This is a genomic window from Cellulomonas sp. KH9, assembly GCF_900114185.1.
GTDB lineage: Bacteria > Actinomycetota > Actinomycetes > Actinomycetales > Cellulomonadaceae > Cellulomonas.
Genome location: NZ_FOSE01000003.1, coordinates 630,997 through 688,667, shown reverse-complemented (window position 1 = coordinate 688,667; position 57,671 = coordinate 630,997). Strand labels below are relative to the sequence as shown.

The window sequence follows — 57,671 nt, the reverse complement described above, 5'->3', positions numbered from 1 at the left end:
CGTCGCAGCCCCCTCGGTGCCCGCACCGGTCCCACCGGTGGGCGCCGCAGGCGCGTCGGGCACGCCGCCGACAGGGCGCTCCGCGGCGTCGTCGGTCGGCGTGTCGCGGTCGGTCCCGTGCGTCATCGATCCCCCGTGCTGGTCCCACGCGCGCACGACGCGCGCGTGGCGATTCTAGGGGCGCGACCTGCACGCCACGGCGTCCCGACGCGTTCCGTGCCCGATCATCACCCGCGATCCGCAGGACCCTCCCGGGACGTGCACACCCGCGCGGTCTAGCGGAGGCCGCGCAGCCGGCCCCGCAGGTGGACCAGGCCACCGGCGTCGGGCGCGCCCTGGGCGGCGGCGAGCACGCGGCCGACGACGACGTCGTGGTCCCCGGCCCGGTGCACGGCCTCGGTGCGGCAGTCCAGCCAGGCGGCCGCACCGTCCACCCAGGCGGCACCGGACACCGGCCCGGGGCGGTGCGGGACACGCGTGAGCTGTCCGACGGCGGGCCGGCCGGGCGACGCGAGCCAGTCCGCCACCTCGCCCTGGTCGTCCGCGAGGACCGACACGGCCCAGGTGTCGACGTCGTCCAGCACGTCGCGCAACCGGGCGTCGACGTGCACGCAGAACAGCACCAGGGGCGGCTCGAGCGACACCGAGGTCAGCGAGCTCACCGTCGCCGCGTGCTCGACCCCCAGGCGACGGGCCGCCACCACGGTGACCCCCGCCGCCAGCCGGGCCGCCACGGCCCGCAGGGCGTCCGCCGTGACACCGGCGTCGGTCACGGCGCGGTCGGCCCGTCGTCCGTGACCCAGCGCCGGGGCACGAGCCCGACGACGATCACGGCCAGCACGGCGCCGCCCACCCAGCCCCAGCCCCACAGGTCGCCCGCCGGGACCAGCACGTCCCCGCCGGGTCCGCCCGTGGCCAGGACCTGGATCGCGAGGAGGGCACCACCCGCGCTCGCCCCGTAGCCGAACCACCCGCACCAGGCCCGGGCGGTCAGCACGATGACGAGGACGAGGAGCACGCACACCACCAGCCCCCAGGGGCGGACGGCACGGTGCATGACGGTGCCGATCGTCCCCGCGAGCAGCCCGAGGGCGAACGAGGCGGCGGCGCGCCAGAGGGTCGCGGCGGTGGGCAGCTGCACGGCGTCAGGCTACCGGCCGCGCACCGGCCGGCCAGGTCAGCCCGGCGTCCTCGGCGCGCAGGCTGCCGGTCGCGTAGCGGTAGGCCTCCGCGGCGGGCACGGCGGCCAGCACGGCGTTGCTCAGCGCGTAGCAGCCGACCAGCGCGTCCTCGCCGGCCACCGGGCGCACCGCCTGCACCTGCGTCGCGTGCGCGCGCAGGGCCGCGAGGACGCGGTCACGGACGGGCGCGACGTCGACCAGCAGGTCGACCTCGTCGTCCGGGACGGCCATCGAGGGCGGCTCGGCGGCCGGGTCCGGCAGCGTGAGGTGCTCGATCGTCGCACCGAGGGCCGCCAGCACGGCGTCACCGGCGAGCGCGACCTGCGCGCGGCGCAGGGCGACCCGGCCGGCCACGGACCACAGGACCACCGGGACCACGTGCGCGGGCGAGTACGTGTCGTCCTCGCGCGCGGCGAGCTGCAGCGCCAGCGCCGTGACGTCGTGCGCCCGGACGTGGTCGGGGTGCCCGTAGCCGCCGCCGGGCTCGTAGGTCACCACGACGGCCGGCCGGCGCGACCGCAGCAGGCGCGCGAGCGCGTCCGCGGCCTCCTCGAGGGGCGCGAACGCGAAGGCGTCGTCCGGGACGTCGTCCGGCGCGCCGGCACGACCGGCCCCGACCCACGCCATGCCGGAGTCCTCGTAGCGGACGTCCGCGGCGACGGCCTCGTCGAGGAACCCGTGGTCGCGCACGCCCAGGGCACGCAGCGCGGCGGCGAGCTCGTCCTCGCGGTGAGCGGCGAGCGCCGGGCCGTCACCCTCGAGGTGGGCCCAGCGCCTGCCGATGACCTCGCCACGCTCCCCGCGGGTCGCCGTCACGACGGTGACGGGACGCCCCGCAGCCGCCCACGTCGCCAGCAGCGCCCCGGTCGCGAGCGTCTCGTCGTCGGGGTGCGCGTGGACCGCCAGGAGTCCGCCGGTCATGCTCGTGCCACCGTCCGCGGGTCAGGCGCGCTTGTTGCGCGCGGTCTGGCGGGCCCGCTCGGTCTGGTCGAGCACGACCTTGCGGATGCGCACGACCTCGGGCGTCACCTCGACGCACTCGTCCTCGCGGGCGAACTCGAGCGACTCCTCGAGCGTGAGCTTGCGCGGCGGCACCAGGTTCTCGAAGGACTCCGACGTCGAGGACCTGATGTTGTTGAGCTTCTTCTCCTTGGTGATGTTGACGTCCATGTCCTCGTTGCGCGCGTTCTCGCCGACGACCATGCCCTCGTACACCTCGGACGTCGGCTCGACGAAGAACGTGCCGCGGTCCTGGAGGTTGAGCATCGCGAACGGCGTCGCGACACCCGACCGGTCCGCCACGAGCGAGCCGTTGACACGGGTCTCGATCGGGCCGGCCCACGGCTCGAAGCCCTCGGCGATGGACGACGCGATGCCGGTGCCGCGCGTGTCGGTGAGGAACCGCGTGCGGAAGCCGATGAGGCCGCGCGCCGGGACGATGAACTCCATGCGCACCCAGCCGGTGCCGTGGTTGCTCATCGTCTCCATGCGGCCCTTGCGCTGCGCGAGCAGCTGCGTGACGGCACCGAGGTACTCCTCGGGCACGTCGATGGTCATGCGCTCGATGGGCTCGTGCACCTTGCCGTCGATGATCCGCGTGACGACCTGCGGCTTGCCGACGGTGAGCTCGAAGCCCTCGCGGCGCATCTGCTCGACGAGGATGGCCAGGGCCAGCTCGCCACGGCCCTGCACCTCCCACGCGTCGGGACGCTCGGTGGGCAGGACGCGCAGCGACACGTTGCCGATGAGCTCGCGGTCCAGGCGGTCCTTGACCTGGCGGGCGGTGACCTTGTGGCCCTTGCCGCCCTTGCCGGCCAGCGGGGACGTGTTGATGCCGACGGTCATGGAGATCGCCGGGTCGTCGACCGTGATGAGCGGCAGCGGACGCGGGTCGTCGGGGTCCGTGAGGGTCTCACCGATGGTGATGTCCTCGATGCCGGCGACGGCCACGATCTCGCCCGGGCCCGCCTGGTCGGTCGGGACGCGGTCGAGCGCCTTGGTCTCCAGCAGCTCGGTGACGCGCACGTTCTGCAGCGTGCCGTCGTGGCGTGCCCACGCGACCGTCTGCCCCTTGCGCAGCGTGCCGTTGTGGATGCGCAGCAGCGCGAGGCGGCCGAGGAACGGCGAGGCGTCGAGGTTGGTGACGTGCGCCTGCAGCGGCGCCTCGGGGTCGTACGACGGCGCCGGGATCTTCTCGAGGATCGTCGCGAACAGCGGCTCGAGGTCCGGGCTGTCCGGCAGGCCACCGTCGGCGGGCTGCTCGAGCGACGCCTTGCCGACCTTCGCGGCGGCGTAGACGACCGGCACGTCGAGGATCGCGTCGAGGTCGAGGTCCGGGACCTCCTCGTGGAGGTCGGACGCCAGGCCGAGCAGCAGGTCGGTCGCCTCGTGGACGACCTCGTCGATACGCGCGTCGGGGCGGTCGACCTTGTTGACGAGCAGGATCACGGGCAGCTTGGCGGCGAGCGCCTTGCGCAGCACGAAGCGGGTCTGCGGCAGCGGGCCCTCGGACGCGTCCACGAGCAGGACGACGCCGTCGACCATCGACAGGCCGCGCTCGACCTCGCCGCCGAAGTCGGCGTGGCCGGGGGTGTCGATGACGTTGATCGTCACACCGTCGGGCTGGCCGATCTTCGCGGCAGCGGGACCCGAGTACCGGATCGCCGTGTTCTTCGCGAGGATCGTGATGCCCTTCTCGCGCTCCAGGTCACCCGAGTCCATCGCACGCTCGTCCACGTGGTCGTGCGCGCCGAACGCGCCGGACTGCCAGAGCATCGCGTCGACGAGGGTCGTCTTGCCGTGGTCGACGTGCGCGACGATGGCGACGTTGCGCAGGTCGGAGCGCACGGCGGCGCCGGTGGCCTGGTCGGTTGCGGGCATGCGGGTACTCATCTCAGGAGGCTGGGGGATACGCCGGGCGTCGGCGCAGCGTTCCACCCTACCGCCGCGTCCAGTCCCACCACCATGTGAGGTCTGCCGCAGCGGGCGTCAGCACCGGCACGTCGGCCACGACGGGCAGTCCGCCGGCGTCCGCGGGGTCCCGCGCGGCGCGGACCGTGAGGACGGGCGTCCGCGCGATCGGCAGCACCGCGCCGGAGGCCACGAGGGCGTCCGAGGCCTCTGCCACGCCGGCCGCCGCCGCGGCCGCGTCCGGCTGCGTCGCGAGCGCGTCGAGCAGGGCGTCGAGCGCGGCGTCGGTGTGCCGGGTGACGTTGGTGGCACCGCCGGTGCGCCAGCGCGTTACGAAGGACGCCACCGGAAGGTCCTCCTGGGGCACCGGGACGATCGCGACGTCCCAGTCCTCCGGCCGCGCGCGCAGCGCCGCACCGGGGTCGGTGACCTCGACCGGCTCGACGGCGAAGCCGGCCTCACGGGCACGCTCGACCACCCCGCCGAGCACCGCTGCGCGCACCGGGTCGTCGGTGTTGACGAGCGCGCGCACCGGCACCGGGTCGGCGCCCGGGTCCGGCAGCCCACCGGCCTCCACGGGGGCAGGGACCGCACCGGCCGCGGGCGCCTCGGGCCCCACCTGTGCCGCGACGACGTCGGAGACCTCCGCCCGGTCCACCAGCATCCCGAACGCGTGACGCACCGACTCGTCCCGCGCGACCGTCACGAGGAACGCCCGACGCGCCGCGGCGGCCGCCGCGGCGGGGTCGGGCGCCGCGGCGTGCGCAGCCGGGTCGAAGACGCCTCCGGCGCCCTCCTGGACGACGACCTGGAGCACCGCGTCCCCACCCGTCGTCACCACGGCGTCCTCCCCCAGCCCGACGGCCGCCTCGAGCACGTCGGGCGTGCTGATGGGGGCCGCCACGTCGACCGACCCGTCGGCGAGGGCCTCGACCTGTGCCAGCGGGTCCAGGTCGCTGCGGACGACCACGGTGTCGAAGGCGGCCGGACGCCGGCCCTCGTACACCTCGTTGCGGACCACCTCGACCCGGTCCGCACCGGCACGGGACAGCACGTACGGCCCGGTCGTCGTGGTGAGCACGGGGTCGGCGGCGACGTCACCCGCCCGCCCGGCGGCCCGCCACACCCGGGAGATCGCCGCCAGCGCCGCACGGTCCTGCTGCTGCACGGCGGTCACCACCGCCTGCGCCCAGGCCGCGGGCTCCGCGGTGGCGTCCTGGCCGGGGGCGGGCGACGCCGCGGGCGTGGCCGAGCCGGTCGGCGCGGCCGAGCCGGTCGGCGCGGCCGAGCCGGTCGGCGTGGTCGAGCCGGTCGGTGTGGTCCCGTCCGACGGCGTGGCGGTCGACGCCGGTGACGTCGTCGGGGCCGGCAGGTCGGGCGCCGACCGGTCGAGCGCGAGACGCCCGACCACGTGCGCGGGCAGGTTCACGTCGAGCGCGACCTGCCAGTCCGCGACGGGCACGTCGTAGACGACGGTGAGCGTGGCACCGTCCACCACGGGCACCGCCGACGCGCGCACCAGCGCGGCCGACGTGGCCCCGAACAGGACGACGTCGTCGGCGGGCTCGACCGGCTCGCCGTCCCCACCGAGCTCGGGCACCACCTCGTCGAGCTGCCCGCTGCGTGCGGCCCACTCCAGCAGCAGGTCGGCCGGGGTGACGGGGACGCCGTCCGACCAGGTGGCCGTGGGCGCGACCGTGTACCGCACGGTCAGCGGGGCGTCCGCGACCTTCTCCACCGTGCCGAACGTCGGGTCGGGGGTGACGGAGCCGTCCGGACCGAGGGTCGTGAAGCCGGACTGCACCAGGCCGCGCACCAGGACGCTGCCCGGGGCGCGACCCGCGGGCGTGGCCCCGTTGAGCGAGGCGAAGGGCAGGTCCGTGGTGACCACCACCGTCCCCGCACGCGCGGGGTCCACCGGGTCGGCACCGCAGCCCGCCGTCGTCCCCGCCCCGATCAGCAGCACCACGGCTGCCGCCGTCCGTCGTGATGCCGTCGGCACCCTCGTCCACCTGCTCGTCACCGTGCGCCTCCTGCACCGTCCGCGGCGCTCCCGCCGCCCGGACGGGACCCTGCCACGCACACCGGGGCATCGGCGACCGAACGCGCGGACTTGACCCCACAAGAGCCCCGAATCCGTCCGGACCGGGGGGAACGGCCGAGACCAGGAGGGACGCCGACGAGACGGACGCGGACGGTCGGCGCAGGACGGGCCGGACGGCGCCCGCGCCCGTCAGCCGTGCAGCTCGCCGTCGACGAGGTCGACGACGCGGTCCGCCCGCTCCATGAGGACCGGGTCGTGCGTCGTGATCACCGCGGCCAGGCCCCGCCGGTGCGTGAGGTCGCGGACGAGGTCGGAGACGACGGCGGCGGTCCGCGAGTCGAGCTGCCCCGTCGGCTCGTCGGCGAGCAGCACGTCGGGCTCGGCGACCAGCGCCCGCGCGATCCCCACCCGCTGCTGCTGACCGCCCGACAGCTCGGCGGGCCGCTGGTGGGCGTGCCCCGCGAGCCCGACCGTCTCCAGCGCCCGCCGGACGCGCTCGTCACGCTCGGCAACGGGCACCTCGAGCAGCCGCAGCGGCACCTCGACGTTCTCCGCCGCGGAGAGCACGGGGATGAGGCCGAAGGACTGGAAGACGTAGCCCAGGCGGGTGCGTCGCAGCGCGAGCACCTCGTCCTCCGGCAGCGCCGACAGCTCACGGTCGCCCAGCAGGACGCGCCCCGTCGTCGGCCGGTCCAGGCCGCCGAGCACGTTGAGCAGGGTCGTCTTGCCCGACCCGGACGGCCCGCGCACCACCAGCAGCTCACCGGGCGCGACCCCGAGGCTCACCCCGCGCAGCGCGTGCACCGCGGCCGACCGGCCCCGGAACACCCGGGTGACCGCGTGCGCCTGCAGCACCTGGGCCGTCGTCGTCGTCACCCGTCCTCCCGTCGCGACCCGTCGGGCCACACGCCCAGGTGGTCGGCCTCCAGCGCCAGCCGGACGCGGTCCTGCAGGCCCAGCGCGGTGACGAACTCCTCGGGGACCTGCAGCCGTCCGGCGCGGTCGAGCACGGCGAACTCCTCGGCGACGTGCTGCTCCGCGCCGTGCTCGTCCACCTCGACGCGGCGCAGCACCTCGGTCGACGTCCGGCCGTCGCGGATCTGGACCGTCCGGCGCACGTGCTCGGACACCGTCGGGTCGTGCGTGACGACCAGGACGGTCAGCCCGAGCGCCTCGGATGCGCCCCGCAGCGCATCGAGGACCTCGGCGCTCGTCGCGCGGTCGAGCTCGCCGGTCGGCTCGTCGGCGAGCAGGACGCGCGGCTGGTTCGCGAGAGCGACCGCGATGGCCACCCGCTGCTGCTCCCCGCCGCTCATCTCCGCCGGGCGGCGGTCGCGGCAGTGGCCGACGTCGAGCAGGTCCAGGAGCTCGCCGGCGCGGCGGGTCCGGTCGCGCGCGCGACTCAGCACGAGGGGGACGGCGACGTTCTCCGCGGCGGTGAGGTAGGGCAGGAGGTTGCGGGAGGTCTGCTGCCGGACGAACCCCACGGTGTGCCGCTGGTAGTGCGCCCGCTCCCGCCGGCCCAGGGACCCGAGGTCCGTGCCCGCCACGACCGCGCGGCCACCGGTCGGCCGGTCGAGACCCGAGAGGATGGTGAGCAGGGTCGACTTGCCGGACCCCGACGCGCCGACGAGGGCGACGACGTCGCCCCGGGCGACCCGCAGGTCCAGGCCCTGCAGGGCCTGCACCTCGATCCCCTCGGTCGAGTAGATCCGTACGAGCCCCTCGCAGAGGATGTCCGGCTCGGCCGCGTGCGGCCCGTCCCGCCAGGCCGCCGACGGCGGTGCGCTGGTCGTGGTCATGTCACCCATCCTCACCGAGGCGGAGCCGTGCGGCGACGTCCGCACGGCTGCTGATCGAGGTCGACGCGACGACGGCCCCGGCCGTCACGACCAGCAGCCCGGCGCCGACCGCCCCGAGCAGCAGCGGGTCCAGGACGGGACGCGACGGTGCGGCCCCGCCCGTGAGCGCGCCCACGTCGAGCGCACCGAGCACGACGGCCGGCACCGCGACGCCGAGCAGGGCGCCCGCGACGAGGGCGGCCAGCGCGAGCGGGGCGAGCTCCCAGGCCACGACGTGGCGGGACCCGCGCGGCTCCGTCCCGAGGGCGCGGAGCACGGCGAGGACGCCGGCGCGCCGGGGCGCGGCGAGCATCTGGGTCAGGACGAGGGCGACGACGACCAGCAGCGCGGACAGACCGACGGCCACGCGCAGCGCCTGGGCCGTCCCGGCGGTCGTCGGGGCGTCGAAGTACGTCGCGGTGGCGTCCGCGAGCGACTCGGTCCGCGCACCGGGCACGGCGGCCCGCACCCGCTCGCGGACGACCTCCGGGTCGACGCCGTCGGCGACGTCGACGAGCAGGACGCGGGGCCGCAGCGCCGTCCCCGTGAGCTCCTCGAGCGTCGCGGCGTCGACGACGACGGCGGCGTCGTCGACGACGCGGGCACCGCCCACGGCGTCGGCGACGGCGACGACCGCCAGGTCGACGCCGTCGCCGACCGCGACCCGCAGGCCGTCCTGCCCCGGCGCGACGCCCACCGCGGTGGCGATGAGCGCGGGCAGCCGGCCACCGTCGGCGCCGGCCAGCCCTACCGGCACCGGCGGCACACCGACAGCCCCGGCCTGCACGCCGCGCATCGCGCGCGCGTCCACCGCGACGAGCGCGACCCGTCGGGAGTCCCCGGCGCCCGTGAGGTGCACCCGGCCGGCGTCCGCGAGGCGGGCGACGTCCCCGACGCCGTCGACGGCGGCGACCCGTGCCGCGAGCTCGGGCGTGACGATGGGACCGCTGACCCGGATGTCGGCGCCCAGCGAGCGCCACGCGGTCGACTCGACGGCGTGCGCGAGCGTGCTGGTGAGCACCGTGGAGAACACCGCGACACCCACGCCCACGACGAGCGCGGCGGCCGGGACCAGACCACCCGTGGGCTCGCGGACGGCGCGGGCGGCACCGAGGAAGAGCGGGAGGTCACGGCGCCGGTGCAGCACCCGCTCGACCGCGCGCAGCGGCCACGGGTAGACGCGCAGGACCAGCACGCAGGCGGCCAGGGCGAGCAGCAGCGGGACCGCGGCCACCAGGGGGTCGACACCCGCGGACGTGCTCGCCGCGGGGTCCCGCCCGAGCACGAGCACGACCCCCACGGCCGCCAGGGCGAGGACCGCGCACTCGGTGCCGACCCGCAGGCGTGCGCGGGTGCGCCCGACGTCGGCCCGGCGCTCGGGCAGGCCGCCGGGCAGCGGGGCGGCCGCGAGCGCGACGGCCGGGACGAGCCCGACCAGGAGCGGCACGACGAGGTCGCCCGCCGTCAGGGTGCCGGGCACGAGGCGGACGGCGAGGAGCGCGCCCACGGCTGCGGCCGGCAGGCCGACGACGAGCCCCTCCAGCGCGAGCGCGGCCCGCAGCTGGGGCCCGGTCCCGCCGCGGCCGGCCACGAGGCCGAGCGCCGTGCGCCGCCGGGACGTCACGAGCCGCGCACCGAGCCAGAAGACGGCGAGCACGACGCCGACGGGACCCGCGGCGACGACGGCGAGCACGGTCGCCGTGGTGCGCTGCTGCGCACGCACCTGCTCGAGCACGTCCGGCAGGTCGGTGGACAGGGCGAGCGTCGCGCCGGTGCCGGCCCAGGGCACATCGGCCGCGACGAGGCTGCGGAGCTGGGCCGAGGTGGTGTCGACCTGGTCCGCGGCGACGGCGTCACCCGCGACCGGGAACCAGACGCGGGTGCTCACGGTGCCCACCGGGAAGCCCACCGGGAGGGCACCGTCCCACGCCGGGTCGAGGTACGCGGAGGCGACCGCGGAGGTCCCGCGGTCGAGGTCGTCGACGACGTGCGCGCTCGCGCTGTGGGGGTTGTGCGCCCAGAAGGGCGCGTCGGGGTCGACGGGCCGGAACGTCCCCGTGAGGCGTAGCGGCACACCGGTCCCCGGGACGGTCCGCTCGGACCCGACCGGCCACTCGAGGGTCTGCGCGGCGGCCTCGGCGAGGACGACCTCGAGCGCCCCCGTCGCGGCGTCGGCGCGGGCACGGCGGTCCGCGACCTCCCCGACCGTGAGGTCGCGGTACTGCTCCTGCGTGAGGTCGTCGAACGGCTGGACCACCGTGGGCGCGGCGGGCCACGCACCCGCCGTGAGCTCGACCTGCTCGCCCAGCAGCGGGTCGACCTTGAGCGTGACCTCGGGCGACCCGACGACGCCCTCGGGGGCGGCGGCGATGCGCACCCGGCCCGTCTCGACGGTGAGGTGCGGGTCGCCGAGGATCGAGCGCAGCGGCTCCGGCTGCTCGGCACGGACGCGGTCGAGGAAGGCGAGGTTGCCGGCGTGCACCGCGGCGACGTCCGCCGGGAGCCCGGCGCCGTCGGCGGGGGCGGGCGGGCGCGGCCAGGCCCCGGGCACGACGGCGACGACGTCGCGGGACAGCGGGCCGGCGCGGGCGACCTCGTGGGTGACCTGCCGGTCGCCGACGCCGGCGAGCAGCCGCGGCCACGCGGTCGCGGCGAGCGCCACCAGGACGACGAGCAGCCCGAGCGCCAGCGGGACGGACGCGTGCGCGGCGGCGGTCCGGCGCACGAGCTGCACGGCGTTCACGCGATCTCCTCCCGGTGCTCGTGGTCGAGCGCCTGACCGCGGACCCGCAGGGCGGCGCCCAGCGCGAGCGCCCCCACGCCGAGCAGGAGCACGAGCAGCGGCCCGACGGCCCCGGCCGTGTCCACGGCGAGACGCACCGGCAACGGGCCCGGGACGGGCACGGTCGACCGCACGAGCGCCGGGACCAGCGCCGCCGCCGTCACCGCGCCGCCCGCCGCCCCGAGGGCGACGGCCGCGAGCGCGACGGCCAGGTGCTCGGCCGCCCGGGCCCGCGCCTGCGTACCCGCCGGCTGGCCGACCGCGCGGAGCACCACGACCTCCCGCCGACGCCCCCGCACGAGCACCACGGCGACCGCACCGGCACCGGTCAGCGCGAGGGCGACGGCGACCGCGGCGGTCGTCCGGAACGCCGCGACGACGGGGGCCGCCGCGTCGGTGGCGGACGCGGTCGACGTCGAGACCGCGGCGCCCGGTCCGGCGAGCGCGGCCGCCGCGTCCGCCACCCCGGCGGAGCGGTCGGCGACGGCGAGCCAGATCTCGTCCGGCGGCACGGGGGTGGCGCGGCCGTGCAGCAGGCTCTGCCCGAGCAGGTCGAGGTCGACGAGCACGGCCTCGGCGTCGAGGGCACCGGGGACCGCGTCGACGACCCCGACGACCTCGAGCACCACCTCGGGGCCGGCGAGCGCCATGCGCACGCGGTCGCCCACGGCCAGGTCCGCACGGTCGACCAGGGCGGGGGTGACCACGGCCGGCACACCGGCGGCGGCGGGCGGGAGGAGGCGGACGCTCGCCGGGGCGGGGCCGCCGTCGGGCGCGCCGGTGAGGACGGCCCGCACGCCCGTCGCGCCCGTGCTCCCGGCCTCGACCACGCCCTGGCGCACCGCGACCGCCGGCTCCCACGGGGTCGTGGGCAGCGGGACGTCCACGGCACCGTCCGGCGACACGGCCGCCAGCCGCACCACCGCGACCTCGAGCGTCGCCCGCGCGGTCCGCGCACCGACGTCGAGGGCGGCGAGCCGGTAGGGGCCCGCACCGGGCAGGTCCGCCCGCAGGACGGCGACCGTCGGTCCGGGTGCGGTCGGGGTGACGGCGCCCAGGTCCAGGCGGGTGAGGCCGCCGTCGGCGTCGGCGAGCCACGCGGCGACACCGACGGGGGCGGCGGTCGGAACCTCCGCCGCGCCCGGGGCGGGCGACAGCGCGACCCGCAGCTCCAGCTCGAGCGTCCGTGCGCCGCCTCCCAGTGCGGGACGCGTCCCGGGGTCGGCGGGCCCGGTGAGCGCCGCGCGGTGCGGGCCGAGGTCGACGGGTGCACCCACGACGGCGTCCGCCTGCGCCACGGGCAGCGCCGTCAGTGCGACCTGGCCGTCCGCGATGGTCCCGTCCGACCGCAGCACGGACGCCGCGGCGGTGACGTCCGCCAGGTCGGCGTAGGGCACCGCCGACGTCGCGACGTCCCGGTCGGGGGTGTCCCCGCCCGGCACCGCCACCGTCACGTCCGCGCCGGCCCCCAGCGCGGCGAGGTCGTCCCGGTGCTGCGCGACCGACGCCGCGTACGACGCCGCGACGCCCGCCGTGCCGACCGCGAGCACGAGCAGCACGACGGCTGCCGCGTGCTGGTCGCGGCGGCGCGCGACCTGCCGCGCGACGTACGCGGGCGGGAACGGACGGCGCCGGACGGACACGAGCTCGGCCGCCCGCGCCACCGGGACGAGCACCCCGAGGCCGACGACGGCGCAGGCGAGGAGCACCGCGGCCGGTGCGGCCACGGCCAGCAGGTCCGGGCCCGTCGCGTCCCCGGGCGCGCCGTCGCTGCGCAGCAGCCGCCACGACGTCAGGACCGCGACGAGCGGTGCAGCGACGAGCGACCCGACGGCGGCCACGCCCCGCAGCCGTCCCGCACCCGCCGCAGCACCCGCGCCCGCCGACGAGCGCACCTGCCGCGCGGTCCCCACGACGGCGACCGTCACGGCGACGGTGGCGGTCAGGAGCCCGGCGACGGCCACGGCCGGCACGAGGGCGGACCCGGCCCGATCGCCGCCCGCCACGGCCAGGGCGGCCGCGGCACCGACCGCGCCGCCCGTGAGCGCGACGACCGCGACCTCGGCCGCGGCCCAGCGGACCAGGCGCGCCCCGTCGGCACCGCGCGAGACCAGCACGCCGACGTCACCGGCGCGGGCGGCCACCACGAGCCGCACCACCTGGTGCACCGCGACCGCGGCGACGAGTGCGAGCAGGACCACCGGCACGAGGCCGGCCGTCCGGACCGTCGCCGCGGCCTGGACCGCGCGTGCCGCCGTCGCCGGCAGGCCGCCGTCCACGGTGAGCCCGCGCACGGCGAGGTCGTCGACCCGTGCCAGCGCCGGCTCGAGACCACCACCGACGTCGGCCAGGCGACGCAGGTCGTCGACCTCGACGGCATCGGCGACGGGTCGCACCGTCCACTCGACGAACGGCGCGTCGACGAGCTCGAGCAGCGTCGCCTCGGCCACGGTCCCCTCGGCGTGCTCGCCGGACCGGGCGTCGGTGTCGCCCGCGGACCTCGTGCCGTCGAGCACGTCCTGCGGTGCGGTGACGACCGCGAGCTCCCCCGCCTCGAGGGCGAGGACGCCGCCCGGCTCGACGCCGAGGTCGGCGGCGACGTCGTCGGTGACGAGCACCTCGCCCGGTCCGGGTGCGGCCGAGGACGGGCCGGCGGCGTCCTGCGCCGCGGTCCGCAGCACCACCTCACCGCCCGAGGCGTCGGCGGCCCGCAACGGCGGGCTCACCAGCGAGCGGCCGACGCCGAGCGGCACGGCACCGAAGCGGTCGCCGAGCGCCCGCTCGAGCGCGGCCTGCTGCCGTCCCGCGTCCGGGCCGAGGCGCGTGCGCACCACGAGCACGGCGTCGTGGTCAGGGGCGGTCGCCAGGACGTCCCGTGCCGTCGCCACCGCCGACGCGCCCGCAGCGGCGAGGACGACGCCACCGACGCCCGTCACCGTGGCGACGAGCAGGGTGAGCACGCCGAGCACGCCCGCGCGCGAGCGTGCGCCCGCCCGGAGCAGGCCGGACGGGCGCACGCCTACCGCCGGACCCGACTACTCGCGGGTGCTGTCGTCGAGCGGGCCGTGCTCACGCTGCGGGTCGACCTGCAGCGCCGTGACCTCGTCGCCGAGGCTCTCGAGCAGGCGGTGCCGCTCCTCGCGCCGCCGGCGCTGCTCGCCCGGCTCGGGCACGGGCGCCGCGGCCAGCAGCCGCTGCGTGTACTCCTCACGCGGGTGCTGGAGCACCTGCTCGCGGTCACCGTGCTCGACGATCTTGCCGTCGCGCAGCACCACGACCCGGTGCGCCAGCAGGTCCACGACCGCGAGGTCGTGCGACACGAACAGGCACGCGAAGCGGTACCGCTCCTGCAGCTCGGTGAACATCGCGAGCACGCTGGCCTGCACGGACACGTCCAGCGCGGACGTCGGCTCGTCGGCGACGAGGAGCTCCGGCTCGAGCGTGAGCGCGCGGGCCACGGAGACCCGCTGGCGCTGACCACTGGAGAGCTCGTGCGGGTACCGGTTGAACACGCTGCGCGGCAGGTGCACGGCGTCGAGCAGCTCGTACACCGTCTTCTGCCGCGAGCGGCGGTCGCCGACACCGTGCACGATCATCGGCTCGCTGATGACGTCGCCGATCGGCAGGCGCGGGTTCAGGGACGCGGCCGGGTCCTGGAAGATGACACCGATCCGGCGGCGGAGCCGCTTCGAGGCCTTCGCGCTCATCCCCGTGAAGCGCTCGCCGAACAGCGAGATCTCCCCGGCGGCGGGCTCGATGAGACCCAGCGCCGCCCGGCCGAGGGTGGACTTGCCCGAGCCGGACTCGCCCACGAGCCCGACGACCTCGCCCTGCCGGACCTCGAACGACACGTCGTCGACGGCGCGGAACGGCGGCTTGCCGGTGCGGTGGTACTCGATGACGACGTTCTTGACCTCCAGCGCGGGCGCGCCGACCAGGTCGACCGAGTCGGCGGCGTGCCGCGACGTCCCGAACTGGCCGGGACCGCGCCCGAGGTGGGGCACGGCCTCGAGGAGCCGTCGGGTGTACGGGTGCTGCGGGCGGTTGAGCACCTCGTCGACGGTCCCCCGCTCGACGATCTCGCCCTTGAACATGACCGCCACCCGGTCGGCCATGTCCGCCACGACGCCCATGTTGTGGGTGATCAGCAGGATGCCGGTGTCGAGCTGGTCCTTGAGGGACCGCAGCAGGTCGAGGATGTCGGCCTGGACGGTGACGTCGAGGGCCGTGGTCGGCTCGTCGGCGATGATCACCCGCGGGTTGCAGCTGATCGCGAGCGCGATGACCACGCGCTGGCGCTGACCGCCGGACAGCTCGTGCGGGTACTGCTTGATCCGTCGCTCCGGCTCCGGGATGCCCACCATGCGCAGCAGCTCGACCGCGCGGTCCAGCGCAGCGCGACCGTAGGCGATCCCGTGCAGCTCGAGCGCCTCGCTCATCTGCAGGCCGATGGTCAGCACCGGGTTGAGTGCCGTCATCGGCTCCTGGAAGACCATCGCCACGTCGTTGCCGCGCAGCCGCCGCAGGCCGCGGCTGTCGAGGGAGCCGACGGACTTGCCCGCGACCTCGACGTTCCCGCCGACGCGGGCGTTCTTCGGCAGGAGGCCCAGCGCGGTCATGGACGTGACCGACTTGCCGGAGCCCGACTCGCCGACGAGCGCGACGACCTCACCCGGACGCACGTCGAGCGAGATGCCCTTGACGGCGTGGACGGAGCCGAACTCGGTGGTGAAACGGACGTCGAGCCCGTCGAAGCTCAGGACACGGTCGTCGCTCGGCGTGGTGCCGGCATCCGTGGTGACCGTCATCAGTCCTTCTTCCTGTTCTGCCGCGGGTCGAACGCGTCGCGCAGGCCGTCACCGATGAAGTTGACGGCGAGGGCGATGCCGAGGATGAAGATGCCGGGCCACCAGAACAGCCACGGACGCGACGTGAACGCGTTCTGGTAGTCGGAGATCAGGAGACCCAGCGAGGTGTCCGGCGGCTTGACGCCGAACCCGAGGTAGGACAGCGAGGTCTCCAGCAGGATCGCCGACGCGATCGACAGCGTCGCCGCCACGATGATCGTGCCCAGCGTGTTCGGCAGGATGTGCTTGACGATGATGCGCGCCGGCGACGTGCCGACCGCGCGGGCCGCCGAGACGAACTCGCGCTCGCGCAGCGACAGGATCTCGCCGCGCACGAGGCGCGCCAGACCGGTCCAGGTCACGAGCCCGAGCACCAGCGCCAGGACGAAGATGTTGCGGCCGCCCGAGATCTGGCCGAGCGCCGCGGCCAGCGCGAGCAGCGGGATGACGATGAGCAGGTCCGTCATGCGCATGAGCAGGGCCTCGACCCAGCCGCGGTAGTAGCCCGCGAGTGCGCCGACCGCCGTGCCGACGAGCGTCGAGACGATGCCGACCACGAACGCGATGATGAGCGACCGCTGCGTGCCGCGCATGACCATGGCGAACCAGTCGCGCCCGATCGTGTCCTGCCCGAAGGGGTGCTCCCCGATGCTGAAGGGCCACAGCGAGAGCGTCGGGCGGCCGCCGTTGACGACCTCGACCGGCTGCAGGTAGTTGTACGTCCACCACCCCGGGATCGGGCCCACGCCGATGGACGTGAACGCGAGCACCGTGACGAACACGAGGACCGCCAGCGAGATCATCGCCGCGCGGTGCCGCAGGAAGCGGCGCAGCACGAGCTGCCCCTGCGAGTAGGACTTGTCGGTCGTGGCGCCCTCGAGGTCGTCCTCGACACGGGTGACCGGCTGCAGGCTGCCGGGGTCGGCCCCCTGGCCGCCGGGCATGGGGACGATGGCCTCGTGGGCCTCGTGCTGGTTCGGGTCAGTCATGGTGCGCTCCGGTCGCGGTGGGGACGGGGTGGGCCGCGCTGCTCACGGGGCTCACCGCCGGATCCGCGGGTCGAGGAAGGCGTAGCTGATGTCGGCCAGCATGTTCATGACCACCGCTGCGACGCCTGTGACGAGGAAGAACGCCATCACGGGACCGGGGTCCACCTGCGTGAGGCCGGTTCGGAAGAGCTCGCCCATGCCCTTCCAGCCGAAGACGGCCTCGGTGATGACCGCACCGCCGATCAGACCGGCGAAGTCGAACGCGACGATCGTGGTCAGCGGGATCAGCGCGTTGCGGAACGCGTGACGGCTGATGACCTCGCGCTCGCTCAGGCCCTTGGCCCGCGCGGTGCGCACGTAGTCCTGCTCCAGCACCTCGAGCATCGACGCGCGGGTGTACCGCGTGTACGACGCGAGGGAGATCAGCGTGAGGACGACCGTGGGCAGGATCAGCTGCGTCCCCTTGTCGAGGAAGTCCTGCCAGAACGTGCCGTCGAAGTTCGGCGTCTGCGAGCCGATCGTGGAGATGGGCCGCGGCTGCAGCTGCAGGTACCCGGCCCAGGCGCCGAGCGCCTTGTCCATGACGACCGTGCCGGCCATGACGGTGGCGGTGACGAACGATGCCCACATCGCCGTGCGTCGCGAGAACCCGCCGAGGAACCAGCCGCACGCGAGGGCGATCACGACCGCGACCGCGTACAGGCCGAAGAGGATGGGCCACGTCGGGTCCGCGAGGACGCCGCCGAGCGCGAGGTAGGACACGAGCCCGAGCCCCACGGTCGCACCGACGGCCCGCACGACGCGGCGGTTACCGAACCCGCTCGTCAGGGCCACCATGAGCGCGCCGGCGCCGATGCTGACGAGCGCGACGACCGGCAGGCCGAGGGCGGGTCGGCGCCACCAGTCGACGGCGTCGAAGTAGGTGATGGCGACGATGACGAACAGGGCGGTCCCGCCGCCCGTCATGAGCCGCCGCCGCAGGTCCCCGCCGAGCGCGCCCTGGACGACGACGCCCAGGACCACCCCGATGAGGAGGGTGGTCAACAGGCTCACCGAGGGGTCCGCGATCCAGTCGTTGAACCGGATGGCGCCGTACTCCTTGAGCAGCACGGCGGCCCAGAACACGGGGAGCGAGAAGAAGAGGAAGGCGAAGAAGGTGACGACGTAGTCGAAGCCCGAGTACTGCCGGATCGCCGTCAGGATGCCGAAGAAGACACCGGCGACGATGGCGAGCAGCGTCGCCCCGACCACCAGGCGCAGCGTGGAGCTGGCGGCGTTCTCGAGCATGCTGCCGACGTCGACCCCGGCGCGGTTGGTGCCGAGGTCGCAGCGTCCGACGAGGCACCCTGCGGCGCCGGTCAGCCACTGCCAGTACCGCTGGTACCACGGCAGGTCGAGCCCCATGGTCGTGATCCGCTGGGCGATGAGGTTGTCGCGGTTGGGATCGTTCGACTCACGAAGGTCCTGCAGGGGGTCGCCCGAGTTGATCGTGAGGACGAACATGAGCACCGAGCCGCCGAGCAGCACCAGGGCGGAGATGCCCAGGCGGCGCAGTATGAATCTGGTCAACGCTTCGAACCCTTCATATCGCCCGGTTCGGGGGGTCGTCCGGCCGACGCCTGTCGGCGTCCGGCGGACCCGGGCCCACGGATCACGGTGCCGAATCGTACGCGCTCACGCGTGCACGGTGGGGCAGAGGGGTGACCCCTGCCCCACCGTGCGTCCTGCGTGCGCCGGCCTCGGCCGGCGGCGTCGTCAGCGGCCGTTCAGGCTCACTTGGCCCGCTGCCACTGCTCGGCGTTCCACAGAGCGCCGTTCTGGGTCGCGGTGAACCGGACGTTCTTGATGTCCGACGTGTGAGCAATCACACCCGGGTGAGCGAAGACCGGGATGCCGTAGAGCGTGTCCCACAGCTCCTTCTCGATCACCTTCGTCTGCTCGAGGTGGACCTCCGGGTCCAGCGAGGCGGCCAGCGCGGACCACGCCTCGTCGACCTTCGTGTTGGAGTAGCCGCCGTAGTTCTGCGGGTAGTCCGTCGAGTAGATGTTCTGACCCGAGGCGATCTGGCCCGACCCGGCCCACGCGAAGAGCGCGACCTCGTAGTCACCGTTCACCAGAGCGTTGGAGAAGAAGTCGGACGAGCCGACGTCCTGGACGTCGAAGCCGGCCTGGTCGCAGCTGGCCTTGATCAGGGCGACCTCCTCGGTACGACGCGGGTTGGGCGCCGAGTAACCGATGCGGACCGTGACGGGCTCCGTCACGCCGGCCTCGGCGAGCTTCTCCTTGGCGGCGTCGAGGTCGACGTCGTCGTAGCGGCCGTCGTAGGACGCCTCGAGGACCTCGTCGTAGTCGTCCTGGAACGGGAAGACCTCACGCGCGTTCATGACGACCGCGCCCTCGTCGACGGGCTTGATCAGCGTGTCGACGATCTGCTGCCGCGGGACGCAGTACGCGAACGCCTCGCGAGCGGCCAGGCCACCCTCGGCGTCGGAGAACACGCCGTTGTTGAAGTTGAAGTCGAGGTGCTCCCACGTCAGGTTCTGACCCGTCTGGATCTTCACCTGGTCGCCGAGGCCCTCGAGCTGGCTGATCGTGTCGACCGTCGCCTGCGGCTCGATGACGTTGAGGTCACCGTTGGCGAGCGCCTGCAGGTGCGCGTCGGCCGCGAGGAAGCGGATCGTGAGGCGGTCGGTCGCCGGCGGCGTGCCCCAGTAGTTCGGGTTCGCCTCGAGCGTGATCGACTGGCCGGCCGTCCAGCCACCCTCCATGAGCTGGTAGGGGCCACCCGAGGGCGCGATGGCGGGGTCGGGGAGCTGACCCGGCGTCGGCGAGAGCCAGTTGTTCCAGAACTCGGCCGCCTTGGTGATCGTCTCGACGTCCTCGTTCTTGATCGCCGCGACGAGGTCGTCCTCGGTGATGCCGATCTGCTCCGCGACGACGTGCGCGGGGAGCAGGTAGGCGCCCGTGACCAGCTTCCAGTCCGGGTACTTCTCGGCGTACTCGACCGTGAAGGACAGGTCGCCGGCCTCGCCCTGCGGGCCGGTCGGGACGTTGGTCTGCGTGTAGTCGGTGCCCGAGACGTGGTTGAAGACCGGGGCCGACGGGTCCGGGGACAGCCACGCCGGGTTCTGCGCGACCCACTCGAAGAGGAAGTCGGCGTAGTCGATCGCGTTGCCGTCCGACCACTCGACGCCGTCGTTCACCGTGTACTCGATGACGAGCGGCTCGTCGCCGTCGAGGCCGGAGACGACCTCGGCGGAGCCGAACTCCTCGTTCGGGTAGATGGTGCCGTCGGTGCCGAAGTAGAAGAAGCCACCCGGGTTCAGGCGGTCGCTCACGGCGGAGTTGTACGTGGAGTAGGTGTCCGCGGTGAACGCGTTGTACCCCGTCCACTCGTCCTGACCGACCGAGTAGAAGATCTCGCCGTCGGCGGTCTCGGTGATCCCGAGGTCCTCCTTGGCGGTCGTGCTCGCCTCGTCGGTCGCGTCCGCCGACGGGCTGGCAGCCGGCTCGCTCGCCTCGGGGCTCGTGCACGCGGCGAGCACGAGTGCCGTCGTGGCGAGCGCCACGACCGCCGTTGACCTGCGTGTCGTCCTCAATGTTCCTCCTGAAAGGCATGGCATCCGGGCGCTGCCGTCGAGGCACACCTGACCGGACATCCACGATGGATGGTGGCGAGATTACCTCCCCGAATCCCGACATCTGGGACGGAGCCCGCGGGGATGATCGATCGTTACGGATTCGATACTGGGCAGTACGTCTCAGAAATTGAGACGCAACAGGGTGGAAACGCGGGCCTCCCGTCGCGTCGTGGGACGGCTCGCCCAGCGGCAGCAGGCAGGTCCCGGACGAAGCCGCAGGTCCGTGGCACGCGGGGCGCCGAGCACGCCCGACGGGACCCCCGGCCGACGCACCGAGGTCGGATGGGCAGACTGTCGTGGGTGGACGACCTGCGCATCACCCCGGGCCCCGGCGCACCCCGGGGCCTCACCGTGCCCGCGGCGGAGCTGGTCGAGCAGTTCTCGCGCGCCTCGGGCCCCGGAGGGCAGGGCGTCAACACCACCGACTCCCGCGTGCAGCTCAGCCTCGACCTGGCCACGACGACCGCGCTCGACGACGTGCAGCGGACCCGCGCCCTCGCCCACCTGTCGAGCAGGCTCGCGGGCACCGTCCTCACGGTCGACGCGTCCGAGCAGCGGTCCCAGCGGCAGAACCGCGTCGCGGCACGGGAGCGGCTCGCGGCCCTGCTGCGCGAGGCGGTCGTCCCGCCGGTCCCCCGCCGCCCCACCCGGCGCACGCAGGGCTCGCACCGCCGACGGCTGCAGGACAAGCGGGAACGCTCGGAGCTCAAGCAGGTCCGCCGCCCGCCGCGCGCGGACTGACGGGCGGCCCGTCGCCAGGGACGGCTGGACGGCCGCTCGAGCACCCGTCGACGGTCGAGGTGAGGCCGTGGGAGGCGCCGGGTCGGGACCGCGCTAGACGTTGAAGCGGAACTCCACGACGTCGCCGTCGTGCATGACGTAGTCCTTGCCCTCGATGCGGGCCTTGCCCGCGGCGCGCGCGGCGGCGACCGAACCGGCCTCGACCAGGTCGTCGAACGAGATGACCTCGGCCTTGATGAAGCCCTTCTGGAAGTCCGTGTGGATCACGCCGGCGGCCTGCGGGGCGGTCCAGCCCTGGCGGATCGTCCAGGCGCGCGACTCCTTGGGGCCCGCCGTCAGGTACGTCTGCAGGCCCAGGGTGTGGAACCCGACGCGGGCCAGCTGGTCCAGGCCGGACTCCTCCTGGCCGTTGGCCTCCAGCATCTCGCGCGCCTCGTCCTCGTCGAGCTCGACGAGCTCGGACTCGAACTTGGCGTCGAGGAAGATCGCGTCGGCGGGTGCGACGAGCGCCCGCAGCCGCTCCTGCATCGCGGTGTCGGCCAGGCCCGCGTCGTCGGTGTTGAAGACGTAGATGAACGGCTTGGCCGTCATGAGCTGCAGCGCCCGCACGTGCTCGTCGTCCGCGAGGCCCGCAGCGAAGAGGGTCTGACCCTTCTCGAGGACCTCCTGGGCGCGCTTGGCCGCGGCGAGGACCTCGGGGTCCGTCTTCTTGCCGCGGACCTCCTTCTCCAGGCGCGGGATCGCGTTCTCGAGCGTCTGCAGGTCCGCGAGGATGAGCTCGGTCGCGATGATCTCGATGTCGCCCTCGGGGTCCACCGTGCCGCTGACGTGCACGACGTCGGGGTCGGCGAACGCGCGCGTCACCTGGCAGATCGCGTCCGCCTCGCGAATGTTCGCGAGGAACTTGTTGCCCAGGCCCTCACCCTCGCTCGCGCCCTTGACGATCCCGGCGATGTCGACGAACGACACCGTGGCGGGCAGGATCCGCTCGGAGCCGAAGATCTCCGCGAGCGTGTCCAGCCGCGGGTCCGGGAGCGGGACCACCCCCACGTTCGGCTCGATCGTCGCGAACGGGTAGTTCGCCGCGAGGACCTGCGCACGGGTGAGCGCGTTGAAGAGGGTGGACTTGCCGACGTTGGGCAGTCCGACGATGCCGATGGTGAGAGCCACGGGTGACGAGTCTACGCAGCGCGGGTGGGGGTCCTGCCGCGCCGCGACGGCCGCGCGGCGTCGGGGCGGGGACGGCGCACCGTCCCCGCCCCGACGGGTCTCACGTGAACGAGCGCATGCGCTGCAGGAGCTCCGGGCCGCGCCGGTCCAGCATCGACCCGCCCACCCGCACGCCCGCGACCAGCACCACGGTTCCCAGCACCGCGCCGACGACGAGCGCGAGCCAGCCCAGGAGGGCGTCCTCGCGCACCACCGCGAGCACGGCCAGGATCGCGGTCGGGGCGCCGAGCGCACCGGTCACCGCGAACCCGACCATCTGCGACGTGAACGCCGCGGCACTGGACCCCTGCTTGGTGCCGAAGGGGTTCTCCCCCGGCTGCTGCACGGGGTACACGACGCTCGCCGAGACGACGCTGGAGCAGCCGAGCGCGGCGAGCAGCAGACCGACGCTCGCGCCCAGCAGCGCGGGCAGCGCGTCCCACCGGTCGGCGTACCAGACGGTGCCCACCACGACCACGACGCTGCCGACCAGGCCCAGCACCCCGGCGACCACGACCCGGCCCCACCGGTCCGCGGCCCCGCGGACCGGTGCCGCGAGGTGCGTCCAGAACGCGGTGCCGTCGTAGGCGACGTCGGCCGAGATGCTCCAGCCGAGGACGAAGGCCGCGGCCGGCCCCGCGACCAGCACGCCCCCGCCGTCCGGCGACATGAACGCCAGGATCAGCGGCAGCACCGGCACGACCGCGACCGCGATCGCGTACCGCGGGTCGCGCACCCAGTACGTGGCGGCGCGCGCCGCGACCGCGCCCGTGGGGGTCGCGGGCAGCCGCCCGAACCACCCCAGGCCGCGCGCCCGCGACTCGCCGCCGGCCGTGACGGGCTCCGCCAGCGTGCGGTCGAGCGCCCACGACCACGCGCGGACGGCCAGCACGATCGTGGCCACGGCGATCAGCAGGCGCAGCCCCGCACCGGCCCAGTCACCGGCCGCGACGGCCGGCGCGAGCGCCCACGGTGCACCGACCGGCGACCACGACAGCACGCCGGCCGCCGCCCCGAGCCCGCCCACGGACCCCACGCCGTCGGCGACGAGGTCGAGGATCGGCCCCAGGAAGATGAACGGGAGGATGGCGAGCGCGGCCACGACCTCACGGACGCGCCGACGGCCGATGACGGGAGCCAGGACCGTGGTGGTCGCCCGGGCCCCGACCGTGCACGTCAGGACGCCGAGCACTCCCCCGACCAGCGCCGCCACCGCGGCGGCAGGCTCCCGCCACCAGGACAGCGGCGTGGCCAGCGCGCTCAGCGCCGTGACGAGCCCGGGGACACCGATGAGCCCGGAGACGGCGAGCCCCACGACCAGGTAGCGGCGCGGCAGGCCGAACGTCACGAACCGGCGCGGGTCGAGCGTGGCGTCGACGCCGAACGCGACCAGCGGGATCAACCACCAGCCCAGCACCACGAGCGACCCGACGAGGACGAGCAGGTCGCCCCGCAGCGGCATCTCGACGAACCCGAGCCCGACGAGCCCGGCGAGCGCGAGACCCAGCACGGACAGCCCGTACAGGGCGCCGAGCAGGACGCCGACGACCTGCCACGGGCTGCGGCGCAGGCCGTTGCGCAGCAGCGTCAGCTTCAGTCGGACGAGGTGCGCAACCACGCGAGCCCCTCCCCGGTGATCCGGCCGCCCACGAGCTCGACGAACCGCTCCTCGAGCGAGCGCCCGGCGCGCACCTCGTCGACGGTGCCGGCCGCGAGCACGTGGCCCTCGGCGATGACCGCGACGTGGTCGCACATGCGCTGCACCAGGTCCATGACGTGCGACGACACGACGACGGTGCCGCCCCCGGCCACGTACTGGTGGAGGATCTCGCGGATGTTCGCCGCGGAGACGGGGTCGACGGCCTCGAACGGCTCGTCGAGCACCAGGACACGGGGCGCGTGCACCAGCGCGCAGGCGAGCGCGACCTTCTTCGTCATGCCCGCGGAGTAGTCGACGACGAGGGTGTCGCGGTCGTCCGACAGGCCGACGGCGGCGAGCAGGTCGTCGGTGCGGGCGGCGACGGTCGCCCGGTCCAGGCCCTGCAGCAGCCCCGCGTACGTGACGAGCTGCGCACCCGTCAGGCGGTCGAAGAGGCGCACCCCGTCGGGCAGCACCCCGAGCATCCGCTTGACCTCGACCGGGTTCGCCCAGAGGTCCACGCCGTGCACCAGGACGGTGCCCGCGTCGGGCCGCAGCAGGCCGGTGGCCATGGACAGGCTGGTCGTCTTGCCCGCCCCGTTGGGGCCGACCAGGCCGTAGAACGAGCCGGACGGGATGGTCAGGTCGATGCCGGCGACGGCGACCTTGTCGCCGAAGCGCCGCCACAGGCCCTGCAGGGCGAGCGCGGGCGCGCCGGGTCGGGGGGACGGGGCACCGGGGGCGGCCGTCGACGGCGCGACCCCGGGCGCGCCGGACAGGCCCGGGACGGGGCCCGGGGCGGGTGGCGGAACGGCGTCTGGTGTGGTCACGCGGTCGACACTAGGGCGCGGGGCCGCCGTGGGGATCGGCCGCGCGACGGAACCGGGCCTCCGTCCCGGGGCTGGTGACGGCTGCGGCGCGGCAGGAGGACGGCGGGAGGACGGCGGGCCCTGTCGGTCCCCTCTGGCACGCTGCCCCCATGGATCCCGCGCTCGGAACCGCAGCCGTCCCGCTGCTCCTGTCCACCCTGCTGGTCGGCGCCGCCCTGGGCGCCGTCGTGGCGTGGGTGGTCGGCTCCTCGCGCGCGGCCCGCGCGGCCGAGGAGCGGGTGCGGTCGGCCGAGGTCGAGGCCGCCCGTGCCCTCGCACGCCTCGAGGCGGAGCGCGCCGGCGCCGGTGACCGGTTCCGTGCGCTGGCGGACGAGGCGCTGGCGGCGACCAGCGAGCAGTTCCTCGCCCTGGCCCACCAGCGGCTCGCCGCCGAGCACCAGACGCAGGTGGGCGAGCTCGCGCAGCGCGAGCAGGCGGTCCGCGCGATGGTCGAGCCCCTGGCCCGCACGCTCGACCACGTCCGCACCGAGCTGGTCGAGGCCGAGCGGGCCCGCGTCGAGGGCAACGCGGCACTCGGTGAGCAGGTCCGCGCGATGCGGGCGGCGTCCGAGCAGCTGCGGGGCGAGACGTCGCAGCTCGTCACGGCGCTGCGCTCGTCGCAGGTGCGCGGCCGGTGGGGCGAGGTGCAGCTGCGGCGCGTCGTCGAGGCCGCGGGCATGCTCGCGCACGTCGACTTCGTCGAGCAGGAGCAGGTGCGCACGGACGACGGGCTGCAGCGCCCGGACATGGTGGTGCGCCTCGCGGGCGGCAAGCAGGTCGTCGTCGACGCCAAGGTCGCGTTCCTCGGCTTCCTCGACGCCGCGCAGACGGACGACGAGACGGTCCGTGCCCAGCGGCTCGCGGCGCACGCGCGGCACGTGCGCAAGCACGTCGACGACCTCGCGTCGAAGCGCTACTGGGACCAGTTCGCCCCGGCGCCGGAGTTCGTCGTGATGTTCGTGCCTGCCGAGTCGTTCCTGCACGCGGCGGCCGACCAGGACCCGACGCTCATCGAGTACGCGTTCGAGCGCAACGTCGTCATCGCCACGCCGGTCACGCTCCTCACGCTGCTGCGGACGGTGGCGTACGCGTGGCGGCAGGACGCGCTGGCCGCGAACGCGCAGCAGGTGCTCACGCTCGGCAAGGAGCTGCACGGGCGGCTCGCGACGATGGGGAGCCACCTCGCCCGGCTGGGCCGCTCGATCGACGCGGCGGCCGGCGCGTACAACCAGGCGGTCGGGTCGCTGGAGTCCCGTGTGCTCGTCAGCGCCCGCCGGTTCGCCGACCTCCACGTCGTCGACGCCGACCTGCCGACGCCCGGCCCGGCGAACCCGCGGCTGACCGCGCTCAGCGCGCCGGAGCTGGTGGCGTCGGCGGCGGAGCAGGTCGTCGCGCTGGACGACCTCGTGCTCGGCGACCCGGCCGGGCGGCGTGACGAGAGGGCGCTGCAGGACGAGGTCGCACGGCGGCGCGCGGCCGACGGGGACGCGTCGACCGCCTGACCACCACAGCAGCCTGCCCCGGCGAGGCCGGCCGGCGCAGACGTCAGACGGGCTGGACGTCCAGGCGACGTCGTCCGTCGGGCCGCGGACGACCCGCCGGCTCACCCGCAGCCTTGAGGTCGGCGCGCAGCTCACGCGGCAGCGAGAACATGAGGTCCTCCGTCGCGGTGCGGACCTCCTCGACGTCGGCGAAGCCGTGCGCGGCGAGGAACGCCAGGACGTCCGACACGAGGATCTCGGGCACCGAGGCACCCGACGTCACGCCGACGGTCGTCGCGCCCTCGAGCCACGCGGGGTCGATCTCGGCGGCCTTGTCCACGCGGTACGACGAGCGAGCGCCCGCGTCGAGCGCGACCTCGACGAGGCGCACCGAGTTCGAGGAGTTGGCCGACCCGACCGTGATGACGACGTCGCAGGCGGGCGCGAGCTTCTTCACGGCGACCTGGCGGTTCTGCGTCGCGTAGCAGATGTCGTCGCTCGGCGGGTCCTGCAGGTGCGGGAACCGCTCGCGCAGGCGGCGGACCGTCTCCATCGTCTCGTCCACCGACAGCGTCGTCTGCGAGATCCACATGACCCGCTCCGGGTCACGGACCTCGACGTGGTCCGCGTCGGCCGGGGAGTTCACGACCTGGATGTGCTCGGGGGCGTGACCCTGCGTGCCCTCGACCTCCTCGTGACCGTCGTGGCCGATCAGCAGGATGTCGAAGTCGTCGGCGGCGAACCGCACGGCCTCCTTGTGCACCTTCGTCACCAGGGGGCACGTCGCGTCGATCGTCTGCAGGTTGCGCGCGGCGGCCGACGCCTTCACGGCCGGGGAGACGCCGTGCGCGGAGAACACGACGCGCGCTCCCTCGGGCACCTGGTCCGTCTCGTCGACGAACACGGCGCCGCGCGCGGCGAGCGTGTCGACCACGTGCCGGTTGTGCACGATCTCCTTGCGGACGTACACCGGGGCGCCGTAGTGCTCGAGCGCCTTCTCGACCGCGACGACGGCGCGGTCGACGCCGGCGCAGTACCCGCGCGGGGCGGCGAGCAGCACGCGCTTGCGCGCCGGGGGCACGTCGGCGCGGAGGTCAGGGCCGGGGGCGGTCGAGGTCACCGGTCCAGTCTAGGCCGGGCGTCCCGGACACCCCCGGTGACGGTGGCGACCGTCACCCGACCTCCACGACTCCACCCCGCGCCTCCCGCCACCCCGGAGGACACCCGGCCCGCGAGACCGGCACGCGCACCCGTGGTCGGCGGTGTCGGGGGCGTGCGGCAGGCTGGGTGTGTGCAGGACGAGACGAGCGCACCCGCCCCACCGCCCGCGGCACCCCTGCCGCTGCCCCTCAAGGCCGGCGACACCACGCCCGAGCGCCCGTGGCCGGTGCGCCACCTGGCGCCGAAGGTCGCGGACTACGTCGCCCGCATGCCGCCGGTCTGGGTCGAGGGCCAGGTGCTCAACGTCCGGCGGTGGAACTCCCTGCTCTTCCTCACGCTGCGCGACACCGACCTCGACATGTCGCTGTCCGTGACGCTGCCGGCGGTCGCCGCGATGAGCCTCGGCGAGCGGTTCACGGACGGTGCGCACGTCGTGGTGCACGCGCGCCCCCAGTACCAGGTGAAGAAGGGCTCGCTGGGCTTCGCGGCCGACCGCGTACGGCTGGTCGGCCTGGGCGAGCTGCTGGCCCGCATCGAGCACCTCAAGGGCGTGCTCGCGGCGGAGGGCCTCTTCGACGAGTCCCGCAAGCGTCCGCTGCCCTTCCTGCCCGCGGTCGTCGGGCTGGTGTGCGCGCAGCAGGGCGACGCCGAGCACGACGTCGTCTCCAACGCGCGCGCCCGCTGGCCCGCGGTGCAGTTCGAGATCCGCCGCGTCACCGTGCAGGGCCCGAGCGCGGTGCCGGAGGTGAGCGCCGCCGTCGCGGAGCTCGACGCCGACCCCCGGGTCGAGGTCATCGTCGTCGCGCGCGGCGGCGGCTCGTTCGAGGACCTCCTGCCGTTCAGCAACGAGACGCTCGTGCGTGCGGCCGCCGCGTGCCGCACGCCGCTGGTCAGCGCGATCGGGCACCACATGGACGCCCCGCTGCTGGACCTCGTCGCCGACCTGCGCGCCTCGACGCCGACCGACGCCGCCAAGCGCGTCGTGCCCGACGTGACCGAGGAGCGCGCGCTGATCGTGCAGGCCCGGTCACGGACCCGCGCGGCCGTCACCCACCGGCTGGCCCGCGAGGAGTCCGGGCTGGCGAACCTGCGCAGCCGCCCGGTGCTGGCCCGGCCCGCGACGCTGGTCGACCCGCACGAGGACACCCTGCACCGGCTCACCGGGCGCGGCCGCACGGTGCTCGACGCCGCGCTGGCACAGGCCGCCACGGCCACGGCGCGTCTCGCCGGGCAGGTGCGGGCCCTGTCCCCCGCCGCGACGCTCGAGCGTGGGTACGCGGTCGTGCAGCGCGCCGACGGCGCGGTCGTGCGCAGCCCCGACGACGTCGCGCCCGGTGACCGGCTGCGCCTGCGCGTCGCGGCGGGCGAGCTGGCGGCCGACGTCGCACCGTGACACGTCCCGGGCCGGGCGTTGCGCGGCGCACGGACGCCGACGTGGGACGGCGCGGCGGGTCCGCTGGTCGGCTGGTTGACTGTGCGCGTGGCACGATCCGAGACGACCGGCGCAGCCGGTGACGAGAACGCGACGCCCACCCTCCCGGACCCGGCGGGCCTCGGCTACGAGCAGGCGCGCGACGAGCTCGTCGCGATCGTCGCGCGGCTGGAGTCCGGCGCCGGGACGCTCGAGGAGTCGCTCGCGCTGTGGGAGCGCGGTGAGGCGCTGGCCGCCCGCTGCCAGGAGTGGCTCGACGGTGCCCGCGCACGGCTGATGGCCGCCCGCGGCGGCGACCGGACGGAGGAGGACCAGTGACCGGCGAGGCACGTGCCCTGGTGGTCGGTGAGGCCCTGGTCGACGCCGTCCGCCGCACCGACGGGACCCGCGACGAGCACCCGGGCGGCAGCCCCGCGAACGTCGCGCTCGGCCTGGCACGCCTCGGCAGGCGCGCCGACCTGCTGACGTGGCTCGGCCACGACGCGGACGGCGACCTGGTGCGCCGTCACCTGCAGCGCTCGGGCGTCCACGTGCTGCGCGGCGACCGCGCCGCGGTCCGGACCCCGGTGGCCACCGCCCACCTGGACGCCGAGGGCGTCGCGACGTACGAGTTCGACCTCGAGTGGGACCTGCCCTCGTCGTGGGACGAGGACGACGCCGCGCCCCTGGTCGTGCACACCGGGTCGATCGCGACCGTGCTGGCGCCGGGCGCCGCGAAGGTCGCCGAGCTCCTCGCGAGCCGCCGCGCCACGTCCACCCTCACGTACGACCCGAACCTGCGCCCGGCGCTCATGGGCGACCCGGCCGACGTCCGGCCGGTCGTCGAGCGCCTGGTGGCCCTCGTGGACGTCGTGAAGGTCAGCGACGAGGACCTGGCGTGGCTGCGGCCCGGCGTCGCGCCCGCCGAGATCGCCGAGGCGTGGAGCCGGTCCGGCCCCGCCCTGGTCGTGGTCACGCACGGTGGTGAGGGTGCGTTCGCGGTCACGTCGGCCGGCGCGCGCCTGTCCGTCGCGGCGCCCCGCGTGACCGTGGCCGACACGGTCGGCGCCGGCGACTCCTTCATGGGGGGCCTGGTCGACGGCCTGTGGGAGGCCGGGCTGCTGGGCGCCGACCGGCGCGCCGCGCTGCACGACGTCGACACCGCGACGGTGCGGGGGGTCCTGGAGCGCTGCGCCCGCATCGCGGCGATCACGGTGTCCCGCCCGGGTGCGAACCCGCCGCGACGCGACGAGCTCGACGAACCGACCGACACGACGGAGGGCACCCCCGCATGACGGCTGCGACCACGACACCGACGACGCCCGCCGAGGCCTGGGCGGAGCTGAACGCCGGCAACCTGCGCTTCGTCGAGGACCGGATGCTGCACCCCTCGCAGGGGATCGACCGTCGCACCGAGGTCAGCAGCGAGCAGCACCCGTTCGCCGTGGTCTTCGGCTGCTCCGACAGCCGGGTCGCGGCCGAGATCATCTTCGACCAGGGCCTGGGTGACCTGTTCGTGGTCCGCACGGCGGGGCACGTGCTCGACACGACCGTCATCGGGTCGATCGAGTACGGCGTCAACGTGCTGGGGGCACCGCTGGTGGTCGTCCTCGCGCACGACTCGTGCGGCGCGGTCGCGGCGACCGTCGAGGCGATGACCAGCGGCAACGTCCCGCCCGGCTTCGTGCAGGCCGTGGTGGACCGCGTGATCCCGTCGATCGTGGGGCTCACCGCCTCGGGGCGGCCGCTCGACTCGTTCGATGCCGCCACGCTCGGCCACGAGCACGTCCTGCACACCTCCCGCCAGCTGCACGGGTACTCCGTGTCGCTCGCGGACGAGATCGCGGCCGGGCGGTGCGCGATCGTCGCGCTGGAGTACACCCTGGCCGACGGCCGGGCGCGCGTCGCGCAGGTCATCGGCGACATCGGCGCCGGACCGGGCGTCGTCCCGCAGCACTGACGTCCCGTCGCCCCGCCCCGGTGCCTCCCGGGACGGGGCCTCCCGGGACGGCGCGACAGGACGGGCTCAGGCCGCGGGGTCGCGGGCGGCCTCGGCGCGCCGGTGCGCCCGCTCCGTGGTCCGACGGCGCTCCTCGACGCTCTCCTCGTCGGAGCGCCGCGCGGACTCGCCGTCGTACGTGAGGTTCTCGCCCGTCTCGGGATCGAAGACCAGCAGCCGTGCCGGGTCGAACCAGAGCTCGGCGGTGTCACCGTCGCGGACCCGCGCCTCGGAGCCGAGCGCCGCGACCAGCTGGGTCCGCATGCCCTCCCCGTCCAGGTCGCGGTCGAGCTCCTCGAGGGTCTTCTCCACCGAGGCGTGCGTCTCGAACGGCACGTACGCGTACAGCTCGGCCCCGAGCCACTCGATCACGTCCACGTCCGCCTCGAACGTCACGCCGGTGCCGCGGGTGTCGTCGTCGAGGGTGCTCGCGTCCTCGAGGTGCTCGGGCCGCAGCCCGACGATGACGAGGTCCCGGTCCCCGATCCGGGCCCGCAGGTCGTCCGTCAGCGGCACCTCGGTCAGCGGGAGCCGCAGCACGTCACCGTCGACCTCGCCGGGCAGGAAGTTCATGGGCGGGGAGCCGATGAAGCCGGCGACGAACAGGTTGACGGGCTGCTCGTACAGCGCCCGCGGGCTGGCGACCTGCTGCAGCACACCCTTCTTCAGCACCGCGACGCGGTCGCCGAGCGTCATCGCCTCGGTCTGGTCGTGCGTCACGTAGAGGGTGGTGGTGCCGAGCCGGCGCTGCATGCGGGAGATCTCCGTGCGCATCTGGCCGCGCAGCTTGGCGTCGAGGTTGGACAGCGGCTCGTCGAACAGGAACGCCCGTGCGTCCCGCACGATCGCCCGGCCCATCGCGACACGCTGCCGCTGACCGCCGGACAGGTTGGCGGGCTTGCGGTCGAGGTGCTCGCGCAGCTCCAGGGTGTCCGCGGCCTTCTCGACGCGGGCGCGGACCTCGTCCTCCGAGTACTTGCCCTTGTCGAGGCGCAGCGGGAACGCGATGTTCTCGAACACGCTCAGGTGCGGGTAGAGGGCGTAGTTCTGGAACACCATCGCCAGCTTGCGGTCGCGCGGCGCCTTGTCGTTGACCACGTCGCCGTCGATCGTGATCTCGCCGTCCGTGATGTCCTCGAGGCCCACGACCATGCGCAGCAGGGTCGACTTCCCGCACCCCGACGGCCCGACGAGGATGACGAACTCGCCGTCGTCGATGTCCAGGCTCACGTCGTTCACCGCCGGGTACCCGTCGCCGTACTCCTTGACGACGTGGCTCAGCGTGATCGCTGCCATGACGCTCCTCCTCCTGCGACGGCCCGTCAGCCCTTGACGGCGCCCTGGGTGAGCCCGGCGACGATCTGGCGCTGGAACAGCAGGACCAGCACGACGACGGGGACGGTGACGATGACGGCGGCGGCCGAGATGGCCCCCGTCGGCTCCTCGAACTGCGAGGCGCCGGTGAAGAACGCGAGTGCCGCCGGCACGGGCCGGGCGCGCTCGGTTGACGTCAGGGAGATGCCGTAGACGAAGTCGTTCCACGCGAGGAAGAAGGCGATGATCGCGGTGGTCGCGACGCCCGGCCCGGCGAGGGGCACGATGACCTTGCGGAACGCCTGCGCGGTGGTGGCGCCGTCGACCTGTGCGGCCTGCTCCATCTCCCAGGGGATCTCCCGGAAGAACGCGGACAGGGTCCAGATCGACAGCGGCAGCGTGATCGACAGGTACGGGATGATCAGGCCGGCCCAGGTGTCGAACAGCCCGATCGTGCGCCAGATGTTGAACAGCGGCGTGACGATGGAGATCACGGGGAACATCGACACCCCGAGGGCCAGCCCCAGGACCAGCGCCTTGCCGGGGAAGTCGAGCCGCGCCACCGCGTACGCGCACAGCGCGGCGAGCACGACCGAGATCGCCGTGGCGATCAGGCAGATGCCGACCGAGTTGCGCAGCGCCGGCAGGAACAGGCCCGACGCGTCACCGGTGAGCACGAGCTGGTAGTTCTGCCACGACACCGCCGACGGCAGGAACGACCCGTTGTCGAGGTCCGAGGGCGCCTTGAGCGACAGGGACACGATCCAGGCGACCGGGAACAGGCAGTACGCGAAGATCAGCAGCCCGCCGACCCACCACCACACCTTCGTCCGCGTTCTCATCGTCCCGCCCTCGTCGACGCCGCCAGGTTGACCTTGAACCCCTTGACGAACAGCAGCGCGATCAGCGCGACGCAGACGGTGAGCAGCACGGACACGGCCGAGCCGATGCCGATCTCGAGGCGCTGGATGGTCTGCCGGTAGGCGAGGAACGACACCGACTCGGTGCCGGCCGCGCCGTTCGTCATGATGAAGATGTTGTCGAAGATGCGGAACGCGTCGAGCGTGCGGAAGAGCAGCGCGACCATGATCGCGGCCTTCATGTTGGGGATCGTCACGCGCCGCATGCGCTGCCACCAGGTGGCGCCGTCGACCTTCGCGGCCTCCTGCAGCTCGCCCGGGACCTGCGCGAGGCCCGAGAGCAGCAGCAGCGAGATGAACGGCGTCGTCTTCCAGATCTCCGAGATGGAGATGACCGTCACCGCCGTGCCGAACGACGCGAACCAGTCGAGGTCGTCGGGGACGAACGGCAGCCAGGTGTTCACGAAGCCGCTGGTGATGTCGAACATGAACCGGAACGCGAACGCCGAGACGACCGTGATGATCGCGTACGGGATGAGGATCGCGGTGCGCAGGGCGGGCCGCAGCGAGCCCAGCGCGTTGTTCATCACCAGCGCCAGCGCGAACCCGAGGACGAGCTCGACGACCACGGTGACGACCGTGATGAGCACCGTCACCCACAGCGCCTGCCACCAGATGGGGTCGGACAGGATGAGCGCGTAGTTCTCCAGGCCCACGAACCGGCGTGCGTCGGGGTTGGTGAGCTTGTAGCTGTACAGGGAGTCCCAGACGGCCTGCAGGATCGGGTACCCCACCACGGCGACGAGCACCAGCACGGCCGGCGCGCACAGCAGGAGCCCGAGGCGGGCCTCCTGGCGGCCACGGTCCGAGCGGCGCGGGCGGCGGGGACGGTCGGTGGGGGCGGCGGCGCCCGCGGTGGTGGCCGCGGGGATGCCGGTGGTCGCGGCGCTCACAGCAGTGCCCTCCCCTGCAGGACGTCGACGATGAGGTCCTCGGCGCGGCTCGGGCTGCTGTCGGGCGAGACCGACCGCGGCGGGTGCCAGGTGCGCTGCAGGCTCGTGGAGACCTCGTTGTAGAACGGCGTCTGCGGGCGCGGGGCCGCGTTCTGCAACGACTCCTTGATGAGGTCGGCCATGGGGAAGGCCTCCTGCACCTCCGGTTCGTCGAACGCGACGAGCGAGCCGGGCGGGTTGCCGTCGGACAGGTAGAACTCGGCCTGCTTCTGCGGGTCGACGATGCACTGCGCCGCCTGGAACGCCAGGTCCGGGTGCTCGCTGAACGCGCTGACGCCCAGGTTCACCCCGCCGTACGGCGGCCGGGCCGGCTCGCCGGCGACCGACTGCGGGTACATCGCCCACCCGTAGTCGTCCAGCACCGCCTGGTCGAGCGTGCCCGCCTCGACGGCCGACTTGGCGCGCTGCCACACGAACGGCCAGTTGACCATGAAGCCCGCGGAGTCCCCCTCGAACATCGAGGCGTTGATGTCCTCGTCCGCGTTGGAGAGCTGCGGCCCGCCGACGCCCGCGGCGCTGAGGTCCGCGATGATCTGCGCGGCCGTGCGGCCGGCGTCGGTGTCGAGGTCCGGGACCACCGCCTGCGGGTCCTCCTCGTCGGGGTTCTGCAGGATCTCGCCGCCCGCGGACGTCACGAGGGCGTTGACCCACACGGTCAGCGACTCGGCGCGCGTGCCCTGCACCGCCACGGTCACGCCCTGGTCCGCCGCCGCCTGGATGATCTGCTCCCAGGTGACGGGCTGCGACATGTCGAGGCCGGCCGCCTCCGCGACCGACTTGCGGTACCAGAGCAGCTGCGTGTTCGCCCAGAACGGCACGGTCACGAGCTCGCCGCCGAACGAGGCGCCCTCGACGGCACCCTCCGCGACGTCCTGCGTCACGACCTCGGCGACCTCGTCCGGCACCGGCGCGAGGAACCCGGCGTTGGCGAACTCGGGGATGAACGGGGGGTCGATGCTCATGAGGTCGATCGACGTGTCACCGGCCGCCAGCCGGCGCACGAGCTGCTCGCGCTGACCCGGGGCGTCGCGGGGCTGCAGGGTGGTCGTCAGGACGTACGCGCCGTCCGACTCCTCGGTGCACTGCTCGGCGATGCGGGCACTCCCCCCGGAGTCGGGGTTGACGTACCACGCGATGGTGGGCGGGCCCGACTCGGCCGACGCGCACGCGGCCAGGGGTGCCACGAGCGCCAGCGCGAGGAGGGCGGTGGGACGTCGCACAGGGAACCTGACCTCTCGCTCCATCGGGATGGCCGGACGAGGACATCCGACTACGACCTGCAGGGTTCCGCCACCGGAGCGCGGCCGCGGCGCACCGGACTCCCGCGTGCCACCCCCGCGGAGCACCCCGCGACGGTGGAAGGATGAGCGCCATGACTGACACGAACGGTCCCGACGTCGCGGCCGCCGACGCCCAGCCCGCGTACCGCATCGAGCACGACACGATGGGCGAGGTCCGCGTGCCCGCCCACGCGCTGTACCGCGCGCAGACCCAGCGCGCGGTGGAGAACTTCCCGATCTCCGGGAGCACCCTGGAGCGGGGCCACATCGAGGCGCTGGCCCGCGTGAAGAAGGCGGCCGCCCGCGCCAACGCCGAGCTGGGTGTGCTCCCCCAGGACGTCGCCGAGGCGATCGCCACCGCCGCGGACGAGGTCGCGTCGGGGGTCCACGACGCCCACTTCCCGGTCGACGTCTACCAGACCGGCTCGGGCACCAGCTCGAACATGAACACCAACGAGGTCCTGGCCACGCTCGCGACGCGCCTGCTGGGCCGCGACGTGCACCCGAACGACCACGTCAACGCGTCGCAGTCGTCGAACGACGTCTTCCCCACCTCCGTGCACGTCGCCGCCACCGCGGGCGTCGTGCGCGACCTCGTGCCCGCGCTCGAGCACCTCGCCGGCGCGCTGGAGGAGAAGGCGACCGCCTGGGCGCAGGTCGTGAAGTCGGGCCGCACCCACCTCATGGACGCGACCCCGGTGACGCTGGGCCAGGAGTTCGGCGGGTACGCCGCAGCGGTGCGCTACGGCGTCGAGCGCCTGCAGGCGGCGCTGCCGCGCGCCGCGGAGGTCCCGCTGGGCGGCACGGCCGTCGGCACCGGCATCAACACGCCCGCCGGCTTCCCGCAGCGGGTGATCGCGCTGCTCGTCGAGGACACGGGCCTGCCCCTGACCGAGGCGCGCGACCACTTCGAGGCACAGTCCTCGCGCGACGGGCTCGTCGAGCTGTCCGGTGCGCTGCGGACCATCGCGGTCAGCCTGACCAAGATCTGCAACGACCTGCGCTGGATGGGCTCGGGCCCGAACACGGGCCTGGCGGAGATCGCGCTGCCCGACCTGCAGCCCGGGTCGTCGATCATGCCCGGCAAGGTCAACCCGGTCGTCCCCGAGGCCGTCCTCATGGTCTGCTCGCGGGTCGTGGGCAACGACGCGACGGTCGCGTGGGCCGGTGCCAGCGGCACCTTCGAGCTCAACGTGCAGATCCCGGTCATCGCCTCGGCCGTCCTGGAGTCGGTCCGGCTCCTCGCCAACGCGTCGCGCGTGCTGGCCGACCGCACCGTGGCCGGCACGACGCCCAACGTCGACCGCGCGCGCGAGCTGGCGGAGTCGTCCCCGTCGATCGTGACCCCGCTGAACCGCGCCATCGGCTACGAGAACGCCGCGAAGATCGCCAAGCACGCCGTGAAGGCGGGCGTGACGATCCGCCAGGCGACCCTCGACCTGGGCTTCGTCGAGCGCGGCGACCTCACGCTCGAGCAGCTCGACGCGGCGCTGGACGTGCTCGCGATGACCCGGCCGCCGCGGGCCTGACCCGCCGGGCGTGCGGGGCGTCCGGCAGCCCGGGAGGGCCCGGGACGCCCCGCACGCCACGGAATTGACCCGCCTGCCGACCCAACCTTTCCTGTCACCCGAAAGAGTGTCGGAGCACCCCCCACCTGCGCTTTCATCTCGCCTAGCATCGCCCTGCGGTCGCGCGACGACGACGGCGCGGACGAGAGGTGGGCGCTATGGGCTGGCGGTCGCAGGTCCTCCTGGGACGCCTGCGCGACCAGGCCACCGTCCTGGCGACGGTCACGCTGGTCACGTTCGTGGCCACCACGCTGCTCGGGACGTTCGCGTACCTGCTGCACGCGACGGGCGACGGCGCGGTGGACGCCGCCCTCGCCCGCGTGCCGGACTCCGAGCTGACGCTCGAGACGAAGATCCGCCTGTCGAACCGCGACGTCCGGGCCGCCGTCGACGCCGCCTCGACCGTGATCGGCGACACCCTGGGCGGCGTCCCGACCGAGCAGACGACCTGGCTCACGGGCCGCCTGTGGATGCTGCCCCGCGACCCCGGCGGCGGCACCGCGCCGATGGCGTACCCCGCGAGCACACCGGCCGTGCCCGAGCACGCGGAGCTGCTGTCCGGGTCCTGGCCGGAGCGCGCCCGGGACGACGCGGGCCGCACCCCGGTCAACGTGCCCGACGTCGCCGCGAAGCGCTACGGCTGGTCGACGGGCACCGAGATCCCGGTGCGCACGCTGGGGGGCCAGACCACCGACACCTGGGTCGTCGTGGGGACCCACGTGCTCACGGGCGGCAGCCTGCAGTGGTCGCGCGACCTGCTGGGCGGCACAGGGCACGACGCCGCGTTCCCCGTCCCCGGGAGCGGGGGGCGGCTGACGGCCGACGCCTGGGGCCCGGTGGTCGTGGCGCCCGAGACCCTGCTCGGCGCGGGCACCACGGAGACCGCGAACGTCCTGTTCACCCCGACCGTCACCGACCTCACCCCTGGCGCCCTGACCGACGTGCGGACCGCGCTGGAGACCACCCAGGCGCGCCTGTCGGCCGCGCTGAAGGAGGCCGGGGTGAGCGGCATCGTGCGCACGGACCTCGGCACCACCATCGACGCCGCCGCGCGGGAGCTGGCCGTGACCCGCATCGGCGTCATCGTCGTCGGGCTCCTGCTGGTCGTGCTCGCGACCACGGTGATGCTGCTCACCGCGCGGCTGCTCAGCGAGCGCCGCGCCGGTGAGGGCGCGCTGCTGGCGGCACGGGGCGGGGCGCCGCGCCAGCTGCGCTCGCTCGCGGTGGCCGAGGCCGCCCTGGTCGCGGCCCTCACCGCGGCCGTGTCCCCGGTGGCGGCACGCGCCGTGTTCGACGTCCTCGCCGACCGCAGCGGGCTCGGGGCGGCCGGCCTGCGGACGCCGCCCGGTGTCCCCACCTCCGTCTGGATCGCGTGCGGCGCCGTCGCGGTCGTGCTGGCCGTCGCGCTCGTCGTGCCCGCGTGGCACGTCAGCGGCTCGTCGAGCGCCGCGCCGCACGCCGCGCTGGTGCGCACGGGTGCCGACCTCGGGCTCGTCGCGGTCGCCGGGGTCGTCCTGTGGCAGCTCGTCGACTACGGCGCCCCGCTGACCCAGGGGGCGTCCGGCGTCCGGCTGGACCCGGTGCTCGTGGCCGGCCCCGCGCTGGTCGCGCTCGCCGCGGCCGTGCTCGCGCTGCGGCTGGTGGGGCCCGTGGCCCGCGGGGCGGACGTGCTCGCCCGCCGCAGCCGGTCGCTGGTCGCACCGCTCGCGGCGTGGCAGGTGTCGCGCCGGACGGCCGCCGCCACGGGGACCACGCTCGTCGTCGTCCTCGCCGTCGGCGCCGCGACCTTCTCCCAGGCCTTCCAGGCGACCTGGCGCGAGTCCCAGCTGGAGCAGGTCGACCTGGCGCTCGGCACCGACGCCCGCATCGACGGGCAGCCGCCCGAGCGGCTGACGGGGTCGGCGGACGTGCGCGCCGTGCTGGCGGACGCACCCCCGGGCACCCGGCTGCAGCCCGTGGTCGACCGGACCGCGAACCTCGGGCGCAACCTCGGGCCCGACCGGGGCACCGCCTCGATCGAGGCCCGCCTGGTCGCGGCCGACACCACCGATCCCGGTGCGCTGCGCGGCCGGTCGGACCCGTCGTGGGCGACGCTCGTCGACGGGCTGGGCGGGACCACGGGGCCGGACGCGGCCGGCCTGCCGCTGCCGGGCGACCCCCAGTGGATCGTCGCGACCGTGACGCCCGGCACGTCGCCGTACGCCGAGGGCCGCCTCGACCTGCAGCTCGCCGTCGAGGACGAGGCCGGGGTCCGCGCGTGGCTGAGCGCACCGGAGCTGTCGCTCGGCTCGCCGTCGCTGCTGGTGCTCGAGGTCCCGCGGTCGCGCGGACCGCTGCGGCTGGTCGCGCTGCGGGGCGTCGTCGGTCTGCAGGCGGTACCGGCCGAGGTGCCGCAGGGGGCGCAGGGACAGGGCCGGCTGGGCCGGATCGGCGTGGCGCTGCACGACGTGCGGGTGGTCGACCGCACGGTCGGTGCGGGGTCGGACAGCGAGGCGCTCACGGCCTCCGGGACCGACGGCACCGCCGTGGAGATGACCGCGTCGGGGTGGCAGGGGTCGGCGACCACCGACGGGACCCGCCGGGACGTCGGGACCGGGGAGGCCGCCGCCGTGCCCGCCCCCTCGTCCCACCCGGCGAACGCGCTCGTGGTCGACGGCGCGTTCGACGTGGTGAGCCTGACCAACGGCAACGGCGTGCTCGTGGCCCACGCGTGGCCCTCCTCCCCGACGCTGCCCGTCGTCGTCACCTCGTCGTTGGCCGAGCGCGCCGCCTCGGGCAAGGGCGCCGTCCTCGTCCTGCGCGCCGGCGGTGCGCAGATCAGCGCCGAGGTGCAGGAGGTCACGCCGCACCTGCCGGGGACACCCCGGGGACCCGCCCTGCTGGCCGACCGCACAGCGCTCGCCCGTGCGGTCACCGAGGCCGGCGGGACGGACCCGCTCGTGGACGCCTGGTGGCTCACGGCGTCGGACGAGGCCGCGCCCGCGCTCGCCGCGGAGATCGCCCGCTCGACCGGGGCGACCGCCACGGTGCGCGTCACCGAGCGGGAGGCGGCGGTCGCCGGGCCCCTGCGTGTCGCCGTGCCCGCCGCGTTGTCGCTGGTCACCGGCGCCACCCTCGTGCTCGTGCTCGTGGGCCTCGGCGCCAGCACCGCCGCGGCCGTGCGGTCGCGGCGCCTGGAGCTGGCGAGGCTGCAGGCTCTCGGCGCAGGGCGGCGCTCGCTCGTGGCCGGGCTCGTCGGCGAGCACGCGCTGCTGGTCGCGCTCGGTGCCGTCGCCGGCGCGGCCATCGGGTACGGCCTGGCCCGCGTCGTCGCCCCCATCCTCACGGTGTCCACGGACGGCCGCCGACCGGTGCCGGCCCCGGTGCTCGCGTGGGACCCGGGGGCGTCGCTCGCCCTGACGACCGGGCTGGCTGCCGCCGCCTGCGCGGTCGTCGCCGTGCTCGCCGCGGCGCTGGTCCGACGCGCCTCGGGGGCGCTCCTGCGGCTGGGGGACGACCGATGAGCACGACCACCACCGCCGCACGCGCCCGGGCCACGACCGGCGACGCCCTGCTGGTCACGCGGCGGCGGGCCGCGCAGGACAAGGGGTTGCTGATCGGCAGCGCGGTCCTGCTGCTCGCCTCCCTCATCATGACGTTGGCGGTCCCCCGCCTGCTGGAGCGCACGGCGGACCGGGCGGTGCAGGAGAGCATCGTCGCGGCCGGCGACGACGCCGACCTGCTGGCGCGTGCCATGCCCGACCCGTACGGGGAGGGACCGAAGGACCCGGTGACCCTCAGCTACGAGTCGGCGGGGTGGCTGCGCTACCAGTTCGGGGACGTCACGCACCCCCCGGTGGTGACGATCTCCTCCGCGTACACCGTCATGCGGACGCCCACGGGGTCGTTCGCCGCGGACCTCGTGCACGTCGCCACCCCGGGGGCCGGGACGGACCCGGTGCGCTGGGTGGTCGGCACCGCCCCCGCCGCCGTCCCCGACCAGCCGGACGAGGCGGACGAGGCGGACGACGCGGACGACCCGAGCGGCGCGGAGGCGGCGGACCCGCTCACCGTGCAGGTCGGCCTCAGCACGGCGGCCGCGGCCGCGCTGGGCATCACGCTGGCCGACGGTCCGATGACGATGCGCCGTGACGAGCCCGGCGGCTACGACCACGTCGTGGTGACGGGCCTCTACGAGCCCGTCGACCCGACGTCCCCGGTCTGGGCGGACCACCCCGGGCTCCTCGGGGCCCTGACCTCGGCACCCGGCGCGCCGGTCGAGATGCGGGTCTCGGTGTACGTGCCGTTCGAGGCCGTCCCCGACATGGTCGGGGTGGTGGGCGAGCGCGCGGTCCGCAGCGCGGCGCGTGCCGCCGTGCGCACCGACGGGATGACGGTCGACGACGCGCACGCGCTGGTCACCGACGTCCTGCGGACCTCGGCCACCACCGGACGCCTCCAGACCGGCCTGCCGGGGGTCGTCGAGGCGTTCGACGCCGGCATGGCCGCAGCGCGGGCGCAGGTCTCCCTGGTGCTCGCCGGCGTGGCCACCACCGCTGCCCTGTGCCTCGTGCTCACCGCGTCGCTCCTCACGGAGCGCCGCCGCACGTACTTCGCGGCCGAGCGCGCCCGTGGCGCGTCGATCGCGTCCGTCGCGGTCCGCGCACTCGTCGAGTCGGTCCCCGTCGTCCTGCTCGCCGGCGTGCTCGCGACCGCCGCGGTCCTGGTCTGGCTGCCCGACCAGCGGGGCTCGGCCCTGCTCGCGGTGGCCGTCGCCCTCGTGGCCGCCGGCGCACCGGCCGTGCTCGCGGCACGCACCGCGGCGCAGGCCGCGAACGGTCGCCGCGTCCCGGCCGACCGTCGGGACCGCGCCGCGCAGCAGGCGCGCCGCGGGGCGCGGCGGCTCGTCGTCGAGGGCGTGGTCGTGACCCTCGCGGTGGCGGCCCTGATCGCCGTGACCGGCCGCGGCGTCGTCCCGCTCGAGTCCGGCGAGATCGACCCGCTGCTCGCCGCCGCGCCCGTGCTCCTGGCGTCCGCCGCGGCCCTGGTGGTCGTCCGGGTGTCCCCCGCCGTGGTCCGCGCGGCGGCCCGCTGGGCAGGGCGGTCCCGTGGTCTCGCGGCGCCGCTCGCGGTCGCCCGCGCGCACGGCGCCACCAGCGCGGTCGTCCCCCTGCTCACCGTCACGGTCGCCGTGGCCCTCGTCGTCCTGTCGGGCACCGTCGTGCAGACGGTGCGGACCGGGCAGCGGCTGGCGGCGGACGAGCTCGTCGGCGCACCCGTCCGGATCGACGGTGCGCTCGACGCGGCCGGCGGCGCGGAGCTGCTCGACCGGCTGCGGGAGGCACCCGGCGTCACGACCGTCGCGACGGGATCGCAGGTGGGCAAGCGCGCGTTCGGCGAGCGGACCGGCCTGCGGGCGACGCTCGTGGTCGTCGACGCCGCCGAGCTCGACGCGGTGCGCCGCGCCCAGGGTCTGCCCGAGGTGGCCGGCCTGGCGGCGCTGGCGGAGCCGGGACCCGCCGGCACCGTCCCCGCGCTCGTGGGCGGGGACCTGCTGGCGAAGGCCGGCACGGAGGGCACCGAGGAGGTCATGACGGCGCTCAACGCCACGATCCGGCTGGACGTGCGGGGTGCCACCGAGCTGAGGGCCGACGCCGGCGCACCGCCGCTGGACACGCGCGCGGCCGTCCGCTTCGGCCGGCCGGACGACGGGATCGTCGTCGTCGACCGCCAGGTGCTCGCCGACGTGGCGGCGCAGGAGGCGAGCGTCGACCGCGTGTGGCTCGCCGGCCCGGGCGCCGTGGCCGCGGTGGCGGCCGAGAAGATCGCCCCGCCCGCCTCGTCGGGGCTGGTCGTGACGACCCGCGACGGCTGGTACCAGGCCTGGTCGCGGTCGACGCTGCCCTCGGCGCTGACGGCCACGTTCCTCGCGGCGACGGGCGTGCTGGCCGGGCTGTCCGTGCTCGCCCTGGTGCTCGTGGTCGTGGCGACCGCGCGGGAGCGGGGGCGGACCCTGTCCGCCCTGCGCACCCTCGGGCTGGACGGGCGGACGGCCCGGTGGGCGACGCTCGGGGAGCTGGCGCCGCTGGTGCTCGGCGGGCTGCTGGGCGGCTGCGTGATCGGGCTGGGGCTGCCGGCCCTGATCGGCGGGTCCCTCGGCCTGCGTCGGCTGACGGGCGAGCCGCGAGGGACCACGATCGACGTCACGTGGTGGCCGATCGGCGTGGCGGTCGCCGCGCTGCTGGTCGCGCTCGTGGCGGCCGTCGCCGTCGAACGGGCCGTACGCCGCCGGGACCGGCTCGGGGAAGTGCTGCGGGTGGGTGAACGATGACCAGGATGGAGCAGGCCATGGACCACGGGACGACGGTGCAGCAGGACGCACCCCGGACGAGCCTGGCGACGCTGGAGGAACGTGCGCGGGCACGCCCGGAGGCGTTCGGGCGCACGTCGCTCATCGTGTGCGAGTCGCTCGTGCGCATCTACCAGGCCGAGGGCATCGAGGTGCAGGCCCTGCAGGGGCTGGACCTGCTCGTCGACGAGGGCGAGATGATCGCCGTCGTCGGCGCGTCCGGCTCCGGCAAGTCGACGCTGCTGTCGGTGCTGTCCGGGCTCGACGTGCCGACCGCCGGCAACGTGCGCGTCGGCGAGTGGGACCTCATGACGATGACCGCCCGCGAGCGCGTCGAGTACCGCCGCTCCACGGTCGGGTTCGTGTGGCAGCAGACGGCCCGCAACCTCGTGCCGTACCTGACGGCGGCGGAGAACGTGGCCCTGCCCATGGCGCTGGCGGGCAGGCCGCGCAAGCAGCGGCGCACCGAGGCCGACGCCCTGCTGGACGTGCTCGGCGTGGGGTACTGCGCGGACCGCCGCCCGGGGCAGATGTCCGGGGGTGAGCAGCAGCGCGTCGCGATCGCCGTGGGCCTGGCCAACGCCCCGCGCGTCCTGTTCGCCGACGAGCCCACCGGTGAGCTCGACACCGCGACCTCCGCGGACGTGCTGGAGGCGATGCGGGCCGTCAACCGCGACCTGGGCACCACGGTCGTGGTCGTGACGCACGACCCGGGGGTCAGCGACCACGTGCAGCGCACGGTCGCGATCCGCGACGGCCGCACGAGCTCGGAGGTGCTGCGCCGCACGGCGACCCGGGACGACGGCACCGAGCACGAGGTGGCCGAGGAGTTCGCGGTCCTGGACCGCGCCGGTCGCGTGCAGCTGCCGCAGGAGTACCGCGAGACGCTCGAGCTGGTCGGCCGGGTGCGGCTCACGCTCGAGCAGTCCCACGTCGCGGTCCGCCCCGGGCACGACGCGCCCGCGGCCGCACCGACGGCCGCACCGACGGCCGCACCGACGACCGCGACGCAGGGCGAGGACCACCCCGGACACGGACGGAGAGCCCGATGACCGCCACCACCACCGCCGCGGCGGGGACCACCCCGGGCGCGCAGGCGCCGCTCGTGCGCGTCGAGCACGTCGACCGCACCTTCGGCACCGGCCACGCCGCCGTGCACGCGCTGCGCGACGTGTCGCTCGAGGTCGCCCCGGGTGAGCTCGTCGCGCTCGTCGGGCGCTCGGGGTCCGGCAAGACGACCCTGCTCAACACCATCGGGGGCCTGGACCGCCCCGACGCCGGGCGCATCGAGGTCGCGGGCCGGGAGGTGTCGACCCTCGACGAGCGCGGCCTGGTCGCCCTGCGGCGTGACGTGGTCGCCTTCGTGTTCCAGACCTTCGGCCTGGTGCCGGTGCTGACGGCGGCCGAGAACGTCGGCGTGCCCCTGCGGATGCGCCGCACCCCGGTCGACGAGCGCGAGGCGCGGGTCCAGCTGCTGCTGGACCTGGTCGGGCTCGGGCCGCACGCCAAGCAGCGCCCCGGGCAGCTGTCCGGCGGCCAGCAGCAGCGCGTCGCCATCGCGCGCGCCCTGGCCAACTCCCCGCGCCTGCTCATCGCCGACGAGCCGACCGGGCAGCTCGACTCCGAGACGGGCCGGGCGGTGATGGCGCTGATCCGCGCCGTCGTGGAGGCCGAGGGCATGACCGCGATCGTCTCGACCCACGACCCGGTGATGGTCGCGCTGGCGGACCGGGTCGTGCACCTGGCCGACGGCCGGCTCGTCGACGGCTGACCGGGGCGCGGCGGGTGCGCCAGGTGGTGCGGGCAGCGGGGCGGGGCGGGGCGGGCTGGCGCACGCGCGTCGTGGGCGGGCGGCTGCGGGACCAGGCCCTGGTCGTCCTGATGGTGACGGCCGTGGCCGTCGCCGCGACGACCGTCGTCGGCCTGCTCGCGGGCCTGCTGCACCTCGCCCAGACCGACGCCGTCCGGACCGCGCTGGGCGGCCTGGACCCCGACGACGTGCGGATCGAGGCCACGCTCTGGGTCGACGGCAAGGACACGCAGACGGTCCTCACCAAGGCCCGCGCCGGCATGGCGGAGATCACGGGGGACGTCCCGACGGACGTCACGACGGCGCTCGTCGGCCCGTGGCACGCCGTGCCGCGACCGGACGGCGTCCAGGCGCACATGGCCTACCTCGCCACGCTGCCGCGCGCGGAGGGCACCGCGCGGCTGGTCGACGGCCGGTGGCCGCACGCGACGACCGCCCCGGACGGCACCGTCGAGGTCGCCGTCCCGGTGATCGCGGCGACGTCGAACGGGTGGGGGGTCGGTGCGCGGATCGACGCCAAGGTCTGGGACACCCGGCAGGAGGCCGCCTGGACGGTCGTCGGCACGTACGAGGCGATCGGACCGAGCGCGGGGTGGGCGCGCGACCCGCTGCGCGGCGCCGGCATGGACCCCGCCCGGAACGTGCCGGGCAGTGCGGGGTTCCGGACGACCGTGGCCTGGGGGCCGTTCCTGGTCGACCCGTCGGCACTCGACGGTGCGGGGACCGTCGACACGGCCTACCTGCTCGCCGAGCCGCGGCTGGGCGAGGCCTCGCGCGACGCGGTCGCCGGGCTGCGCGAGCGGGTCGTCGACGGCCCCGTCCTCCTGGCCGAGGCGATCCGGCCGGAGGCACGCGGCCGGCTGACCACCGCGCTGGACGACACGGTCGACGCCATCGGGTGGCAGGTCGCCGTCGCGCGCGCCGGCGTGGTGACGACGGGCCTCCTGCTGGCGACGCTCGCGACGACCGTCATGCTCCTGGCGGCGCGGCTGCTGGCCGAGCGCCGGACCACCGAGAACGAGTTGCTCGCGGCGCGCGGCGCCTCGCCGCGCCAGCTGCGGTCGGCCGTCGTGCTGGAGGCACTGGGTCTGGCCGCGCTCACCTGGCTCGTCGCGCCGTGGGCCGCCCAGGCGGCCCTGGGCGCACTCGTGCGGTCGGGCGACCTGACGGCGGCCGGCTACCAGGTGGGACCCGGCGTCCCCGCCCCCGTCCTGCTCGCGTGCGCCGCGATGGCCGGCGTCCTCGCGGTGGCGCTGTGCGTCCCGGCCTGGCACACCGCCGGGTCCAGCACGGGGACCGCGCACGCGGGTCTGCTGCGCGCGGGGGCCGACGTGGTGCTGCTCGGGATCGCCGCCGTCGCACTGGCCCAGCTGGTGACGTACGGCTCCCCCGTGGTCCGCGGCACCGGTGGCCCGTACGTCGACGTCGTCCTGGTCGCCGGTCCCGCGCTCGTCGTCCTCGCGGTCGCCACGGTCGCGCTGCGCCTGGTGGCACCCGTCGGGCGGGGGGCCGACGCCCTCGCCGCGGGCGCGCGCTCGTTCGTCGCGCCGTACGCGGCCTGGCAGGTCGCCCGGCGCCCCGCCGTCGCGTCGGGGACCGTCCTGCTGGTGGTCGTCGCGGTGGCCGCCGGGTCGTTCTCGGCCGCGTTCGGGGCGACGTGGCGGACCTCCCAGCTCGAGCAGGTCGACCTCGCCCTCGGGACCGACCTGCGTGTCGGAGGCTTCCCCGACGCCCCGCTGACCGCGTCCGGGGCGGTGGCCGCGGCCACCGCGGACCACCCGACGGTCCACGCCCAGCCGGTGGTCGACCGCCGCGTCGACGTGGGTCCCCGGGACGGCAACGGCGGTGTCTCGGCGCGGCTGCTGGCGGTCGACACCTCACGGCCGCAGGACGTCCGCGGGCGCACGGGCACCGAGCCCGCCGACCTGCTCGAGGGCCTCGGCACCCTGCCCCCGCCGACCGGAACCGCCGCCGAGGTGCCCCCGGACACGCAGTGGCTCGTCGCCGACGTCACGGTCACGACGGACCCGGTCACCGGGGGCGGCTCGGGCCTGGTGCACCTGGTGGTGGAGGACGACCGCGGCGTCGTGGTCCAGCTCGCCCCGCGCACCGTCCGGCTGGGTGAGCGCGTCCAGGTCGCCGCGCAGGTGCCGCGGTCGGACCACCTGCGGCTCGTCGCCGTCGGGGCGTTCGTCGCACCCGAGGAGCTGCCGGACCTCGACGCCGCCGCACCGATCCGCGGCAGCGTCCGTCAGCTGGACGTCCGGCTGACGCTGCACGGCCTGCACGGTGTCCCCCGGTCGGCCGGCGTCACCCACCTCGACACGGCCGCCGACACGCCCGGGCCGGCGATGACGGTCGACGGCGACGGCTGGTCCGGGACCGTCCACCAGGCGCCGCGGAGCTCGGCGCTCGACGTCGCGGGCGGCCTCACCCCGGGCGATCCCGAGCGCGTGCTCGAGCTCACGGGCTCCGTGCTCGGTGACGGCCGTGGGATGACCCAGGCGAGCCTCGTCGCGAGCGTCGGCAGGCCGACGACGCCGGTGCCCGCCGTCGTCAGCAGGGCCCTGCTGCAGGACGTCGACGTCCGGGAGGGCGGCCTCCTGTCCCTGCGCGTGACGGGCACGCCGGTGGACGTCGTGGTGCAGCGCGTCGTCGACGACCTGCCGGGGGCACCGGGCCGCCCGGCCCTGCTCGTGGACCACCGCGTCCTGGCGTGGAGCGTGCTGGACACCGGCGGGCAACCGGGGCTCGCGGACGTCTTCTGGGTGACCGGGCCCGAGCCCGCCGTCGCGGCCGTGGCGGACGGGTTCGCGGGGACGGACGCGGAGCTGACGTCGCGCGCCCAACGACGCGCCACCGCGGTCGCCGGACCCGTCTCGGCCGCGGTGCCCGCCGCACTGTCCCTGCTCACGACCGCCGCCGTGGTGCTCGTGCTGATCGGGGTCGGGACGGTGGCGGCAGCCGCGCTGCGGGCGCGACGGCTCGAGCTGGCCCGCCTCCAGGCCCTCGGTGCGTCACGGCACGGCCTCGTGGGCGGGCTGGTGGTGGAGACCACGCTGCTCGTCGTGCTCGCCGCCGCCGTCGGTCTGCTCGCCGGCTACGGGTTGTCGGCGGTGGTGGCGCCGCTGCTGACCCTGTCGCCCGACGGCCGCCCACCCTCGCCCGACCCCCGCCTGGTGTGGGCCTGGGGCGGCCAGGCGGTCCGGACCACCGGTCTCGTCGTCGCGGCGTGCGCGGTCGTCACGGCGGTCGTCGGCCTGGGCCTGCGTCGTGCGTCCGGCGCCGCGCTGCGGATGGGGGACGCGCAGTGAGCGGCACCGCCACCCGCCTGCGGGCGACGACCGGGGACGCGGTGCTCGTCACCCGGCGCCGTGCCCGCCAGGACGCGGGCCTGGTCGTCGGCACCGCGATCCTGCTGACCGCGACGCTGCTGGCGCTGCTCGCCGTCCCGCGCCTGCTGGCCCGCACGGCCGACGACGCACTGCGCGAGGCCGTCACCCACGCGGGCGCCGAGGCGGACGTCGTCGCACCGGTCGCCGTGGCGGAGTTCGTGTACCCGCCGCCGGAGGACCCGTTCGCCTTCCCCGTCGAGGCCGCCGTGATGCTCGACGACACCTTCGAGGACCTGCACCCGGCGACCGCGGTGTCGACGTCGCAGCCCTTCGCCGCCCGCCTCGGCGCCGAGCGGTTCCCCGCCCGGCTCCTCACGATCGAGACGCCGTCCGACCCGGCGCCGCCGGTGCGGTGGACCGCCGGGCGTGAGCCGGCCACCCAGGTGCCCGACCCGGAGCCCGTCTCCCCCGACGACGTGCTGCCGGCCGCGACCCAGACGGACCTGGGGCCCCGTGCGATCGAGGTGGGGCTGAGCGTGGCGTCCGCGGACGAGCTCGGCGTGGAGCTCGCCGACGGGCCGGTCACCGTCCTCCTGGTCAAGCGCGGCGAGACCGTGGAGGCGCGGGTCACCGGGCTCTACGAGGCCGTGGACGCCGCCGACGTCCGCTGGTCGACCGTCCCCGAGCTGCTCGCGGTGCCCCCCGACGAGAGGGACCCCGTCGGCCTGTACGTGCCGCCCGCGGTGCGGTGGGACATGGTCGCCGTCGTCGGCGGCTCGCAGCTCGGCGGCTCGGCCGTCGCCCCCGTGGACACCGACGGGCTCACGGTCGACGACGCGCACCGGCTGCGCCGCTCGATCCAGACGGTGGCGTCCCGGGAGGCTGCCGTGACCAGCGGCCTGCCCCGGGTGGTCGACGCGTTCGACGCGCACCTCGCGGCCGTCCTCGCGCAGGCCACGCTCGTCGTGACGGGGGTCGGCGCGACGGCCGCGTGCTGCCTCGTGCTCGCGGCCGGTCTGCTGGTGGAGCGCCGGCGCACGCACCTGGCCGCGGACCGCGCGCGCGGTGCGTCGCTCGCGTCCGTCGCCACCCGCAGCCTGCTGGAGTCCCTGCCCACGGCCCTGCTGGCGGCCCTCGTCGCCGGTGGTGCCGTCGCGTGGTGGCTGCCCGGCACCACGGGCCCGGCCTGGACCGCGGCGGCGGTGGCCCTGGTCGCCGTGGTGGCGCCCGCGGTCCTGGCCGTCCGGGCGGCACGCGGCGCGTGGACGGGGCGCCGCACACCCGCGGACCGCCGCGAGCGGGCACGCCTCGCCGGTCTGCGTCGTGCCCGCCGGCTGGTCGTCGAGGTGGGTGTGACCGTGGTGGCCGTGGCCGCCGTGCTCGCCCTGCGCGGTCGCGGGATCGTCCCGCAGGCGTCCACGCAGGCGGACCCGTTGCTCGCTGCCGCCCCCGTGCTCCTCGCGGCCGCCGCGGCGCTGCTCGTCGCGCGGGCGGCGCCCGCGGCGGTGCAGGCGGCGGCGCGGTGGGCGATGAGGTCGCGCGGGCTGGCCGCACCGCTCGCCGTGAGCCGGGCGCACCGTGCCGCGACGGCCCTGCTGCCGCTGCTGACCGTCACCGTCGCCGTGGCGCTCGTCGTCCTGAGCGGGGTGCTGGTGCAGAGCGTGCGGGACGGCCAGCGGGCCGCCGCGGACCAGCTCGTGGCCGCGGACGTGCGGATCGACGGCGCCCTGGACTCCGACGCCGCGCGCGCCGCGATCGCCCGGCTCACCACCGCCGACGGCGTGACCGCGGTCGCCACCGGCGCCCAGATCGGCGGACGCGTCTTCGGCCCCGGGTCGGAACCCAGGGCCACGGTCGTGGTCGTCGACGCCGCCGCCCTCGCCGAGGTGCGCGCGGCCCGTGGCCTGCCCGTCGACGCGGGCCTGACGACGCTGGGCGAGGCCTCCGACGGTCGCCTGCCCGCGCTCGCGGACGCCGGGCTGCTGGACCGGGTGGACGTCACCGGGGGCACCGAGCTGCAGGTCATCTCCGGCCGGGTCGACGTCGACGTGCGCGGCGCGACGACGATCCTGGCCGACAACGGCGCCCCACCCGTCGACGCGCGCGCCGCCCACGCCACGCGCACCGGCGACGACGGCGTCGTCGTGATCGACTCCGGCGCGCTGGCCGCCGTGTCGGACCGGCTGCCCGGGACGACGCGGGTCTGGGTCGCCGGCCCCGCGGCCGAGCAGGCCGTCGCCGGCCTGGGGTTCGCCCAGCTGCCCGACGTGACGGTGACCTCGGCGGACGGGTGGTGGCGCGACTGGTCGCGGGCGCCGCTCCCGTCGGCCCTCATGACGCTGCTGGTCGTCGCGGTCGCCGCGCTGTCCGGCCTCGCCGTGGTCGCGCTCGCGCTCGTGGTGGTCGCGACGTCGGGGGAACGCGGGCGCACGTTGTCGACGCTGCGCACGCTGGGCCTGGACGCGCGGACCGCCCGGTGGGCGACGCTCGGCGAGCTGGCTCCGCTCGTGCTCGGCGGGTTCGTCGGCGGCACGGTCATCGGGCTGGCGCTGCCACCGCTCATCGCCCGGACGCTCGGGCTGTCGTGGGTGACGGGCAGTCCCGGCGAGGTCCCGGTGAGCCTGGTGGCGTGGCCGGTGCTGCTCGCCGCGGTCGCGCTGGGTGCCGCCCTCGCCGTCGCCGTGGCCGTGGAGCAGGCCGTGCGCCGCCGGGAGCGGCTCGGCGAGGTGCTGCGCGTCGGGGCACGCTGACCCGCCGGGCGACCGGCGCTGCCGTCCGTGGGCTCGCCCCGGCGGGTCAGCCGACGGCGGCGTCAGCCGACGGCGGCGCGGACGTCCGCGTCCGGTGCGGGTGCCGTGTGCTGCGGACGGCCGCCGCGCATCGCGAACGCGCAGGCGGCGCCCAGCAGCAGCACGAGGACGGTGAACCCCAGCGTCTGACCGGCGGCCGCGGCGAACCCGGCCCCGGCGGCGGACTGCGCCGCCGCACGCAGCTGCTCGGCCACCTCGGGCGGGACACCGGCGGGCACGTCGAAGCCGCCCCCGGCCGCTCCCAGGCCGGCTGCCGCCGCCTGCCGGAAGCCGTCGACGAAGGGCGCGCGCAGCTCGGCCGGCAGGCCCGCGGCGGCGTCGCTCGCGGCCGCGGGCATCGTGACCGCGAGCCGGGACGTCAGCAGCGCGACGACCACGGCGGACCCGATGACCCCGCCCACCTGGCGGTTGGTGTTGAACGCACCCGCACCGGCGCCCGCCGTGCTCTGGTCCAGGCCCGTGGTCGCGAGGTTGCCCAGCGGGGAGAACACCAGCCCGGTCCCGACACCGAAGCCGAGCATCGGCACCACCAGGCGCCACACGGCGACGTCGGGCTGCACCTGCGTCGCAAGGATCCCGATGGACACGGCCAGCACCGAGAACCCGGTGGCCACCACCCACTTGCCCGCGACCCGGTCGGACAGGCGGCCGGCGAACGGCGCGACCACGCCCGAGATCAGCGAGCCGGGCAGGCCCACGAGCGCGGCGTGCAGGGGTGAGAGCCCGAGCACCTGCTGCAGGTACAGCGTGAACGGGAAGAAGATGCCCGTCATCGCGAACGAGACCGCCGCGCCCGCCACGTTGGCCAGCGAGAAGTTGCGGTGCGTGAACAGGCGCAGCGGCAGCAGCGCGTCGTCGCCCCGGTGGCGCTGCCACAGCAGGAAGGCGGCCGACACCAGGATGCCGGCTCCGATGACCAGGGGCACGGTCACCGGGCCGACGATCGTGGCCCACCCGTAGCTCGGCCCCTCCTGCAGGCCGAACACGAGGAGGCTCAGGCCCACGACGGACAGCACGACGCCGGGGACGTCGAACGTGCGCGCGTGCGTGGGCAGGGCGGGCAGCCGCGTCAGGGAGAGCCACAGCGCGACGACGCCGACGGGGATGTTGACGTAGAAGATCCACTCCCAGCCGATCGTCTCGACGATGACGCCGCCGAGCACGGGGCCGGTGATGGTGGCGACCCCGGCCACGGAGCCCCACACGCCCAGGGCCGCACCGCGCTTCTGCGCCGGGAACACCCGGGTGATCATCGCCATGGTCTGCGGCGTCATGAGCGCACCACCGATGCCCTGCACGGCGCGGGCGGCGATGAGCACCTCGACCGAGCCCGCGAGGCCGCAGGCCAGCGACGCGCCGGTGAACACCACGAGCCCGGCGACGAACACCGGCCGTGGGCCGAAGCGGTCCCCGAGCCGACCGGTGACGAGCAGCAGCACGGCGAAGGTCAGCAGGTAGGCGCTGTTGACCCACCCGACGGTGACCAGGTCGGCGTCGAACACGTCCTGGAGGGTGGGGACGGCGATGTTCACGATGGTCGTGTCGACCATGATCATGAAGAAGCCGAGGCACAGCGGGGGCAGGACGCTCCACGGGCTGCGGCCCTGCAGGTCGACGCCGGGTGCGGATGAGGTCATGACGTGCTCCGGTCTGGGGCGCCCGGTCGGGTGCGGGCAGGGCGGGGGTACGGGGTGCGGTGCGGCGGTCGCCGGGGCGACGTCGGCGTGGGGTGCGGACGGCGCGGGCTCAGCCCGGGTGCGCGTCGACCGGGGCCCGGCGGCGCTCGCGCGCGGCCAGGAAGTCGTCGGGCGGTGGGCCGCCCCAGGTGAGGGTGCCGTCGGCGAGGTCGCGCAGCACCTCGTCCAGCCAGGCCACCTCGCGCTCGAGCAGCGCGAGCTCGCGCTCCCCGTCGAGGACGAACCGGCGGGGCAGGCCGAGGGTGAGCACCTCGCCGAGGCGGGTCCGCAGGTCGGCGAGCCGCGCCGCCTCCCGGTCGCGGCGCACGGCCAGCGCGGCGGCCACCTCGTCGCCGGGGAGGCTGGGTGCGTGCGCCAGGCCCACGGGGAAGTCCGCGTAGGCGGGGCGGTGGTCGGCGAGGTACGCCGTGACGGCGCGTCCCAGGGCCGCCCGCCCGGCGGGTGTGACGGAGTAGGTGGTGCGCTCGGGCCGGTTGCCGCAGCGCTCGGTGCCGACCGCCTCGACCAGGCCGTCGCGCTCGAGCCGCTGCACCGCGTGGTAGACGGCACCGGGGTTCACCCGCACGAGGCGGGCGTCGCCCCGCTCGACGAGCGTGGTGAAGACGTCGTAGGGGTGACGGGGCCGCTCGTCGAGCAGCCCGAGGACGAGCACCGCGACCGCGCTCGGCTCGCCCGCCATCCCCGCACCCCCGCTCCGACCCGTGAGCTTCGTCCTACTCCGCGCGGAACATTACGCCCGGACCACTGTCCGGTCCACCGGGGGACGACCGACGGGTGCCCCACGACGCGCCGCGGGCCGGGCCCCGAAGGGACCCGGCCCGCGACGGGCGTCGGACGCTCAGGCCTCGATGCCCTCGAACAGCTCCGTGACCAGTGCCGCCACCGGCGACCGCTCGGACCGCGTGAGCGTCACGTGGGCGAACAGCGGGTGCCCCTTGAGCGCCTCGATCACGGCCGCCACCCCGTCGTGCCGACCCACCCGCAGGTTGTCGCGCTGGGCGACGTCGTGCGTCAGCACCACCCGCGACGACTGCCCGATGCGCGAGAGCACGGTCAGCAGGACGTTGCGCTCGAGGGACTGCGCCTCGTCGACGATCACGAACGCGTCGTGCAGCGACCGGCCGCGGATGTGCGTGAGCGGCAGCACCTCCAGCAGGTCGCGGTCGAGCACCTCCTCGACCACCTCCTTGCTGACCAGGGCGCCGAGCGTGTCGAAGACGGCCTGCGCCCAGGGGTTCATCTTCTCGGCCTCGGAGCCGGGCAGGTACCCCAGGTCCTGGCCCCCGACCGCGTACAGCGGGCGGAAGACCATGACCTTGCGGTGCTGCCGCCGCTCGAGCACGGCCTCCAGGCCGGCGCACAGGGCGAGCGCCGACTTGCCGGTGCCGGCGCGACCGCCCAGCGAGACGATGCCGATCTCCTCGTCGAGCAGCAGGTCGATCGCGATGCGCTGCTCGGCCGAGCGGCCGTGCACCCCGAACACGTCCTGGTCGCCGCGCACCAGCTGCACGTGCTTGTCGGCCGTGACGCGGCCGAGCGCCGACCCGCGCGGGGAGTGCAGCACCAGACCGGTGTGGCACGGCAGGTCGCTCGCACCGCCCGCGAGCGCCGAGGTGCCGGTGACGACGTCGGCCAGCGCGACCGACTCGTGCTCCCACAGGTCGGCCATCTGCTGCTCGGACAGGTCGACCGCGTCCATGCCCGTCCACCCGGAGTCCACGGCCAGCTCGGCGCGGTACTCCTCGGCCGGCAGCCCCACGGCCGACGCCTTGACGCGCATCGGCAGGTCCTTGGACACGACGACCACCTGCTGCCCCTCGGCCGCCAGGTTGGCGGCGACCGCGAGGATGCGCGTGTCGTTGTCCCCCAGGCGGAAGCCCGCGGGCAGCACGGACGGGTCCACGTGGTTGAGCTCGACGCGCAGGGTGCCGCCCTGCTCGGTGACCGGGACGGCGGCGTCCAGCCGCCCGTGCTCGACGCGCAGGTCGTCCAGCAGACGCAGCGCGCTGCGGGCGAAGTAGCCGAGCTCCGGGTGGTGGCGCTTGGCCTCGAGCTCGGTGATGACGACGACCGGCAGGACGACGTCCTGCTCGGCGAACCGCCGGATCGCGTGGGGGTCGGACAGCAGGACCGACGTGTCCAGGACGTACGTCAGGCGGACGGCCGGACCGCCCGTCGCAGGTGCGGTGCCCTCGTCGTGCTGCTGCTGCGAGATGTGGTCCACGGCAGGCTCCCCTCGGCGCGTCGGTGCCGGTCTGGGCGCCGTCGGACGACTCGGGGCGCTGGCGCGCACGCGGGTCGGCCGTCGGCGGCGGGACGGGGTCGGCCGGCCGAGGGCCGGGACCGGCCCTCCTCCCGGAGCGCATGCTCCATGGGCTGACCTCCCGGGACGACGGGTGTCGTCCGTTGCCCAGACCGTAACCCGCATCACATCCGCGACGCCGCGAATCGGGTCACGACACGCGAATCGTCACACGCCGTTCACCTGGACGACCGACGCGCCTCAGCGACCCAGCCGGCGTTCGCGCTGGCTGTAGGCGCGCACGGCGCGCAGGAAGTCGACGCGCCGGAAGTCCGGCCAGTACGCCTCGCAGAAGTAGAACTCCGAGTGGGCGCTCTGCCACAGCAGGAACCCGCCCAGGCGCTGCTCCCCGGACGTGCGGATGACCAGGTCCGGGTCCGGCTGGCCCTTGGTGTACAGGTGCTGGGCGATGTGCTCGACGTCGAACGCCTCCGCCAGCTCGTCCAGGCTGGAGCCCGCCTCGGCGTGCATGCGCAGGAACGAGCGCACGGCGTCGGCGATCTCGCGGCGCCCGCCGTAGCCGACCGCCACGTTGACGTGCAGGCCCACGACGTCGGCCGTCGCGTCCTGCGCCGCCTTCAGCGCGGCCGCGGTGCGGTCCGGCAGCATGTCGAGCGCCCCGACCGCCTGGATGCGCCAGCGGCGCTCGGCCGCCAGCTCCCCGACGACGTCCTCGATGACCCGCAGCAGACCCTCGAGCTCCGCGGGGTCGCGCGCGAGGTTGTCCGTGGAGAGCATCCAGAGCGTCACGACCTCGACGCCGACGTCCTCGCTCCACTCCAGCAGGTCGCTGATCTTGTCCGCACCGCGGCGGTGCCCCGTCGCCGACGAGAGACCGCTGCCGCGCGCCCAGCGCCGGTTGCCGTCGAGGATGACCCCGACGTGGCGCGGCACCTGCTCCGGGTCGAGCGATGCGGCGAGCCGTCGCTCGTACAGGCCGTACAGCGGGTGCGGCAGGCGCACGCGAAGCCTCCCCGGGGGCGGGACGTCGGACCCGACCACGGTACTCGCCGTCGCGGGACCGCGGTGGCGTGTGGTCCCGGTGTCACCCCCGTCGGGCGTAACCTACGGTGACGTAACTTCCGGCGGACGAAAGCGGTCACAGCCTCCGATGAGCACTCACCCGGCACCCGGTCAGCACCCCTCCCGGCCTGCCCCCGCGCCCTCCGGCACACCCGCCGACGACGCGCACGAGCCCGGACCCGTCGCCCGTGCGGCGGACGCGGTCGGCGACGCCGTCGAGGCCGCGGTCGAGGCCGTCAAGCCCCGCCTGCGCGGCGCGATCCACGCCGGTGTCGCCCCGATCGCCCTCGTCGCGTCCGTCGTCCTGGTGGCCATGTCCCCCACCCCCGCGGCCCGCTGGTCGACGGCCGTCTTCGGGGTCACCGCCGTCCTGCTGTTCGGCACCAGCGCGGTGTACCACCGCGGCACCTGGTCCCCGCGGACGGCGGCGCTGCTGCGGCGCCTGGACCACACCAACATCTTCCTCATCATCGCGGGCACCTACACGCCGCTCGCGGTGCTGCTGCTGCCCCCGGCGACCGCCCGCACGCTGCTGGTCATCGTCTGGTCCGGCGCGGTCGTGGGCATGCTGGCGCGGATCTTCTGGCTCGGCGCGCCCCGGTGGGTCTACGTGCCGATCTACCTCGCGCTCGGCTGGGTCGCCGTGGGGTACTTCCCGCAGTTCTGGCAGACCGGCGGCCCGACGATCGTCTGGTTCATCGCCGTCGGCGGCCTGGCGTACACCGTCGGCGCGATCGTCTACGGCATGAAGCGCCCCAACCCCAGCCCGCGCTGGTTCGGGTTCCACGAGATCTTCCACGCGCTCACGGTGGTCGGCTACGGCTGCCACTTCGTGGCCGTCGCGATCGCGGTGTCCCGCCTCGCCTGACCGCTCGTCCCGCCCCGGCCGACCGGCGGGCCTGGTCCGGGCCGCCGGTCCCGCCGGCTCAGGCCCGGGGGACCACCGCGTAGCGGCGGTTGGCCAGCGAGGGGTCGCGCTCGCGGACCGCCCGCAGCGCGGCCGCGTCCAGGTCGACGGTCCGCACCTGCGGCGTCCCGTCCAGCTCCAGGCCCACGACCCCGTCGGGCCCCACGACCAGCGAGCGCCCCACGACGCCCGTGCCGGCCTGCCCGACCGCGACGACGCCGGCGGTGTTCTCGATGGCGCGCGCCACCGCGAGGGTGCGCCAGTGCAGGGCCTTCAGGTCGCCCGCCACCCACGCCGCGGGCACCACGAGGACGTCCGCGCCGGCGTCGACGACGCGCCGCGCGGACTCCGGGAAGCGCAGGTCGTAGCAGGTCAGGACGCCGAACCGCAGCCCCGCCACGTCGAGCACGAGCGGCGGGGCGTCGACCGGGCCCGGGGCCAGGCGGTCCGACTCCCGGTGCCCGAACGCGTCGTAGAGGTGGACCTTGCGGTACACGCCGACGACGTCGCCCGTGGCGTCCACGGCGACGACCGCGTTGACGGCCCGCGGCCGCCCGTCGGGCCCGGGGGCGCCGTCCGGCAGCGTCGTCCCGGCCACCACGGCGAGCCCGTGCCGCGCGGCCGCCTGACGCAGCGCCCCGACGAAGGGGCCGTCCAGCGGCTCGGCGAGGTCCACGCC

General features: G+C 75.4%; 41 protein-coding genes (2 of these 41 only partly in view). 14 read left to right on the top strand and 27 right to left on the bottom strand.

All coding sequences use genetic code 11. The features are described 5' to 3' along the window. The 14 genes from BMZ16_RS12845 to BMZ16_RS12780 all read right to left on the bottom strand — a co-directional run. Window positions 1-126: part of a hypothetical protein coding region (locus BMZ16_RS12845; RefSeq protein ID WP_369822577.1), annotated on the bottom strand (this coding region is incomplete at its 3' end). 1,176 nt of the annotated region lie to the left of the window's left edge; the window shows 126 of its 1,302 annotated nt. Window positions 127-275: 149 nt separating this feature from the next. Then, a complete protein-coding gene (locus BMZ16_RS12840) occupies window positions 276-773 on the bottom strand; it encodes a flavin reductase family protein (protein WP_089800980.1) in 498 nt (165 codons plus the stop codon). Beyond that, window positions 770-1,141, bottom strand: a complete 372-nt coding sequence (locus tag BMZ16_RS12835) for a hypothetical protein (protein ID WP_089800978.1) — start codon at window positions 1,139-1,141, stop codon at window positions 770-772. Before BMZ16_RS12835 ends, BMZ16_RS12840 begins: the two co-directional genes overlap by 4 nt. A gap of 4 nt (window positions 1,142-1,145) precedes the next feature. Next, window positions 1,146-2,102, bottom strand: a complete 957-nt coding sequence (locus tag BMZ16_RS12830) for a PIG-L family deacetylase (RefSeq protein ID WP_089800976.1) — start codon at window positions 2,100-2,102, stop codon at window positions 1,146-1,148. A gap of 21 nt (window positions 2,103-2,123) precedes the next feature. Further along, the gene (gene typA, locus BMZ16_RS12825) at window positions 2,124-4,061 is read right to left on the bottom strand and encodes a translational GTPase TypA (protein WP_089800974.1); all 1,938 of its coding nucleotides are present in this window, start codon (window positions 4,059-4,061) and stop codon (window positions 2,124-2,126) included. A gap of 58 nt (window positions 4,062-4,119) precedes the next feature. Then, window positions 4,120-6,060, bottom strand: coding sequence for an ABC transporter substrate-binding protein (locus BMZ16_RS12820; RefSeq protein ID WP_177199692.1), 1,941 nt, complete (start codon window positions 6,058-6,060; stop codon window positions 4,120-4,122). Between the two features lie 264 nt (window positions 6,061-6,324). Then, on the bottom strand, window positions 6,325-7,011 hold the full coding sequence (locus tag BMZ16_RS12815; protein WP_089800970.1) for an ABC transporter ATP-binding protein: 687 nt from the start codon (window positions 7,009-7,011) through the stop codon (window positions 6,325-6,327). Next, complete coding sequence (locus BMZ16_RS12810; protein ID WP_089800968.1) at window positions 7,008-7,937, bottom strand: ABC transporter ATP-binding protein; 930 nt, start codon at window positions 7,935-7,937, stop codon at window positions 7,008-7,010. The genes BMZ16_RS12815 and BMZ16_RS12810 overlap by 4 nt, the downstream gene beginning before the upstream one ends. 1 nt (window position 7,938) lies before the next feature. After that, window positions 7,939-10,719, bottom strand: coding sequence for an FtsX-like permease family protein (locus BMZ16_RS12805; protein ID WP_089800966.1), 2,781 nt, complete (start codon window positions 10,717-10,719; stop codon window positions 7,939-7,941). Then, a complete protein-coding gene (locus tag BMZ16_RS12800) occupies window positions 10,716-13,718 on the bottom strand; it encodes a hypothetical protein (RefSeq protein ID WP_143082831.1) in 3,003 nt (1,000 codons plus the stop codon). Before BMZ16_RS12800 ends, BMZ16_RS12805 begins: the two co-directional genes overlap by 4 nt. 75 nt (window positions 13,719-13,793) lie before the next feature. After that, on the bottom strand, window positions 13,794-15,566 hold the full coding sequence (locus tag BMZ16_RS12795; protein ID WP_089800963.1) for an ABC transporter ATP-binding protein: 1,773 nt from the start codon (window positions 15,564-15,566) through the stop codon (window positions 13,794-13,796). Continuing rightward, on the bottom strand, window positions 15,566-16,594 hold the full coding sequence (locus BMZ16_RS12790) for an ABC transporter permease (RefSeq protein ID WP_255366619.1): 1,029 nt from the start codon (window positions 16,592-16,594) through the stop codon (window positions 15,566-15,568). The genes BMZ16_RS12795 and BMZ16_RS12790 overlap by 1 nt, the downstream gene beginning before the upstream one ends. A 51-nt stretch (window positions 16,595-16,645) precedes the next feature. Further along, window positions 16,646-18,163: an ABC transporter permease gene (locus BMZ16_RS12785; RefSeq protein WP_089800961.1), complete on the bottom strand. Its 1,518-nt coding sequence runs from the start codon at window positions 18,161-18,163 to the stop codon at window positions 16,646-16,648. Window positions 18,164-18,366: 203 nt separating this feature from the next. Then, window positions 18,367-20,193 carry an ABC transporter substrate-binding protein gene (locus tag BMZ16_RS12780; RefSeq protein ID WP_255366618.1) on the bottom strand — a complete coding sequence of 609 codons (1,827 nt, stop codon included), beginning with the start codon at window positions 20,191-20,193 and terminating at the stop codon, window positions 18,367-18,369. 342 nt (window positions 20,194-20,535) lie between these two features. Between BMZ16_RS12780 and arfB the strand changes: the two genes are divergently transcribed. Beyond that, window positions 20,536-20,976, top strand: coding sequence for an alternative ribosome rescue aminoacyl-tRNA hydrolase ArfB (gene arfB / locus BMZ16_RS12775; RefSeq protein WP_089800959.1), 441 nt, complete (start codon window positions 20,536-20,538; stop codon window positions 20,974-20,976). Between the two features lie 93 nt (window positions 20,977-21,069). Here arfB and ychF read toward each other — a convergent pair whose 3' ends face one another. The 3 genes from ychF to BMZ16_RS12760 all read right to left on the bottom strand — a co-directional run bounded on the left by ychF (window position 21,070) and on the right by BMZ16_RS12760 (window position 24,654). Then, the gene (ychF, locus tag BMZ16_RS12770; protein WP_089800957.1) at window positions 21,070-22,146 is read right to left on the bottom strand and encodes a redox-regulated ATPase YchF; all 1,077 of its coding nucleotides are present in this window, start codon (window positions 22,144-22,146) and stop codon (window positions 21,070-21,072) included. A 100-nt stretch (window positions 22,147-22,246) separates the two neighbouring features. Then, window positions 22,247-23,803 carry a hypothetical protein gene (locus tag BMZ16_RS12765; protein ID WP_089800954.1) on the bottom strand — a complete coding sequence of 519 codons (1,557 nt, stop codon included), beginning with the start codon at window positions 23,801-23,803 and terminating at the stop codon, window positions 22,247-22,249. Beyond that, window positions 23,779-24,654, bottom strand: a complete 876-nt coding sequence (locus tag BMZ16_RS12760; protein WP_369822575.1) for an ABC transporter ATP-binding protein — start codon at window positions 24,652-24,654, stop codon at window positions 23,779-23,781. The genes BMZ16_RS12765 and BMZ16_RS12760 overlap by 25 nt, the downstream gene beginning before the upstream one ends. 149 nt (window positions 24,655-24,803) lie before the next feature. Here BMZ16_RS12760 and BMZ16_RS12755 point away from each other — a divergent pair, with 149 nt between their 5' ends. Then, the gene (locus tag BMZ16_RS12755; protein WP_089800951.1) at window positions 24,804-26,195 is read left to right on the top strand and encodes a DNA recombination protein RmuC; all 1,392 of its coding nucleotides are present in this window, start codon (window positions 24,804-24,806) and stop codon (window positions 26,193-26,195) included. A 43-nt stretch (window positions 26,196-26,238) separates the two neighbouring features. Here BMZ16_RS12755 and BMZ16_RS12750 read toward each other — a convergent pair whose 3' ends face one another. Next, complete coding sequence (locus BMZ16_RS12750; RefSeq protein WP_255366617.1) at window positions 26,239-27,294, bottom strand: 4-hydroxy-3-methylbut-2-enyl diphosphate reductase; 1,056 nt, start codon at window positions 27,292-27,294, stop codon at window positions 26,239-26,241. A 171-nt stretch (window positions 27,295-27,465) separates the two neighbouring features. On the opposite strand from BMZ16_RS12750, the gene xseA reads away from it, so the two are divergent. The 4 genes from xseA (at window position 27,466) to BMZ16_RS12730 (ending at window position 30,706) form a co-directional block, all read left to right on the top strand. Continuing rightward, window positions 27,466-28,728, top strand: coding sequence for an exodeoxyribonuclease VII large subunit (xseA, locus tag BMZ16_RS12745; protein WP_089800950.1), 1,263 nt, complete (start codon window positions 27,466-27,468; stop codon window positions 28,726-28,728). 87 nt (window positions 28,729-28,815) lie between these two features. Then, entirely contained in the window at window positions 28,816-29,085 is a 270-nt protein-coding gene (locus BMZ16_RS12740) for an exodeoxyribonuclease VII small subunit (RefSeq protein WP_089801149.1), read from the top strand. After that, window positions 29,082-30,041 (top strand): carbohydrate kinase family protein, encoded by a 960-nt coding sequence (locus tag BMZ16_RS12735; RefSeq protein WP_089800948.1) that lies wholly within the window; start codon window positions 29,082-29,084, stop codon window positions 30,039-30,041. Before BMZ16_RS12740 ends, BMZ16_RS12735 begins: the two co-directional genes overlap by 4 nt. After that, complete coding sequence (locus BMZ16_RS12730; RefSeq protein WP_089800946.1) at window positions 30,038-30,706, top strand: carbonic anhydrase; 669 nt, start codon at window positions 30,038-30,040, stop codon at window positions 30,704-30,706. Before BMZ16_RS12735 ends, BMZ16_RS12730 begins: the two co-directional genes overlap by 4 nt. 66 nt (window positions 30,707-30,772) lie before the next feature. On the opposite strand, the gene BMZ16_RS12725 is transcribed toward BMZ16_RS12730, so the two are convergent. The 4 genes from BMZ16_RS12725 to BMZ16_RS12710 are packed head-to-tail and all read right to left on the bottom strand — an operon-like array spanning window position 30,773 to window position 35,152. Then, window positions 30,773-32,041, bottom strand: coding sequence for an ABC transporter ATP-binding protein (locus tag BMZ16_RS12725; RefSeq protein ID WP_089800943.1), 1,269 nt, complete (start codon window positions 32,039-32,041; stop codon window positions 30,773-30,775). A gap of 26 nt (window positions 32,042-32,067) precedes the next feature. Further along, window positions 32,068-32,901, bottom strand: a complete 834-nt coding sequence (locus BMZ16_RS12720) for a carbohydrate ABC transporter permease (protein WP_089800941.1) — start codon at window positions 32,899-32,901, stop codon at window positions 32,068-32,070. Further along, window positions 32,898-33,872, bottom strand: a complete 975-nt coding sequence (locus tag BMZ16_RS12715; protein ID WP_089800939.1) for a carbohydrate ABC transporter permease — start codon at window positions 33,870-33,872, stop codon at window positions 32,898-32,900. Before BMZ16_RS12715 ends, BMZ16_RS12720 begins: the two co-directional genes overlap by 4 nt. Continuing rightward, a complete protein-coding gene (locus BMZ16_RS12710; protein ID WP_089800937.1) occupies window positions 33,869-35,152 on the bottom strand; it encodes an extracellular solute-binding protein in 1,284 nt (427 codons plus the stop codon). Before BMZ16_RS12710 ends, BMZ16_RS12715 begins: the two co-directional genes overlap by 4 nt. A 152-nt stretch (window positions 35,153-35,304) precedes the next feature. Between BMZ16_RS12710 and BMZ16_RS12705 the strand changes: the two genes are divergently transcribed. The 7 genes from BMZ16_RS12705 (at window position 35,305) to BMZ16_RS12675 (ending at window position 51,003) form a co-directional block, all read left to right on the top strand. Beyond that, a complete protein-coding gene (locus BMZ16_RS12705) occupies window positions 35,305-36,741 on the top strand; it encodes a class II fumarate hydratase (protein WP_089800935.1) in 1,437 nt (478 codons plus the stop codon). Between the two features lie 197 nt (window positions 36,742-36,938). After that, window positions 36,939-40,283 carry an FtsX-like permease family protein gene (locus BMZ16_RS12700; protein WP_089800933.1) on the top strand — a complete coding sequence of 1,115 codons (3,345 nt, stop codon included), beginning with the start codon at window positions 36,939-36,941 and terminating at the stop codon, window positions 40,281-40,283. After that, complete coding sequence (locus tag BMZ16_RS12695) at window positions 40,280-43,090, top strand: FtsX-like permease family protein (protein ID WP_089800931.1); 2,811 nt, start codon at window positions 40,280-40,282, stop codon at window positions 43,088-43,090. Before BMZ16_RS12700 ends, BMZ16_RS12695 begins: the two co-directional genes overlap by 4 nt. 5 nt (window positions 43,091-43,095) lie before the next feature. Next, window positions 43,096-44,160, top strand: a complete 1,065-nt coding sequence (locus BMZ16_RS12690) for an ABC transporter ATP-binding protein (RefSeq protein ID WP_255366634.1) — start codon at window positions 43,096-43,098, stop codon at window positions 44,158-44,160. Further along, complete coding sequence (locus BMZ16_RS12685) at window positions 44,157-44,879, top strand: ABC transporter ATP-binding protein (protein WP_089800929.1); 723 nt, start codon at window positions 44,157-44,159, stop codon at window positions 44,877-44,879. The genes BMZ16_RS12690 and BMZ16_RS12685 overlap by 4 nt, the downstream gene beginning before the upstream one ends. Window positions 44,880-44,902: 23 nt before the next feature. Then, entirely contained in the window at window positions 44,903-48,232 is a 3,330-nt protein-coding gene (locus tag BMZ16_RS12680; protein WP_143082830.1) for an FtsX-like permease family protein, read from the top strand. Continuing rightward, complete coding sequence (locus BMZ16_RS12675) at window positions 48,229-51,003, top strand: FtsX-like permease family protein (RefSeq protein WP_089800925.1); 2,775 nt, start codon at window positions 48,229-48,231, stop codon at window positions 51,001-51,003. The genes BMZ16_RS12680 and BMZ16_RS12675 overlap by 4 nt, the downstream gene beginning before the upstream one ends. A 62-nt stretch (window positions 51,004-51,065) precedes the next feature. Here BMZ16_RS12675 and BMZ16_RS12670 read toward each other — a convergent pair whose 3' ends face one another. The 4 genes from BMZ16_RS12670 to BMZ16_RS12655 all read right to left on the bottom strand — a co-directional run bounded on the left by BMZ16_RS12670 (window position 51,066) and on the right by BMZ16_RS12655 (window position 56,025). Next, window positions 51,066-52,700, bottom strand: coding sequence for a DHA2 family efflux MFS transporter permease subunit (locus BMZ16_RS12670; protein WP_089800923.1), 1,635 nt, complete (start codon window positions 52,698-52,700; stop codon window positions 51,066-51,068). A 109-nt stretch (window positions 52,701-52,809) separates the two neighbouring features. Beyond that, window positions 52,810-53,439, bottom strand: a complete 630-nt coding sequence (locus BMZ16_RS12665) for a PadR family transcriptional regulator (RefSeq protein ID WP_089800921.1) — start codon at window positions 53,437-53,439, stop codon at window positions 52,810-52,812. A gap of 159 nt (window positions 53,440-53,598) precedes the next feature. After that, the gene (locus BMZ16_RS12660) at window positions 53,599-54,984 is read right to left on the bottom strand and encodes a PhoH family protein (protein WP_369822573.1); all 1,386 of its coding nucleotides are present in this window, start codon (window positions 54,982-54,984) and stop codon (window positions 53,599-53,601) included. 279 nt (window positions 54,985-55,263) lie between these two features. Further along, window positions 55,264-56,025 (bottom strand): isoprenyl transferase, encoded by a 762-nt coding sequence (locus tag BMZ16_RS12655; protein ID WP_089800920.1) that lies wholly within the window; start codon window positions 56,023-56,025, stop codon window positions 55,264-55,266. Window positions 56,026-56,173: 148 nt separating this feature from the next. On the opposite strand from BMZ16_RS12655, the gene BMZ16_RS12650 reads away from it, so the two are divergent. Further along, window positions 56,174-56,953: a PAQR family membrane homeostasis protein TrhA gene (locus BMZ16_RS12650; RefSeq protein WP_089800917.1), complete on the top strand. Its 780-nt coding sequence runs from the start codon at window positions 56,174-56,176 to the stop codon at window positions 56,951-56,953. Between the two features lie 58 nt (window positions 56,954-57,011). Here the strand turns inward: BMZ16_RS12650 and BMZ16_RS12645 are convergent, their stop codons facing one another. Continuing rightward, a protein-coding gene (locus BMZ16_RS12645; RefSeq protein ID WP_089800915.1) for a nitrilase-related carbon-nitrogen hydrolase crosses the window boundary here: on the bottom strand, window positions 57,012-57,671 show its 3' portion. It continues 186 nt past the right edge of the window; the window shows 660 of its 846 coding nt (coding positions 187-846); its start codon lies off the right edge, out of view; it ends in the stop codon at window positions 57,012-57,014.

What these genes read in the sequence shown, in the direction of transcription:
- BMZ16_RS12790 (WP_255366619.1), bottom strand. Translation starts at nt 16,594, where the DNA reads ATGACTGACCCGAACCAGCACGAGGCCCACGAGGCCATCGTCCCCATG.
- BMZ16_RS12665 (WP_089800921.1), bottom strand. Translation starts at nt 53,439, where the DNA reads ATGGCGGGCGAGCCGAGCGCGGTCGCGGTGCTCGTCCTCGGGCTGCTC.
- BMZ16_RS12670 (WP_089800923.1), bottom strand. Translation starts at nt 52,700, where the DNA reads ATGACCTCATCCGCACCCGGCGTCGACCTGCAGGGCCGCAGCCCGTGG.
- BMZ16_RS12685 (WP_089800929.1), top strand. Translation starts at nt 44,157, where the DNA reads ATGACCGCCACCACCACCGCCGCGGCGGGGACCACCCCGGGCGCGCAG.
- typA (WP_089800974.1), bottom strand. Translation starts at nt 4,061, where the DNA reads ATGCCCGCAACCGACCAGGCCACCGGCGCCGCCGTGCGCTCCGACCTG.
- BMZ16_RS12650 (WP_089800917.1), top strand. Translation starts at nt 56,174, where the DNA reads ATGAGCACTCACCCGGCACCCGGTCAGCACCCCTCCCGGCCTGCCCCC.
- BMZ16_RS12695 (WP_089800931.1), top strand. Translation starts at nt 40,280, where the DNA reads ATGAGCACGACCACCACCGCCGCACGCGCCCGGGCCACGACCGGCGAC.
- BMZ16_RS12730 (WP_089800946.1), top strand. Translation starts at nt 30,038, where the DNA reads ATGACGGCTGCGACCACGACACCGACGACGCCCGCCGAGGCCTGGGCG.
- BMZ16_RS12720 (WP_089800941.1), bottom strand. Translation starts at nt 32,901, where the DNA reads ATGAGAACGCGGACGAAGGTGTGGTGGTGGGTCGGCGGGCTGCTGATC.
- BMZ16_RS12755 (WP_089800951.1), top strand. Translation starts at nt 24,804, where the DNA reads ATGGATCCCGCGCTCGGAACCGCAGCCGTCCCGCTGCTCCTGTCCACC.
- BMZ16_RS12810 (WP_089800968.1), bottom strand. Translation starts at nt 7,937, where the DNA reads ATGACCACGACCAGCGCACCGCCGTCGGCGGCCTGGCGGGACGGGCCG.
- BMZ16_RS12690 (WP_255366634.1), top strand. Translation starts at nt 43,096, where the DNA reads ATGGAGCAGGCCATGGACCACGGGACGACGGTGCAGCAGGACGCACCC.
- BMZ16_RS12700 (WP_089800933.1), top strand. Translation starts at nt 36,939, where the DNA reads ATGGGCTGGCGGTCGCAGGTCCTCCTGGGACGCCTGCGCGACCAGGCC.
- BMZ16_RS12725 (WP_089800943.1), bottom strand. Translation starts at nt 32,041, where the DNA reads ATGGCAGCGATCACGCTGAGCCACGTCGTCAAGGAGTACGGCGACGGG.
- BMZ16_RS12705 (WP_089800935.1), top strand. Translation starts at nt 35,305, where the DNA reads ATGACTGACACGAACGGTCCCGACGTCGCGGCCGCCGACGCCCAGCCC.
- BMZ16_RS12795 (WP_089800963.1), bottom strand. Translation starts at nt 15,566, where the DNA reads ATGACGGTCACCACGGATGCCGGCACCACGCCGAGCGACGACCGTGTC.
- BMZ16_RS12830 (WP_089800976.1), bottom strand. Translation starts at nt 2,102, where the DNA reads ATGACCGGCGGACTCCTGGCGGTCCACGCGCACCCCGACGACGAGACG.